The sequence below is a fragment of the Bdellovibrio sp. HAGR004 genome (assembly GCF_055397015.1).
The window spans coordinates 1,930,264-1,986,973 of record NZ_AP029176.1 but is presented as its reverse complement, the minus strand read 5'-3'; the positions used below and the strand labels follow the sequence as shown (position 1 = coordinate 1,986,973).

55 protein-coding genes, 1 tRNA gene and 1 pseudogene (2 of these 57 running past the window's edge) are annotated in these 56,710 nt (G+C 46.6%); 39 read left to right on the top strand and 18 right to left on the bottom strand.

All coding sequences use genetic code 11. The features are described 5' to 3' along the window. The 5 genes from ACZ5ZV_RS10005 to ACZ5ZV_RS09985 form a co-directional block, all read left to right on the top strand. Positions 1-53: the 3' end of a hypothetical protein gene (locus ACZ5ZV_RS10005; RefSeq protein WP_464121298.1), read on the top strand. The gene continues 916 nt to the left of window position 1, outside the view; only the last 53 of its 969 coding nucleotides appear in the window; its start codon lies beyond the left edge, outside the window; it ends in the stop codon at positions 51-53. Positions 54-124: 71 nt separating this feature from the next. Continuing rightward, entirely contained in the window at positions 125-3,664 is a 3,540-nt protein-coding gene (gene dnaE, locus ACZ5ZV_RS10000; RefSeq protein WP_464121297.1) for a DNA polymerase III subunit alpha, read from the top strand. A 2-nt stretch (positions 3,665-3,666) separates the two neighbouring features. Further along, on the top strand, positions 3,667-4,842 hold the full coding sequence (locus tag ACZ5ZV_RS09995; RefSeq protein ID WP_464121296.1) for a hypothetical protein: 1,176 nt from the start codon (positions 3,667-3,669) through the stop codon (positions 4,840-4,842). Between the two features lie 13 nt (positions 4,843-4,855). Then, entirely contained in the window at positions 4,856-5,782 is a 927-nt protein-coding gene (locus tag ACZ5ZV_RS09990; RefSeq protein ID WP_464121295.1) for a hypothetical protein, read from the top strand. Between the two features lie 214 nt (positions 5,783-5,996). Beyond that, the gene (locus ACZ5ZV_RS09985) at positions 5,997-7,658 is read left to right on the top strand and encodes a substrate-binding domain-containing protein (protein ID WP_464121294.1); all 1,662 of its coding nucleotides are present in this window, start codon (positions 5,997-5,999) and stop codon (positions 7,656-7,658) included. Here the strand turns inward: ACZ5ZV_RS09985 and ACZ5ZV_RS09980 are convergent. The 4 genes from ACZ5ZV_RS09980 to ACZ5ZV_RS09965 all read right to left on the bottom strand — a co-directional run bounded on the left by ACZ5ZV_RS09980 (position 7,655) and on the right by ACZ5ZV_RS09965 (position 11,836). Beyond that, the gene (locus ACZ5ZV_RS09980; RefSeq protein WP_464121408.1) at positions 7,655-8,665 is read right to left on the bottom strand and encodes an LLM class flavin-dependent oxidoreductase; all 1,011 of its coding nucleotides are present in this window, start codon (positions 8,663-8,665) and stop codon (positions 7,655-7,657) included. The genes ACZ5ZV_RS09985 and ACZ5ZV_RS09980 overlap by 4 nt on opposite strands. Before the next feature lie 126 nt (positions 8,666-8,791). Next, positions 8,792-9,181: a hypothetical protein gene (locus ACZ5ZV_RS09975; protein WP_464121293.1), complete on the bottom strand. Its 390-nt coding sequence runs from the start codon at positions 9,179-9,181 to the stop codon at positions 8,792-8,794. After that, positions 9,181-11,079 carry a lipoprotein N-acyltransferase Lnb domain-containing protein gene (locus tag ACZ5ZV_RS09970; protein ID WP_464121292.1) on the bottom strand — a complete coding sequence of 633 codons (1,899 nt, stop codon included), beginning with the start codon at positions 11,077-11,079 and terminating at the stop codon, positions 9,181-9,183. The genes ACZ5ZV_RS09975 and ACZ5ZV_RS09970 overlap by 1 nt, the downstream gene beginning before the upstream one ends. Positions 11,080-11,275: 196 nt before the next feature. Further along, positions 11,276-11,836: a TetR/AcrR family transcriptional regulator gene (locus ACZ5ZV_RS09965; protein ID WP_464121291.1), complete on the bottom strand. Its 561-nt coding sequence runs from the start codon at positions 11,834-11,836 to the stop codon at positions 11,276-11,278. Positions 11,837-11,919: 83 nt separating this feature from the next. Between ACZ5ZV_RS09965 and ACZ5ZV_RS09960 the strand changes: the two genes are divergently transcribed. The 4 genes from ACZ5ZV_RS09960 (at position 11,920) to ACZ5ZV_RS09945 (ending at position 15,254) form a co-directional block, all read left to right on the top strand. Next, on the top strand, positions 11,920-13,203 hold the full coding sequence (locus ACZ5ZV_RS09960) for an acetyl-CoA C-acetyltransferase (protein WP_464121290.1): 1,284 nt from the start codon (positions 11,920-11,922) through the stop codon (positions 13,201-13,203). 3 nt (positions 13,204-13,206) lie between these two features. Then, on the top strand, positions 13,207-14,034 hold the full coding sequence (locus ACZ5ZV_RS09955) for an alpha/beta hydrolase (RefSeq protein WP_464121289.1): 828 nt from the start codon (positions 13,207-13,209) through the stop codon (positions 14,032-14,034). 136 nt (positions 14,035-14,170) lie between these two features. Beyond that, positions 14,171-14,572, top strand: a complete 402-nt coding sequence (locus ACZ5ZV_RS09950; protein ID WP_464121288.1) for a hypothetical protein — start codon at positions 14,171-14,173, stop codon at positions 14,570-14,572. A gap of 130 nt (positions 14,573-14,702) precedes the next feature. Beyond that, positions 14,703-15,254, top strand: a complete 552-nt coding sequence (locus ACZ5ZV_RS09945) for an N-acetyltransferase family protein (protein WP_464121287.1) — start codon at positions 14,703-14,705, stop codon at positions 15,252-15,254. Between the two features lie 342 nt (positions 15,255-15,596). Here ACZ5ZV_RS09945 and ACZ5ZV_RS09940 read toward each other — a convergent pair whose 3' ends face one another. Then, a complete protein-coding gene (locus ACZ5ZV_RS09940; protein ID WP_464121286.1) occupies positions 15,597-16,157 on the bottom strand; it encodes a hypothetical protein in 561 nt (186 codons plus the stop codon). Positions 16,158-16,641: 484 nt separating this feature from the next. On the opposite strand from ACZ5ZV_RS09940, the gene ACZ5ZV_RS09935 reads away from it, so the two are divergent. The 3 genes from ACZ5ZV_RS09935 (at position 16,642) to ACZ5ZV_RS09925 (ending at position 18,185) form a co-directional block, all read left to right on the top strand. Next, complete coding sequence (locus ACZ5ZV_RS09935; protein WP_464121285.1) at positions 16,642-16,977, top strand: hypothetical protein; 336 nt, start codon at positions 16,642-16,644, stop codon at positions 16,975-16,977. Positions 16,978-17,085: 108 nt separating this feature from the next. Continuing rightward, a complete protein-coding gene (locus tag ACZ5ZV_RS09930; protein WP_464121284.1) occupies positions 17,086-17,352 on the top strand; it encodes a transposase in 267 nt (88 codons plus the stop codon). 23 nt (positions 17,353-17,375) lie between these two features. Continuing rightward, on the top strand, positions 17,376-18,185 hold the full coding sequence (locus ACZ5ZV_RS09925; protein ID WP_464121283.1) for an IS3 family transposase: 810 nt from the start codon (positions 17,376-17,378) through the stop codon (positions 18,183-18,185). Positions 18,186-18,448: 263 nt separating this feature from the next. On the opposite strand, the gene ACZ5ZV_RS09920 is transcribed toward ACZ5ZV_RS09925, so the two are convergent. Next, entirely contained in the window at positions 18,449-19,984 is a 1,536-nt protein-coding gene (locus tag ACZ5ZV_RS09920; protein ID WP_464121282.1) for a sigma-70 RNA polymerase sigma factor region 4 domain-containing protein, read from the bottom strand. A 477-nt stretch (positions 19,985-20,461) separates the two neighbouring features. Between ACZ5ZV_RS09920 and ACZ5ZV_RS09915 the strand changes: the two genes are divergently transcribed. From ACZ5ZV_RS09915 to ACZ5ZV_RS09895, 5 genes and pseudogenes are all read left to right on the top strand, one after another. Then, on the top strand, positions 20,462-21,040 hold the full coding sequence (locus ACZ5ZV_RS09915; protein WP_464121281.1) for a DUF6166 domain-containing protein: 579 nt from the start codon (positions 20,462-20,464) through the stop codon (positions 21,038-21,040). Beyond that, positions 21,027-21,299, top strand: coding sequence for a hypothetical protein (locus ACZ5ZV_RS09910; protein ID WP_464121280.1), 273 nt, complete (start codon positions 21,027-21,029; stop codon positions 21,297-21,299). The genes ACZ5ZV_RS09915 and ACZ5ZV_RS09910 overlap by 14 nt, the downstream gene beginning before the upstream one ends. After that, a complete protein-coding gene (locus ACZ5ZV_RS09905) occupies positions 21,289-22,554 on the top strand; it encodes a type IV secretory system conjugative DNA transfer family protein (protein WP_464121279.1) in 1,266 nt (421 codons plus the stop codon). Before ACZ5ZV_RS09910 ends, ACZ5ZV_RS09905 begins: the two co-directional genes overlap by 11 nt. Then, entirely contained in the window at positions 22,538-23,266 is a 729-nt protein-coding gene (locus tag ACZ5ZV_RS09900; protein WP_464121278.1) for a hypothetical protein, read from the top strand. The genes ACZ5ZV_RS09905 and ACZ5ZV_RS09900 overlap by 17 nt, the downstream gene beginning before the upstream one ends. A gap of 621 nt (positions 23,267-23,887) precedes the next feature. Further along, positions 23,888-25,000: pseudogene (locus tag ACZ5ZV_RS09895) on the top strand (recombinase family protein); the annotation flags it as partial. A 683-nt stretch (positions 25,001-25,683) separates the two neighbouring features. On the opposite strand, the gene ACZ5ZV_RS09890 reads toward ACZ5ZV_RS09895, so the two are convergent. After that, a tRNA-Val gene (locus ACZ5ZV_RS09890) sits at positions 25,684-25,759 on the bottom strand. Between the two features lie 121 nt (positions 25,760-25,880). Here ACZ5ZV_RS09890 and ACZ5ZV_RS09885 point away from each other — a divergent pair. Further along, positions 25,881-26,492, top strand: a complete 612-nt coding sequence (locus ACZ5ZV_RS09885; RefSeq protein ID WP_464121277.1) for a glutathione S-transferase family protein — start codon at positions 25,881-25,883, stop codon at positions 26,490-26,492. Positions 26,493-26,509: 17 nt separating this feature from the next. Here ACZ5ZV_RS09885 and ttcA read toward each other — a convergent pair whose 3' ends face one another. Both ttcA and ACZ5ZV_RS09875 read right to left on the bottom strand, forming a co-directional pair. Beyond that, entirely contained in the window at positions 26,510-27,292 is a 783-nt protein-coding gene (gene ttcA, locus ACZ5ZV_RS09880) for a tRNA 2-thiocytidine(32) synthetase TtcA (protein ID WP_464121276.1), read from the bottom strand. Then, positions 27,267-28,331 (bottom strand): mechanosensitive ion channel family protein, encoded by a 1,065-nt coding sequence (locus ACZ5ZV_RS09875; RefSeq protein WP_464121275.1) that lies wholly within the window; start codon positions 28,329-28,331, stop codon positions 27,267-27,269. The genes ttcA and ACZ5ZV_RS09875 overlap by 26 nt, the downstream gene beginning before the upstream one ends. 111 nt (positions 28,332-28,442) lie before the next feature. On the opposite strand from ACZ5ZV_RS09875, the gene ACZ5ZV_RS09870 reads away from it, so the two are divergent. Together ACZ5ZV_RS09870 and ACZ5ZV_RS09865 are read left to right on the top strand one after the other, a co-directional pair. After that, on the top strand, positions 28,443-30,011 hold the full coding sequence (locus ACZ5ZV_RS09870; RefSeq protein ID WP_464121274.1) for a hypothetical protein: 1,569 nt from the start codon (positions 28,443-28,445) through the stop codon (positions 30,009-30,011). Positions 30,012-30,209: 198 nt separating this feature from the next. Further along, positions 30,210-30,917, top strand: coding sequence for a L,D-transpeptidase family protein (locus ACZ5ZV_RS09865; protein WP_464121273.1), 708 nt, complete (start codon positions 30,210-30,212; stop codon positions 30,915-30,917). A gap of 59 nt (positions 30,918-30,976) precedes the next feature. Here the strand turns inward: ACZ5ZV_RS09865 and ACZ5ZV_RS09860 are convergent, their stop codons facing one another. Then, on the bottom strand, positions 30,977-31,939 hold the full coding sequence (locus ACZ5ZV_RS09860) for a hypothetical protein (RefSeq protein ID WP_464121272.1): 963 nt from the start codon (positions 31,937-31,939) through the stop codon (positions 30,977-30,979). A gap of 73 nt (positions 31,940-32,012) precedes the next feature. Here ACZ5ZV_RS09860 and ACZ5ZV_RS09855 point away from each other — a divergent pair, with 73 nt between their 5' ends. From ACZ5ZV_RS09855 to ACZ5ZV_RS09845, 3 genes are all read left to right on the top strand, one after another. After that, the gene (locus tag ACZ5ZV_RS09855) at positions 32,013-32,753 is read left to right on the top strand and encodes a PilZ domain-containing protein (RefSeq protein ID WP_464121271.1); all 741 of its coding nucleotides are present in this window, start codon (positions 32,013-32,015) and stop codon (positions 32,751-32,753) included. Between the two features lie 63 nt (positions 32,754-32,816). After that, a complete protein-coding gene (locus ACZ5ZV_RS09850) occupies positions 32,817-34,652 on the top strand; it encodes a hypothetical protein (protein ID WP_464121270.1) in 1,836 nt (611 codons plus the stop codon). Between the two features lie 14 nt (positions 34,653-34,666). Continuing rightward, entirely contained in the window at positions 34,667-35,302 is a 636-nt protein-coding gene (locus ACZ5ZV_RS09845) for an RDD family protein (protein ID WP_464121268.1), read from the top strand. Here ACZ5ZV_RS09845 and ACZ5ZV_RS09840 read toward each other — a convergent pair. Beyond that, positions 35,279-36,445 (bottom strand): class I SAM-dependent RNA methyltransferase, encoded by a 1,167-nt coding sequence (locus ACZ5ZV_RS09840; protein ID WP_464121267.1) that lies wholly within the window; start codon positions 36,443-36,445, stop codon positions 35,279-35,281. The genes ACZ5ZV_RS09845 and ACZ5ZV_RS09840 overlap by 24 nt on opposite strands. 64 nt (positions 36,446-36,509) lie before the next feature. Between ACZ5ZV_RS09840 and ACZ5ZV_RS09835 the strand changes: the two genes are divergently transcribed. Next, complete coding sequence (locus ACZ5ZV_RS09835; RefSeq protein WP_464121265.1) at positions 36,510-36,950, top strand: hypothetical protein; 441 nt, start codon at positions 36,510-36,512, stop codon at positions 36,948-36,950. Here ACZ5ZV_RS09835 and ACZ5ZV_RS09830 read toward each other — a convergent pair. Then, positions 36,947-37,585, bottom strand: coding sequence for a hypothetical protein (locus ACZ5ZV_RS09830; RefSeq protein ID WP_464121264.1), 639 nt, complete (start codon positions 37,583-37,585; stop codon positions 36,947-36,949). The genes ACZ5ZV_RS09835 and ACZ5ZV_RS09830 overlap by 4 nt on opposite strands. A gap of 62 nt (positions 37,586-37,647) precedes the next feature. Between ACZ5ZV_RS09830 and ACZ5ZV_RS09825 the strand changes: the two genes are divergently transcribed. Continuing rightward, on the top strand, positions 37,648-40,566 hold the full coding sequence (locus ACZ5ZV_RS09825; protein ID WP_464121263.1) for a M28 family peptidase: 2,919 nt from the start codon (positions 37,648-37,650) through the stop codon (positions 40,564-40,566). An 80-nt stretch (positions 40,567-40,646) separates the two neighbouring features. Here ACZ5ZV_RS09825 and ACZ5ZV_RS09820 read toward each other — a convergent pair whose 3' ends face one another. Then, positions 40,647-41,348 (bottom strand): hypothetical protein, encoded by a 702-nt coding sequence (locus ACZ5ZV_RS09820; protein WP_464121262.1) that lies wholly within the window; start codon positions 41,346-41,348, stop codon positions 40,647-40,649. Positions 41,349-41,497: 149 nt separating this feature from the next. Here ACZ5ZV_RS09820 and ACZ5ZV_RS09815 point away from each other — a divergent pair, with 149 nt between their 5' ends. The 7 genes from ACZ5ZV_RS09815 (at position 41,498) to ACZ5ZV_RS09785 (ending at position 46,669) form a co-directional block, all read left to right on the top strand. Next, a complete protein-coding gene (locus tag ACZ5ZV_RS09815; protein WP_464121261.1) occupies positions 41,498-41,896 on the top strand; it encodes a hypothetical protein in 399 nt (132 codons plus the stop codon). 50 nt (positions 41,897-41,946) lie between these two features. Then, positions 41,947-42,831 carry an alpha/beta hydrolase-fold protein gene (locus ACZ5ZV_RS09810; protein WP_464121260.1) on the top strand — a complete coding sequence of 295 codons (885 nt, stop codon included), beginning with the start codon at positions 41,947-41,949 and terminating at the stop codon, positions 42,829-42,831. 5 nt (positions 42,832-42,836) lie between these two features. Continuing rightward, positions 42,837-43,148 (top strand): KH domain-containing protein, encoded by a 312-nt coding sequence (locus ACZ5ZV_RS09805; RefSeq protein ID WP_464121259.1) that lies wholly within the window; start codon positions 42,837-42,839, stop codon positions 43,146-43,148. A gap of 79 nt (positions 43,149-43,227) precedes the next feature. Further along, the gene (locus ACZ5ZV_RS09800) at positions 43,228-44,193 is read left to right on the top strand and encodes a phosphotransferase enzyme family protein (RefSeq protein ID WP_464121258.1); all 966 of its coding nucleotides are present in this window, start codon (positions 43,228-43,230) and stop codon (positions 44,191-44,193) included. Between the two features lie 65 nt (positions 44,194-44,258). Next, positions 44,259-45,080, top strand: a complete 822-nt coding sequence (locus ACZ5ZV_RS09795; RefSeq protein WP_464121257.1) for a D-alanyl-D-alanine carboxypeptidase family protein — start codon at positions 44,259-44,261, stop codon at positions 45,078-45,080. Positions 45,081-45,112: 32 nt separating this feature from the next. Beyond that, positions 45,113-45,802, top strand: coding sequence for a YjjG family noncanonical pyrimidine nucleotidase (locus ACZ5ZV_RS09790; RefSeq protein WP_464121256.1), 690 nt, complete (start codon positions 45,113-45,115; stop codon positions 45,800-45,802). Between the two features lie 144 nt (positions 45,803-45,946). Then, on the top strand, positions 45,947-46,669 hold the full coding sequence (locus tag ACZ5ZV_RS09785) for a substrate-binding periplasmic protein (RefSeq protein WP_464121255.1): 723 nt from the start codon (positions 45,947-45,949) through the stop codon (positions 46,667-46,669). 70 nt (positions 46,670-46,739) lie between these two features. On the opposite strand, the gene ACZ5ZV_RS09780 is transcribed toward ACZ5ZV_RS09785, so the two are convergent. Then, positions 46,740-47,324 carry a TetR/AcrR family transcriptional regulator gene (locus ACZ5ZV_RS09780; RefSeq protein ID WP_464121254.1) on the bottom strand — a complete coding sequence of 195 codons (585 nt, stop codon included), beginning with the start codon at positions 47,322-47,324 and terminating at the stop codon, positions 46,740-46,742. Between the two features lie 15 nt (positions 47,325-47,339). Between ACZ5ZV_RS09780 and ACZ5ZV_RS09775 the strand changes: the two genes are divergently transcribed. Together ACZ5ZV_RS09775 and ACZ5ZV_RS09770 are read left to right on the top strand one after the other, a co-directional pair. After that, positions 47,340-47,990 carry an ATP-dependent Clp protease proteolytic subunit gene (locus tag ACZ5ZV_RS09775; RefSeq protein ID WP_464121253.1) on the top strand — a complete coding sequence of 217 codons (651 nt, stop codon included), beginning with the start codon at positions 47,340-47,342 and terminating at the stop codon, positions 47,988-47,990. Between the two features lie 137 nt (positions 47,991-48,127). Beyond that, a complete protein-coding gene (locus tag ACZ5ZV_RS09770; protein ID WP_464121252.1) occupies positions 48,128-48,841 on the top strand; it encodes a hypothetical protein in 714 nt (237 codons plus the stop codon). 48 nt (positions 48,842-48,889) lie between these two features. Here the strand turns inward: ACZ5ZV_RS09770 and ACZ5ZV_RS09765 are convergent, their stop codons facing one another. Both ACZ5ZV_RS09765 and ACZ5ZV_RS09760 read right to left on the bottom strand, forming a co-directional pair. Further along, positions 48,890-49,285 (bottom strand): hypothetical protein, encoded by a 396-nt coding sequence (locus tag ACZ5ZV_RS09765; protein WP_464121251.1) that lies wholly within the window; start codon positions 49,283-49,285, stop codon positions 48,890-48,892. Between the two features lie 145 nt (positions 49,286-49,430). Continuing rightward, the gene (locus ACZ5ZV_RS09760; RefSeq protein WP_464117094.1) at positions 49,431-50,762 is read right to left on the bottom strand and encodes an ISL3 family transposase; all 1,332 of its coding nucleotides are present in this window, start codon (positions 50,760-50,762) and stop codon (positions 49,431-49,433) included. 44 nt (positions 50,763-50,806) lie between these two features. Between ACZ5ZV_RS09760 and ACZ5ZV_RS09755 the strand changes: the two genes are divergently transcribed. From ACZ5ZV_RS09755 to ACZ5ZV_RS09740, 4 genes are all read left to right on the top strand, one after another. Continuing rightward, positions 50,807-51,058, top strand: coding sequence for a hypothetical protein (locus tag ACZ5ZV_RS09755; RefSeq protein ID WP_464121250.1), 252 nt, complete (start codon positions 50,807-50,809; stop codon positions 51,056-51,058). A gap of 99 nt (positions 51,059-51,157) precedes the next feature. Next, complete coding sequence (gene istA, locus ACZ5ZV_RS09750) at positions 51,158-52,774, top strand: IS21 family transposase (RefSeq protein WP_464117241.1); 1,617 nt, start codon at positions 51,158-51,160, stop codon at positions 52,772-52,774. A 14-nt stretch (positions 52,775-52,788) separates the two neighbouring features. Beyond that, entirely contained in the window at positions 52,789-53,538 is a 750-nt protein-coding gene (gene istB, locus ACZ5ZV_RS09745) for an IS21-like element helper ATPase IstB (RefSeq protein WP_464117240.1), read from the top strand. A 27-nt stretch (positions 53,539-53,565) separates the two neighbouring features. Continuing rightward, the gene (locus ACZ5ZV_RS09740) at positions 53,566-53,829 is read left to right on the top strand and encodes a hypothetical protein (RefSeq protein WP_464121249.1); all 264 of its coding nucleotides are present in this window, start codon (positions 53,566-53,568) and stop codon (positions 53,827-53,829) included. 276 nt (positions 53,830-54,105) lie between these two features. On the opposite strand, the gene ACZ5ZV_RS09735 is transcribed toward ACZ5ZV_RS09740, so the two are convergent. After that, the gene (locus tag ACZ5ZV_RS09735; protein ID WP_464121248.1) at positions 54,106-55,464 is read right to left on the bottom strand and encodes an MBL fold metallo-hydrolase; all 1,359 of its coding nucleotides are present in this window, start codon (positions 55,462-55,464) and stop codon (positions 54,106-54,108) included. Between the two features lie 39 nt (positions 55,465-55,503). Then, positions 55,504-56,361 (bottom strand): ADP-ribosylglycohydrolase family protein, encoded by an 858-nt coding sequence (locus tag ACZ5ZV_RS09730; RefSeq protein WP_464121407.1) that lies wholly within the window; start codon positions 56,359-56,361, stop codon positions 55,504-55,506. Positions 56,362-56,477: 116 nt separating this feature from the next. Between ACZ5ZV_RS09730 and ACZ5ZV_RS09725 the strand changes: the two genes are divergently transcribed. After that, positions 56,478-56,710: the beginning of a metallophosphoesterase family protein gene (locus tag ACZ5ZV_RS09725; protein ID WP_464121247.1), read on the top strand. It continues 934 nt past the right edge of the window; the window shows 233 of its 1,167 coding nt (coding positions 1-233); its start codon is at positions 56,478-56,480; its stop codon lies beyond the right edge, outside the window.

The window sequence follows — 56,710 nt, the reverse complement described above, 5'->3', positions numbered from 1 at the left end:
AAATTCCTGAGGGAGTTTCTATTCATCCCATCGTGCAGCTCCGAACAATGTAACGCAGTGTGAAAGTTGCACTGGAATACCCCCTTTTATTGAATCAAAAAGGGGGCTAAGATATGAAATTGTCATGTCTTTTGTTCATTTACACGTCCATTCAGAATACTCCCTTTTGGAAGCTGCCTGCCGGGTTAAAGCCATTGCTAAAAAAGCAGCTGCGATGCAGATGCCGGCCGTGGCTCTTACTGACAACGGCAATATGTTCGGTGCTGTTGAATTTTTCTTTGCCTGCAAGGACAACAACGTAAAACCGATTCTGGGGCTGGATGCCTATATTGCTCCCGGATCACGTTTAGAGAAAAAGCAAGATCGTGATCAAGTCAGTTCCGGTCCAAGACGATTGGTGCTGTTGGCGCAAAATAACGAAGGCTATCGCAATCTGTGCAAACTTTCCTCGATAGGTTATCAGGAGGGTTTTTACTGGAAGCCGCGTATCGATTACGAGGTTATTCAGCAGTACAATGAAAACCTGATCTGCCTGACAGGGGGGTTGCGGGGGGAAGTGGCGGAAGCCTTCTTGCGGGAAGGTCCTGATGCGGCCTTGGCAAAAATTCGCCAGTTGAAGGAGATTTTCAACGACCGCCTGTATTTGGAAATGTGTCGCACCGGAGTTTCCGAGTGGGATCGCATTAATCCCTTCCTGCTGGAGGCTTCCAAGATCGTGGGTGTGCCAGTAGTGGCGTCCAATGACGTTCATTACATGACCCAGGATGATCAGATGGCTCAGGAAGTATTGATCTGCATTGGATCAAATAAAACCCTGAGTGATGAGTCCCGCTTCCGTTTGGGGACGGATGAGTTCTATCTGAAAAAGCCTGAGCAAATGCAGGAGCTTTTTGCTGATATCCCCGAGGCGATTTCCAACACTTTGGAAATTGCTGAACGCTGTGATGTAAAATTCAAATTGAAAGACGATCAAGGCAAGCCGATCTATCACCTGCCAACGTTCCCGACGGAAGATGGTTTGTCGCTGAAAGAGGATATTGCCCGCAAAGCGAAAGCCGGATTGTTGGTGCGTTTTGAAGAGGCGGCTGCGCGCGGTGAAGCGGTGCCAGAGGATAAAAAGCCTGAGTACGACAAACGCCTTGAATACGAACTGGGCATCATCGATCGTATGGGCTTTAATGGTTACTTCCTGATCGTTCAAGACTTCATTAACTGGGCCAAGTCCAATGATATCCCGGTGGGCCCGGGACGGGGATCGGGTGCGGGGTCTTTGGTTGCCTATGTTTTGCGTATCACCGATTTGGATCCAATTCCGAACTTCCTTCTTTTTGAGCGTTTCCTGAATCCGGAACGTATCTCGATGCCCGACTTCGATATCGACTTCTGTCAGGATCGTCGTCAGGAAGTGATTCAGTATGTAACCCGCAAGTATGGTCAGGAATCCGTATCGCAGATCATCACTTATGGAAAATTGCAGGCCCGTGCCGCCATCAAGGACGTGGGCCGAGTTCTGGGAATGACGTTCCCGGAAGTTGATGCCGTGACAAAGTTGATTCCGGAAAAACTCGGCATCAACCTGAAAGAGGCCATGGAAATGGAGCCTCGTATCGGTGAAATGATGGAGATGAATCCGACCGTCAATACGCTGATGGATCTGGCGCAAAGAGTGGAAGGGATGGTTCGCCATGCCGGTATCCACGCCGCGGGGGTTATCATCGCCGATGGACAACTGGTTCGTCATGCTCCTCTTTATAAGGGTGCCGATGGTGAACAGGTCGTTCAGTACGACATGAAACACGCCGAAAAAATCGGTTTGATCAAGTTCGACTTCCTGGGGTTGAAGACCCTGACTCATATCAATCACGCCTTGAAACTGATTGTGAAAAATCGCGGCAAAAAAATACTGTCGCAGATGATTCCGATGAATGATCCGGCCACCTTTGAAATGATGTCCCGCGGGGACACCGCCGGGGTGTTCCAGTTTGAGGGTGAGGGCATCACCGATGCCACCCGTAAAATCAGACCTTCTTCATTTGCCGATATCACCGCGATCACATCTTTGTATCGTCCGGGTCCAATGGCGAACATTCCGGACTTTACCGATCGTAAGCACGGAAAAGCCCCTGTGGAATACCTGCTGGAAGACACCCGTGAGGTTCTGTCCGAGACCTACGGGATCATGGTCTATCAGGAACAGGTTATGGGTATCGCCTCTCGCATTGCCGGGTATTCCCTGGGTGAAGCGGATATGCTTCGTCGTGCGATGGGTAAGAAAATCAAAGAGGAAATGGACAAGCACCGTGAACGCTTCATGCAAGGGGCGATCGAACGCGGGCATGACAAACAGCGCTCGAATGATCTGTTTGATTTGATGTATAAGTTTGCCGATTACGGATTCAATAAATCCCACGCGGCCGCTTATTCAGTTGTTACCTTGCAAACGGCCTGGTTGAAGTGTCACTATCCGGCAGAGTTTTTCGCGGCTCTTCTGAGTACCGAGCTTTCCGATACAGATAAAATCGTAAAGTACTCCAAGGATGCGACCAAGCGCGGTTTGATCGTGCGTTCACCCAGCGTGAATTATTCTGACTATCTTTTCGACGTTCATGGTGATGAAATTTATTTCGGCCTGGGGGCGATTAAGGGAGTCGGTCAGAATGCGGTGGAGGCTATTATCGAGGCCCGCAACAATCTGCCGGATAAGAAGTTCACTTCTTTGGATGAGTTCTTTAATTCCATCGATACTCGTCGTGTGAATAAGAAAGTGATTGAGTGTCTGATCAAGGCCGGAGCTTTTGATGGTTTCGGGGCTCATCGTGCTCAGTTGATGGCCGGTTATCAGAAGTATCTGGACCGCGCGATTGGCTTGCAAAAAGATCGCGAGATGGGTCAATCTTCCCTATTTGATCTGGGGCCTTCCACCGAGACTAAAGTGACTCTGGAGGATGTGAAGCCCTGGGCTCGTACCGCGTCTTTGACCTATGAAAAAGAGGTCCTGGGCTTTTACCTCAGTGATCACCCGTTGAAGGGTTTTGACACTCTTTCAGAGCTTTGGACGACATGCAAAGTGATCGACCTGCCGGCACAGATGCCAGCCCCGGGAAGTCCGGAGGCGGAAGCGCTGAAGGCGGCCAAAAAAGACTGGAAAAACCGGGACGCTGGAAAGAAGCGTGTGGTTGTGGCGGGGCTGATCACGGAGCTTCGTGAGTTGATTACGAAAAAAGGAACACGTATGGCTTTCGGCAAGGTCGAGGATCTGACCGGAAGCTGCGAGTTGGTGATTTTCCCGGATTCTTACGCTCGTTTTGAGGCGCAGCTTCGCGATGAACGACCTGTTCTGGTGGGCGGTGGTCTGGAAGTGGAGGAAGGGGCCGCTAAAATCATGGTCGATACCGTGTCCCCGTTGGAAGATATTCTTAAAAAAACCAAGCGAATGGTTTTAAGATTGGATAAGATAGATCCTGATGACTATCCTCGATTGCAGTCTTTGATGAAGGAGTTCCCCGGAACAACTTCAGTCAGCCTGGAAATCGAGATGGCCGAGCTCAATCGCCGTGTTTTGATGGAGATGGAGGAAGCTCAAGGGATCAATGTGAACAATGAATTCTTTGAAGGCGTTCATTCTCTGTTTGGAAGAACTGACTTTATTGAATTGAGGAGCTAGGAATGCGTTTAGCAAGTGTAGTGGCAGCAGCAGGTATGATCTTCGCTTTGGGCTTCGGCGCAAAGGCACAGCACACGGAACTGATCGACAGAACTTACTCAGGGGTGTCCAAGGAAACCAACCCTCAGGTCGCCAAAAAGGTGATCCAGGATGAGGCTTTTCAGAAGGTCTCTGAGGAAATTATTCAGGAACTCATCGGCAGCGAGCGATTTCTTAAAAACAAATCCCTGATTCAGAGCAAGATTATCAGAAACTCTGCCCGATATATTCCCTTCACCAAGCCGTCAGCAATGAGTCAGGCCGGTGAGGAATTTAAAATGTCTGTGGCGATGAAGGTGTCTCTAAAGGACCTGAAGCAGATGCTTCAGGACAATTCCCTGTTGAATGAAAACGATGCGGCTCCGGTGGTGCTTCCGATGATCAGTTGGCAGGACCGGGTGGAAGGTCGCAGCTATCGCTGGTGGCTGTCGTTGGATAAGAATCCGGCGGGATTTCTGTTGAAAGAAGGCCGCTTGCTGGAAGAGGCTTTGCGTGGAGCCTTCCAAAAAAACAATTTCTATCTGGTGAAACCGATTGAAGCCGGTCTTGCTGCCAATGTGCCAGCGGACTTCCAAAATGAAAAAGTGGGTGGCGAGGATGCACAGTTCTTTGCCCAGTATTTCAATGCGCCGGTGATTGTCGATGGTCAGGTGAATTTGACCAAGGGAGAGAATAAGAACTATCGCATTGAGCTTCGTCTGACCGCGATTCAGGTCAGCAATGGCCGTGCTATCGCGGACGTATCCCGTCGCTTTGATACGGATGGTGGTTCTTTTGAAAGTGCCGTGGATAAAAAGCTGCGTGAGGTTTTGGAAGGCACCGCCAATGATCTTGCTGCGCAAGTGATGGAGGCCTGGCAGCGGGGCTCGGTCGGAACCTCTGTGATTCGCCTGACGATCAAAGGGCGTCAGACGCTTCCAGTCTGGGAAGGGGTTAAGGAAAAGATCCGTTCTCAATTGACTCAAGTGAAAAACATCCGTGAACGTCTGGTCAGTGCGGACTCTGTCAGCTTTGAGGTGGATACATCGGTGCCGGCAGCAGAATTGATTGGGAAGCTGGAAGCCCTGGATCTGGACGGCAAAAAGCTGTCGCGTGTTTCTGAAGGGCAAAATGAAATTGTTTTGAAGTGGGCACAGTAAAAAGGAGTTGGCTGTGAAGAATTTCCTGTTGGCAGTTGTAGTACTTTGTTTGGGGGCCTGTACGACTTTTGATCGCACCAACCCGACTTTGCGACGTGAAATCAAGGATGTGAATTATGAAGCTCGTCGTGATGATTCTGCGCCTCGCAAGCGAATCATGGTGCTGCCTTTTTTGGATGCCGGGGATAAAAGACCCCAGGAGCTTCGCGATCAGGCCCGCAGTGCCTTTATCGCAGATCTGAACCGCACAGGCGAAGTGATCGCCCTGGACAGTCGTGAATTGAAGGTGGATCTGGCCAAGAACATGCAAAACGGCCAGTACAAACTTCAGGATATCGCCAAAGAAGCGCAAGCTCTGGGCGTAAGCACAGTCCTTGAGGGGAAAATCATCGACATCCGTATTAAGCGTAAAGCGGATAATGTGGGGGTGGTTCGTCATCTGACCACGGCCTTCGAAGTGGTGGCGCAAGTTCGTGTGGTCACTGGACGTGCCGGACGTGAAGTCTTTAATACCATCAAGACGGTCACGGTCGAGGAACAGGGTGTGCGTGTGGGTGAGCGCGTGGAAACAGACAAGTTTCTGGCGAACAACCCTGACATGATCACAGTGATTGTGAAAGATGCCTTCCTGGATTTCACTCCACAGGTCCTGGCGTCTTTGGACAAGGTCACATGGGAAGGGCGTATCGCCGCGATTAACGGAGATCGCATTTACCTGAATGTTGGACGAGTCTCTGGAATCCAGGTGGGGGATCTGCTGAAGGTCACCGAGGATGGAGATGATATTTATGATCCGGAAAGCGGTGGTCATATTGGACGTGTTCCGGGAAGACTGAAAGGAACTTTGGAAGTGATCAGTTACTTTGGCAACGACGGCGCTATTGCTGTGATTCACTCAGGTTCAGGCTTCCGTGAAAATGATCGGGTTGAGTTGTATTAATTTGTTTTGTCCCTAAGTTTGTCCTGGAAAAATGTGGAACGCCGATGAAAGATTAACAGATCGCAATCCTGCGATTGCTTGTTTGGAGTCGGCCCCTTACTCAGGTATAATCTTTTTCGTGGGAATTCATTTTTTCGTTCTTCTATCAGTTGTTCTTTTTCTTCAATCTTCAGTTGCAGCAACTACGTGGAATGTTCCGGTTTTGTATTGGAGCATGAAAATCGAAGGCCAAGTGGCCATGCGCAAAGGGTTTGAGGAGGAAGTCCAAAAATTCAATTCTTCCGGTGCTGATAAAATCAATCTGCAAAGTTATGTGGCTGGCGAAGGTCGCCGCGGAGTTCTGAATCAGACTCAGCAGATGGATGAGGTTTTAAAGGGCACTCCCAATGTCATCGTCATTCAACCCACGGACAATTCGGCGTTGGCGCGCGGACTTCAGCAGGCCAACATCAAGGGAATCCCGGTGATTGCCTATGATCAGTACATCGTAAACGGCAATCTGGCGTCTTTTCTTTCCAGTGACAATTATCAGGGCGGCCGGGATAACGGTGACTACATCGACAATTTTTTTGAAAAAGGAAAAACCATTCGCATTGTGGTGTTTGAGTATCCTCGCGTATCTTCGACCATGGATCGGGTGGATGGTTTCTTTGATTCTTTAAGATCGCATGATCGCGGTTTTAAAGTGCTGAAGCGCTATGAAGCCGTGGACCCGAGTTCGGGAGAAGCCGCTGCCAAACAGTTTTTGAAGGACTTTCCGGATAAAGGCAGTGTGGATCTGATTCTGACGGTCAACGACGGTGGTGGAATCTCTATTGTAAAAAGCCTTTGGGATAAGAAAAGAACCGAGATCAAACATGCCACTTTCGATGGTGATCCGGCCTCGGTGGAAAACATCAAAAACAAGCGTCTGACAATTATTGATTCCGCCCAGTTCTGTGCAGAGTTGGGACGGGAAACAGCGCGGGCTTTGATTTCTTATCTAAAGAAAAATCGGATTGCGCCCAAAGTTCTGGTGCCCACCTATCCGGTGACGACACAGACTTTGAAAGATTATCCAGGGTGGATGGGGCGTCCGACACCGGGGCAAAAACTTCCGCAGGCTTCTCTGAAAACCACCACCAGCAAAGTTTCTGGTGGTTCCCGCTCGTCGAATCGACTGATTGTAAAAATCGGGGCGGCTCCGTTGTGTCCGTATCTTTGCGAAAAGGGACCGGGTGTTTGGGGTGGTTATATCTACGACATCCTGAAAGAAGTTTCGTTAGAGCAGGGCTTTATCCTGCAAATCGAAAGTATTTCCAACACCCGTGCGGTGGCAAGCCTTCAGGCGCGCAAGTTTAATTATGTCATTGTGCCTTCTTACCTGGTTCGTTATCTGCCGGATATTCGTATTGTCGGTCCGTCTTTGGGGATGAGTTATCTGGGGGCTTTGGTTCCCGGCACCTTTAAGGAGTCCCTGATTGATGTGGATGAGTTGGTGTCTCGCAAAGTGGTTTATGCTGATGTCGGCAGTGGCGAGGGCCCGGAGTTTTTGTCTGGCGGCAGTTCCAGTAAAGTGATCAAGTTGACCGGATCTGATGTGGTGGATCGCATGGTAAAGATGCTGACGGATCGACGCGTGGATCTGGCGCTTGGGGATTACAACCTTCTTAGCTATTCGATGGGCCGCAAGACCGGAGTCAACTTAAAGCTGGTCCCCACTTCGGTGGCGGGATTTAGTTCATTGGTTATGGTCAGCGTTCCCAAAGAACCTGAATTCGGATCTGTTCCCCAGCATCTGAATAACTGGTTTCTTCGTGCCAGAAGCACTGGAGAACTGGAAAAAATTCTGGGACGTTACAGTCTCAAAGACTGGCACCTGCTATCGCACGATTAGTTTTTATGAATTTCCGCGATCAGCTCAAAGGAATGCAGACGATCGCGATGTTCGTACATATCTGAAAGAATCATCAGCTCATCCGCCTGAGTTGTGTTGATAAAATCCTGCAAGCCCTGTCGCACCCGATCCTTGTCGCCGATAATGGCATTGCTGAGTTTTCCAAGAACCAGTTCTTTTTCCCCCGGACTCCAGATGTTATCCATGGCGTCTGTGGGGGGAAGCAGGTTGACCCGCTGATTGCGGATGATCCCCAGGAAACGTTGATACAGTGTTGTCGCCAGCAGTTCTGCTTCGATCTGCGAATCAGCAGCGACGACCTGCAGACCGATCATGACGTAAGGTTTTTTCAAGTGTCTTGAAGCCTGAAAACCCGAACGATACATATGAATGGCTTCCATCATTTGTTCCGGAGCAAAGTGCCCGGCAAAAGAATAAGGAAGCCCCATAACCGCCGCCAGTTGAGCACTGTAAAGACTGGAACCCAAGAGCCACACGGGAACATCCACGCCAGCACCGGGGATTGCACGCACGCGCTCATGACCTGCAGAGGGCGCCAGATAGTCCATCAGTTCTCGCACATCGTCGGGGAAGTTGTTGCCACCGCCACTCATGTCGCGGCGTAAAGCATGCATGGTCAGGCGATCTGTTCCGGGGGCGCGGCCCAAGCCCAGATCAATACGGCCGGGGTATAAGGTGCCCAAGGTTCCGAATTGTTCAGCAATAACCAGGGGAGCATGATTCGGCAGCATCACGCCACCAGAACCCACGCGAATGGTTTTCGTGCCGCCAGCAACATAGCCGATCAATACAGATGTGGCGGAACTGGCAATACCATCCAGATTGTGATGTTCTGCCATCCAATAACGATTGTAGCCCCATTTTTCTGCACGTTGGGCCAGATCCAAAGTGTTGCGAAAAGAATCCGCAATGGTCTTTCCTTGTGCAATAGGTGCAAGATCTAAAACAGAGATTTTAATATCGGAGAGTCTTTTTGTATCTGTCATAGATACATTATAGACCTCTTTGTAGAGAACGCCAAACAGATAGTGGAATGCAAAGAGAATTCGGATTTGAAATAAAAAAGGGGACTTAATCATAAGTCCCCTTTTTTACGGTTTGAAGAAAAAGTCTTACAGACTTTCAGCTCTTCTCATCACCAGATAAGCCACTTCTTGATCAGAAAGGCTGGCAGAGCCTTGAACTTCAGCACGTGCCAGGAAGTCACGCTCATAGTTCATCGCTTGTGCCAAAGCTGGAGTGGGTTCGCCACCTTCAGCCAGGAACGTTGCAGCATCCTGATCGGCGTGCAAGTACACAGCCTGAGAATGGTTGGCAGTGATATCACTCATGAACAAAGACGCTGTGGACAGCAAAAGTCCTGCAAGGACGCCATCACCAAAGTCGCTGTTTCTGTGACCACCATGGCCCGGTCTGTGTTCAGGTCTGTGGTGTGGACGTGCCATTGCGGACTCCATACCAATGCCTGCAATCAGCAAAGCTACCAGTACTAGTTTTTTCATTAAAACCTCCTGCGGTTAGTTAGTAGTTCTAGGTTCGATTTAATAGTTGTCAGTTCCTGATCAATATCAGGGAATTTTTTTAAGATAAGTTGTTTGTAGGCAGAACCCCATTTAATGGCGTCTTCCAGTCGGCTTTGAGCTTCTTCGTCAGAGACCACTTCCGAAGCCACCGGGATGCCATAGCCACCTTGGGCCAGATACCAAGGCAGACGTTTCTGCGCGCTTTGATTGATGCCGGCAATGACCTGCACAAATTCCGGCTCGCGATTTTCACCCTGTAACAGACGACTGATCAGTTTACCCTGAGCGTTTTGTTGAGTCAGGTTGGCGTATTTTTCCAGAATATAGGCATTACCAATATCTTCAAAAGACTCCAACTTTTCATAGACGCGCGTTCTGTCGGCGGCACGGGAATACTGCGCCCACTCGCTCAGATCCCGATAGCCCATAAAGTAGTGCTTCATGTGATTGAAGGCCTTGTCCAAAGAGTCCTTCTGGCTGGGGAAGAAATAACTTTTGCGACGAGCCTCTTTTTCGTCTTTCAGCAAAGACACATCAATCAGCTTGTACATGGAAAGGTTGTGATAAACCTTTTTTGGGCTGGCGGCATAGGTGTCCTGATAGAGGTGAGACTTCGGCAGTGCTGCCCGCATCAGTTGGTCTGTTTCTGAAGCGCAGTTGTTGCTCAGGAATTTATAGTCGCCCGCATAGGACCAGTAGTGCTCCAGCGCATTTTCAACCAGAATTTTCTTTTCATAGTCGTTGAGTTTCAACGGCAAGCTGATCAGATCGCGCCATTGTCCGCGAGTGTATTCATCCACGACTTCGTTCATGGAGAAAGTCATGATCTGAGACGGATATTTCCCGGTCAATCCATCCCAATAGTTCACGATCACGTCATCCACATTGGCGCGATAGCTGAGCACCACATGGAAGGCCACGTCGGCCAAACACTCAGGCCCCACAGTTTTACGGGTCGGAGCACAGACCACCAAGCGCAGCATTGAGTGGCCCCAGCGGCTCATCAGTTCTTCACCCTTGGAGGCAAACAGGAAGTGAACTTCGTAAACCTTTTTGGGGTCCACATCAATCTTCCAACCACCCGTACTTGTGTACAAGTGGCTGACAGGCGCACAGGAAGTGTCGCTGAAAGCGGTAAAGTTGGAAAGTCTTTGGAAGAAAGTATGGAAAGAAGGTTTACGGCAACGGTAACTGGGGTCCGTCAGGAATTGGGTGAAGTTATACGCAAAATGTTCGCCCGGAGAATCCAGTTCATGTACATTTCCCAAGCGCAGTGAAAGTTCATTCTTGCTGCGAATGCGGTTGCCTTTGTAGTCAGAAAGATTCTTATACGAAGGAGAGCCGGAAACACGATAAGAACCGTTCAGATAATAATCGCAAATTGTGGATATGCCATTGCGCTGTTCACGATACTGGAAATCGCAACTGGAAATTTCCTGTTTGTCTGCTTTGTTATCCCAGTGCTCGCTGGCGGTGTCGTAAAGACGGGCCATCTGGAAGATCAAAGCTTTGGCTGCCAAGTCGTGCATGCTTTGATTGGCACAGAGAGAGTTCTTGTTGCTGCCATTCAGATAAGGCAGAAAACCTTTGTGCAGATAGATGCGCTTACGTGGGCGTAGGAAGTCGGTTTTGACCAGATCTTTGTAATCCACATCTTTGCTGCAAAGAGAGCTGGGGAAGGCTCCCATGTCCTTGAATGCGATGTTCTGCGGCCCCACGTACTGAAGGACTTGCGGTGGCAAGCGCATTTCCGTTTTTGCAAGAAATTCGCGGATCAGTGCCGTATTGACCTCAGAGACAGGCTTAAGTGACGCAGCCCCACAGACACTGAAAGAGGCCATCAGACCGATAAAAACCAATATAGAGCTGTATTTCATACTCACACTCTTCCTGCTGCGAAAAACGTCGATACAACGGCGCTTTTCGTGGTTGCACAATGACTCCAAAAAGTTTGAACGGAGTCTTTAAAGCAAGGCTGATGCCAGCAGAGTCCTAGCAGGAAAAATTGTAAATATGGAGTTAATATCCAGAAAAAGTGGAAGAATTATGGAGTGCGTGAGATGTGCTGCGACGTTACGGCGCTGTTATATTCTTCAACAAATTCTTGCATAGATTCTTGAAGACTTTGGGGTCATTGCGCAAGCGAGCCATCAGCAAACCACCTTGGATACTGGAAAGAAAAAGCTCGGCCGTGGCTTCGATATCCAGATCCTTGCGCAAAGATTTTTGCTCGAGGCCTTCTTTGAAAGTTCTGATCAACCAGGCCCGTTGTCCCAGATGAAATTCCAAAATCTTTTTTTTGAGTGGCCTTGAAAGACTGTTAAAATCTGCGGTCAGAACTCCCACCGGACAGATTTTGTGTTCATCTGTGGCGATCTTATTGAACATCACAAAAAGCAATTCAAGCTTTTCCAATGCGGGCAGGGCGGCATTCTTGCGAGCCCAATTTTCATAGTGCGTGCGATAGTCCTGAATCAGGGCCATGCCCAGATCCTCTTTTGATGCAAAATAGTAATGAAGACTCGCTTTACGAATGCCCAGAGCGTCAGCTACCGTTTGAAAGCTAAACCCATTGAATCCAAGGGTTTGCAGATAGTGACGAGCGAGGTCCAGGGCGCGTGTTCGTGTGTCCATTCTTCAGTCCTTGCTTTGCAGTTGACTTCGTTTTATTATCTACCTATCAGTAGGTAGGTAGCAAGAAAAAAGGAAAGGTAAATATGGACCGCAATAAGACACTTCGACCCGTGGCAATTCTGGCAGGCTCTCGCACACCCTTTACAAAGTCCTTTACGAATTATTCCCGCACGTCCAATAGGGAATTAATGACGGCTACACTCAAAAACTTGGTTGATAAGACCAACCTTCGCGGAGCCCGCCTGGGCGATGTGGCTTTGGGGGCGGTGATGAAAAACGCCTCGGACTGGAATTTGTCCCGTGAATCCTTGTTAGGAGCCGGACTGGACCCGCACACTCCGGGATATGATGTGCAGCGAGCTTGCGGCACTGGTTTGGAAACAGCCGCTCAGATTGCCTTGAAAATCGCGGCAGGTCAGATCGAAAGTGGCATTGCGGGGGGTACAGACACCAACAGTGATATCGCCGGTGTTCTGCCGCACGAATTTTCCTGGATCATGATGGAAGCGCAGAAGGAAAAATCTTTACCTGCGCGCCTGAAAAAATTCTCTGAATTAAAATTGAGCTACTTAAAGCCTCGCTTCCCAAATGTGCAGGAGCCGCGCACAGGACTGTCGATGGGACAGCACTGCGAAATGATGGTGAAGGACTGGATGATCAGTCGTGAGGCCCAGGATGAACTGGCTTATCACAGTCATCAGAATGCGGCAAAAGCCTACGAATCGGGATTCTATAAGGATCTGGTGTTTGAATTTAAAGGTCTTGGCAAAGACACCTTTGTTCGTGCTGACACGACAATGGAAAAGCTGGCAAAGTTAAAACCTGCATTTGATTTCTCTGGAACGGGAACTTTGACCGCTGGGAACAGCACGCCGTTGACCGACGGAGCTTCAGCCGTTCTTTTGGGCAGTGAAGACTTTGCGAAAAAGCATGATCTTCCGGTGCTGGCTTATTTGGTGGATGCTGAATATGCTGCGGTGGACTATGTGAACGGAGAAGGTCTGTTGATGGCGCCAGCGCATGCGGTTGCTCGTATGTTGCGTCGAAACAATCTGAAACTTCAGGATTTTGATTTCTATGAAATTCACGAGGCCTTCGCAGGTCAGGTTCTTTGCACACTGAAAGCGTGGGAATCTGATGAGTACTGCCGCAAGCTGGGTGAAGAAAAAGCTTTAGGTTCAATTGATCGCACCAAAATGAATGTGAAAGGCGGAAGTCTGGCCTTGGGGCATCCGTTTGCAGCCACCGGCGGAAGAATTCTGGCAAGTTTGGCAAAGATGCTGGCAGAAAAAGGTTCTGGTCGTGGTTTGATTTCCATTTGTACTGCAGGTGGTATGGGTGTGACGGCAATCGTAGAAAGACCGTAAGTTATGAAAATCTCCCTGACGCAGAAAATGTGGATCGGCTCGTGGCGATATCTTTCCTGGGTATTGCCACGACAAACGGCTTTGTGGGCGGAAGATTTATTTTTAACTCCGTCCCGTGTGCCGCGTCCTCCTTCTGAAGAGGGGTTTTATCAGTCATCCGAAAAAATGATGTTGCCCGGGGGAATTGCAGCCTATGCCTGGGGAGCCGTGGATCATCCCGTAGTCCTGTTGGTGCATGGCTGGAGCGGGCGGGGAACGCAGATGGGTGCCTTTGCTCAGCCGTTGGTTGAAAAGGGCTTCCGCGTAGTTGCTGTCGATGGCCCCGCTCACGGGGCTTCCGAAGGTTTAAGAACCAATGTGGGCGATTATGCTCGCTTTATGCTGGAAGCACAAAAGACCCTGGGACCGTTGAAAGCTGTTGTCGCACATTCCTTCGGGGTGGGTTGCTCGGTGCTGGCGGTTCATCGTGGGATGAAGGCTGAAAAACTGGTTCTGGTTGCAGGACCTTCGCATTATGAGTTGGTGGTGAATAACTATCTTAAATTTATTGGCTTAAGTGGGTTGTCACAAAAGCATTTCTTCCGCAGTCTTGAAGTCAAAGTCGGCATGCCTGCTTCAGAAATGAATGTCGGCCGCATCGGAAATGGTCTGGATGTCCCCGCGCTGATTGTGCATGACGAAGGAGACAAGGAAGTGCGCTATAAGGCGGCCGTGGAAATCCACGAAGCCTGGTCTGGCACAGAGCTTTTGGCAACTCAAGGTTTGGGTCATCGTCGCATTCTTAAAGACCCTCTGGTCACGCAAAAAGTTGCGGAATTTATCTCTAAGTGACGGCTGATCCGGTGTTGAGTTTCTAAACACTTCGGCACTTCTTACACTGGCTTTTAACGTTAAAATCAAATAATTCGAAAAACAGCCAGAGGTTGGTTTATGGTGGTCCCGTTTTACCCTTAAAACGGAGACCTTTATGATAAAAAAAGCCTTGATCCTTGTTACGACCAGTTTATTGTCCGTGGCTGCAAATGCTGGCAGCAAAACCCTGATCTGTCGTATGGGTGATATTGCTGACATGGATATCAAAATCGAATCATTGGCTAACAAGCAGGAAAAGCTGTCCGTTATAGTTTATGCGATGGATGGTGAGACTTCGACCACTTACGTGAACTCTCATTTTTCTGAGGGGCTTTTGTCCAAGAAACTTGCGGCAGGTCAGGTGGAGGCGATTGTCTCTGTGAGCGATCTGGAGGCCGTCTTTGGCGGAGCTTATTTGAACGCGGGTCGCCTGACGATGAACTATAATGCTCAAGAAGATCGTTATGATGTTCTGTTCGCTGCGCAGAACGTGGTTTTCCAGGCGTCTTGTAAGTAGTTTTTTTGTTCTAACCGGCAAGCCCAGTTCCGTTGTGGAACTGGAGCTTCGCTTATGCCAGAGATAATTATATTGGATATGACCTTGCTGCCGTCGTTGTTGTAAGCTGAAAGCAGTAAGGGGCTTTTCAATGATCCAATCACCTGTTCTGTTCACGTCCAACAACAATCTTAATTTTGAAATCCGCACACCACGTGAAGACGAAGCGCAAGCCTCGTTGGATATGATGGTCATTGTGGCAGGACAAAGTCCGTATATTCTTGGCACTCCGGAAAGTTTTGGTAAACGTCCTGTGGAAGGTCAGGTTAAATGGTTTCAAGAAAGTGCCGCCAGCGATTCGGCGATTATTTTGGCGGCCTATCATGAAGGCCGGATGGTCGGGTTTTGCGATGCGCGCAGTTACAAGGACATCAAACGAAAACACCGCGCAGGCTTGGGGATTTCAATTCTTGCGGAATTTCGCGGTTGTGGTTTGGGCCGAAAGCTGATGGAAGTTTTATTGGAAAACATGAAACGTTTTGCTGAAATCCAAATCATCGAGCTGGATGTGATGATGAACAATCATTCAGCCTTAAAGCTTTATGAAAGCATGGGTTTCAAACGAGCGGGCGTATTCCCAAAAGCCTTCATCCTGCCGACGGGCGAAGTTTCGGATAATCTGTCGATGTATCTGGAAGTCTGATTTGTAGAAGATCAAAGAAAAGAAATGGTGCAGGCTGCGGCAAGCTACAAGAACCCGGGTGGCTAGTAGTTTCGCAGACTTACAGCATATCATGGGACCGGATGTATTCAAATTTAACTGAACTTTCAAGACTTCGATGGGTAGAGCGTTGGAGTCTTGATTCAATTGCTTTTCATTTCGCCACAACAAAGGTCGCTATCAAGGAAAGGCTTCGGGCCGCGAAAAGAAATCCGTCACGTGTTGATTGGACTGGGATTGACCCCAAACATAAGTTTTCCAGAAAGATGAAAAAACGCTCAGTTGCCTGAGCGTTGGTGAACAAAATTATTTTTTAAGCTAGTCTTATTGTTCAAAAGATTCGTGTTTTAGCGCCAAGAAAACTGCCGATCGAGTTTTCCCATCACTTGTTGCCAGAGCAATTAGAGCTTGCTGATTTGACCTACCCACTAGTATAGCCGGATTCGAAATGGACGCTGATGGTTTGGGTTCGGTGTTCGTAATTTGCTTTCCGGCAAGATATGCTTTAACAGCTTCATTTAATCGCTCCTCATCATCAATTTTCACCCCGAATTCTCTCAGAAATTTCTGAAGCTCTTCAGGCGATTTGACAGCCTTAAATGATTTCACGGTTTTTACTGGATTCAAATCTGTCTTAAGCTGCTGTGTCCACTCTTCAGGTTTCAGAATTGGTCCAGGTTGGCAAACAGAGCCTGCATTGCTCAAAGTTTGCCCTGATTTCAGGTGGTAATCAGGGCCGCTACCACCATCCACATCAGATTTCCAAAAAACTTCCTGAACAGAAGTTCCGTAGTCGCCTGGACAATTTGCCCAAGTAGAACCGGCTATCGACTGCAAGGGTGCCAAAGCGAAAAACAATATATTCGCTAAAATTAAATTCTTCATATCGTACCTCCACGAAAATTTTATCAAGATCTGTTTGAACGGTCACTAAGGGAATGTAATCGTGGCGAGTCCTAGTCAATTTCTGCAAGCATTTTGCCAGATCGAATATATGCGTTTTTGCCATGTTTGCCCCGCTGAATCAGAAATAGCTCATTACGAATCAGTCAGTCTTGTTAAGGGAAAATCAAAAAGGCCTGTATTTCCGAACTACTCCAACAAACAGGAACAAAACAGAGAACTACGACCAAAGCATGCCTCGTCCATTTATTACGCCGCCCCAAATAGCTCAGATCGAACTTTACCGCAGACAACCAAATCCGTTCCTATTTATGGCAGATTTTGTGTCAACACTTTGGACATCGTAACCGCCAGAGATAACAAGCGAAAACGAAATCAACGGTCTCTTTGTAGGTGATAGATTCGAAAATGAGACTCTAATTCTATGGCATACCTTTGCAGGTAAAAAAGAACTCTAGGAGGAAATATGTTTAAATTTTCATCTTTGTTATTGGCGGCTTCAATTGTCACATCTTTAAATTTACATGCAGCAGAGGAATGGATACATTTTCCGGATCCAACCAAAATAGCCTGTGATGATAATTATGCACATGGGACCTTCAGGGTATATGTTGTAGGCAAAGATAACAAAAAAGAGTTGATTTTTTCAGACAGATTTACTGGAGCAAAGCAAGAAGAGCTGATGCGACAGTGTCGAGCAGCGATATATCAGGCAAAATTGGACGGTAAGGGCTGCTACATGAGGATATCAGATGGCTTGGTTTCTCCAGATCAAGGTTTTTTCATCAGACAATCTCAATAGCAGTTTGAATTTCTGATTATTCTTTTAATTTTTGACCTTCCCCCAAAAAACTGGAGAGTTTGCTAATTCCGACTAACTGGGTTAAAAGCCCAAAGAATCGGAGTAAAAATGCCAAGAGGAATCAGATATTCGGCCGAACAAATGGACCAAATTTTAAAGGAATGCGAGAAGTCCAAGCAGAGCGAAGTTGCTCGAAAATTTGGAGTTTCGGAGGTCACTATCAGCAAGTGGCGCAAAAAATTTAAAGGCATGCCCTCACAAGACATTAAGCGAGTAAAGCAACTCGAAGACGAGAATGCGCGTCTAAAGAAAATGATCGCCAACATGGCCATTGATATCGATGCATTGAAAGAGATAAACGCAAAAAAGTGGTAGGCCCACAGGCCAAGCGCGAAGTTGTGAAGTTTTTGATTCAAGCCAAGAGCTTTACACCACATCGGGCATATCGACTTGTTGGGCTAAGATCATCAACATACTACTACAAAAAAACTTCATCACGCAATGATGCCAGGTTGAAGGAAAAGATTTTAGAGATAGCTCAGTTTCGCATTAGATGGGGCTGTCCGCGTATCTATGAAGTCGTTCGCAGAAATGGCTTCACCGACAACTATAAGCGAGTAGAGAGATTGTATTCAGAAATGGGATTATCAATAAGAAAGCGCCAAAAGAAAAAACTTCGAGGACATTTGCGCTTGGTTTTACCGGAGCCTCAAAAACCAAATCACATTTGGTCGATGGATTTTGTCAGTGAAACTCTTTTTGATCAAAGAAGATTTCGCTGTTTTGCGATTGTAGATGATTTTACAAGAGAAAATATTGTGATCCATCCCGACAGATCGATTCGTTCTGAAAAGATTGTGTCCATTTTTGAAAAATTGAAATTAACCAGGGGGCTTCCTAAGATGATTGTTTGCGATAACGGTCCAGAGTTCATAAGTCAGAACTTAGATATTTGGGCGTATCAGAACAAAGTGGATCTAAAGTTTATTCAACCAGGCAAGCCTGTGCAGAATGCCTACATTGAATCGTTTAATGGAAAATTTAGAGACGAGTGTTTGAATCAACACTGGTTCATGAATCTTGAAGAAGCACGGTTTGAAATTGAAAAATGGAGAAAAGATTACAATGAAAACCGGCCACACAGTTCGCTTCGGATGAAAACTCCGAACGAGTTTGTAAAAGAATATGAAATGAATTTAATAAGTTAACTAAAAAATGGAATTACAGACTTCTCGCGTTGATGGGGGAAGGTCATTTTAAATAGCGAAAAAATTAATAACCGTGTCGCTCTTAGTTTTCAACTGGTCGCAAGTCATTATCTCTTTCGACGATAGCGAAATCCCAATCCGAATAATAACGGCAGCAGCATAAGTATATAAACCCCTAGTTATCAAGGCGGTGTGAATTCCAAAATGCTCCGTTTACTAAAGCGGAGCATTTTTTTCCTGAAATAAAAAATGAAACATCCACTTCAATTTGGTGAAATATCGATAGCAGTATTTAAAGGCTCGCCTTTCCGACCAAGGATATCAATTTCTTCGTCGCACGATTCCGTTTTTGCAATTGCCGGTTTTTTCGTTTTTAGCGTCAGACCAAGATTACGATTTAATTTTTCTGCAATCAATTCACCGTGGGTGATGGATTCTTTTACTTCACAATCATTTTGAATTCGCACTCGATAGCATGGGTGGATCTTGTCGGCTGTTGGATTATGCCGACAACCTATATAGGACCAAATTCTCTGGTTATTTTTATGGTAGTCTTTATAAGGAAAACAGTTCTTAAATTCTATGAATTCCTTTTTCATTTTATTTATAACGCCTTCTTCGCGGTCACGAACCGAGTCTATAGAAATTCCCAATTCCTTTGCAGCTTCATCATATGTATAGATTGGTCTATTTATATAAAGCAACTGAACAATTTCGGTTTGTTTTTGAGTGAATTCCTCTCTTATTCTTTTCACTCGCGGCCAGATCGAATTTTGTTTGACCAAATGTTTGAACTCATTTCGATCTGAAAAACTTAAAATAAGTAGTTTCGTCAAAAGGCCTTCAAGCACGGACTGATAAATATAAAAATCATTCTCAGTGTAAATACCAGCAAACAAAACAGCAATTTGCGGATAAAATCTTCTCAGCCCCAAACATTGATGTCGAAAAATAAATACGGCTTCTTCAGCATTTCGAAAGCCTTTGGCTAATAGAAATGCTGTCGCTTTCATTTTAAACGAAAAGTCTTTCAGCGCCCCGGAGAAATATAAATCCTGCAACAGGGATTGCTTGATATCAGATGGATTTTCACAAAGCATTTCATGAAGCGGCTTTATGGAATATAAATTATCAAATTCAAATTGCTGGCCTAGCGCATGATTTAGCTCTATATCGATTTCAGTTAGTGAATATTTTAACTTAAGCTCATCGCGAGTCGAATTTAAAATATCAATCCAGTATTTCTTAATTTCAGGTTTTTGCCCCTCTTTAAATGCAGATAGCTTTGGTTTTATAGGCTCGGCTTCATCGACATAGAGTCCATCGTTTTTTAAGCTCTGCACAAGGGCGGATTCTTTATCATTGGACCAGCCATAAATCGAATCAAGATCCTGAGGAAACGAATATGGCTTCATATTTTTATGATCGAGCCATTTTTTAAAGGGAGCGGATTTAACAGGCTTATTTCGATTTTCGAAGTCGATTACTATTCGCAGCCGGCCGGTAACGGGATCTACAGAGCCAGTAACGATGTTATCCTCTGGCTCCTTCTCTGGACCAGGAATATCTCTAGAATTCAATTCAGTTCTTAATTTGGGCTGATAGTCCGACTTTAAAAGGATAGCTTTTGGGTCCCTAATAAAACCTGTCGCGCTAATCAAATGCGGCGTATACCGATTTATAACAGTGTTCCATCGTGCAATTAATACATAGTGAGGACGCGTGTCTAAAACAAAAAGCGTTTTATCGGCTAAAGCTATAAGACTATCTATTTCTTCGCTTGATAAAGCCTGCGGCACCTAATCCCCCCTTGAAGAAAAAATGCATTAGACCGCTTTGAAGTATAATCGAACTTTGTCGTAAGAGGGGGTGAAAAAAATTGTTTTGTATTCAATTCAAGAAGTTAAGCCAAAGAATGGCACAAAATTACCCCCAAAAGTCGCACCTTCTTTTAGAGAAAGGAGGAGAATTTAAACTGACTTGGTATTTAATTTTTTTCTATTTTGTATAAGGAAAGATAACGTGAAATTTGCTTCTTGCAACAGAAAACTTAAAATCACCCTATCACATCTAAAAAACAATTCAAGAAAAATTTCAAAACCAGTCTCAAAAAAAATAATCAAACAAACATGCTTGCGCGAGCTTTGTCCCTACCAGGCTGCTTGCAACCCTAAGGCCCAATTCCAACACTAAGTCACTACGACTAAACCAGTATCGAATCCGAATTTAAATCAATAATTCGGACATACCACTAAAACTTTCAAAGGAGTTTTTATATGCAACCTTTAAATGCGACGAACACGGACGAACAAAAAATAAATGAATCAAACACAACAAAAAAAGGAAATAATTTGAATAGCGATTTTAATCAATACTTTAGATTTCTTGAACAAAAAGAAAAAAAGAATTCTTACGTGCTTCTTGAAACCGGTGAATTTAAGGACGTGATCCTAAGCCAAAATGATAAACAACTAAAAACATCAAATCTGCCAAAACGATTTGCCGTTTCCTATGGCTATAATTGGGGTTACCTCGGAACTGGCCCCAGTGATTTAGCTTTAAATTTAGCACTTCACTTTTCAAACAACGATTTAGCGTTTGCCCACACGTACTACCAAGATCTTCTTGAAGACATCGTTCAACATTTACCACTAGACCAAGATGTTCTAGTAAATGCTGGCATGCTTTTAGAGTGGGTTAAAACTCATCGCAGCCAGAAACCTCGCCACAATACGACCTATAGACCCGAGCCATGCGATGAAAACTGCTACTATGATGACGACAATATGCCACGGCTTCGATCTAAAATGGCGACCGAAGTAAAAACAAATGGGAGAAAATATGTCAGACAATAATCAAAAACGCGATGAGGTCAGTACGCAATCAATCGTTATTTTATTGATCTGCTTCTTTATTTGGGGCGTGGCTAAGAATATCGACAAAATCGAATCCTGGGCTAAAGCGCATTGGTTTATTTTAAGCTTGGCGCTAGCTGCAATCATTTGGGGAGCGAAATCATTTTTAAACTGGAAACTAAGAATGAAACACCCGGAAATGTATGAGCGTCAAATGGCCTTAGAAAAAATGAAACGAAAGGAAAAATATGACGAATAGTTCTATTTATGTTGGCTATACACTGGCCGATAAATCCCCGATTTATCTATCTAATAAAATGCGAACAGGACATGTGCAAGTCATTGGAGCTACGGGACGCGGTAAAACCGCGTCCGTAGTGCTGCCTTGGTTTACAAGGGATTTAAGATCAAACAATACTCCGATTTTATTAGATGGCAAAGGTGATGAGGAAATTCTATTGAAGCTTAAAGAAAATCTATCGACGTTAGAATTTTCAAAAATCGCGGTGTTTAATTTATCTGACCATGTAATGAGTCTAAACCCACTTATTGGCGGCAGCGCCACCGAGGTGGCCGATCGGCTGATTAGCTCGCTTGAATTTGAAAGTGAATATTTTAAATCCATTCAGCACTCAGTTGTGCTGCTTATTATCCAAACGCTAAAAGCCTGCGGCTATGAGGCTAGTATTCCGGTACTTTGTGATTACTTAAGTTATCCACATAAAATCCTGGAATTGGTCAAAGACGAACGGAGTTTTCCACAGGATTTAATGTTTGATGTAACAAAGCTGTGTCAAATGAACAAGGACACAAGAGAAGAAAGGCTATCAGGAATTATTTCTCAATTAAAGCCATTTTGTGATTCTGAACTTCGCGAGCAGTTCTTCAGCCACGACAAAGCTAATGAAATTGATCTTGAAAAACTAATCAATGCACCAGAGTCGTCACAATATAAAGCCTGCGTGATTTTGCTAAATACATTGCAGTTTCAAAAAACGGCCAAAGTTTTTGGGAAAATGGTGTTGCAGCTTTTAGCCTGGATCACATCAAAACGAAAAGCCGGATCAAATTTTTGCCCAGTGATGATCGATGAATTTTCTGCTTTTGTGTTTGACGGATTTGAGCAGTTCCTAAATAAAGCTAGATCGAAAAATATTGCCCTTCATTTATCGCATCAGTCATTAGGGGATTTGGAAAATGTCTCAGCGAGTTTTGCCAAAACGATAAATGTAAATACCAATATTAAGATTCTACTTGGTTTAAATGATCCAGATACGGCCGACTATTTAGCACGTCACATTGGGACAAGGACTAGGCAAAAATCCACCGAGAGGGCCACAAAAAGCACCTGGGGAGATGTTGAAACCAGCGGCGAGATGTCACTTCGTGAAGTAGAGCAGTATAAGATCCATCCAAATAGACTTAAAAATTATTCCAACGGCGTTGGTGTTATTAGCCTGCTAGTTGATGGCTATCCGCTTGTAGAGGAGGTGCAATTTGATCGAAGAGCGTAGCCAAAATGTTTCAAAAACGGCCAAACATGTTGTCCTTACTGACAGGGATTTAAAATTACTATTAGATCTTTATGAAAACGTTGTAAGCAGTTTTTATCAAATCCATGAGAAGTTTTTCGCTGGCCGAAGCCATGCGACTGTTATGAATCGGCTAAGGCTGCTAGAGGAAAACGAGTACATTACACGGACTAAGGTGCCAAGAATTAAATCCTGGCGTGGTGATCGTGAAATCGGAGTTGTATTTCAGGTATCGCTAAAATCGATCAGGATTTTACAACGGATGCACCCATCTGTAGTTTTCAACGAACGCCCAAGTATTTTAAATGTTCCGAGTTTGGATCACGATCTGATACTTAATGACATTAAAGATAAACTAGTTAGCCGGTACCCGAGCTGTCAGTGGATTAACGGAAAAAATCTAAGTCCAAAGGATTTACGTAAAATCCCTGATGCTGTCTTGTTAATTAAAAATCAACCGAAGGTTGTTGCCATAGAACTAGAGCTTCACGGCAAAAGCAATCAGCGTTACAGTCAAATCATTACCGAGTTTAGGATGTCTCCCGGGATTGAGAAAGTAATCTACATCACGCCAAATGTACAAATTGATAGAAAAATAATGTCAGTGATTGAAGGCTTTGAAGTACCGGCGGGACATAAACTTAGCACCGGGTTTTTTGAATTCATGAGTCTAGATGAGATAATGTCCCGGTGAAACGATCTATGCCTTTAAGAAATACAGCTCAACTAGGTCAAACAAAAACCCAAGCACTATGTTTGATTGCGAGTTTGGTGCTTAAAAAAGGCTAAGTGGTTGAATCAACAGCCGTCTACCTGATTTTTTATCCGGGGAGGGCTTTGCTTAAATTTGCTGACCACTCCCCCTCTACGATACAAGTATCTGCGATGGGAAGTGGTCAGCAAAGCGCAAAGCAGGAGGGAGTAAAAAATCAGGTAGATAAGAAGAAGATAATAAAATAATAATTAAAGGAAATAAAAAAGAAAGAACGAAAGACGGAAACAAAAGAAATGGACAGCATAATTAAACGAAATCAACTAAAAATGAAAGGTACTACTTATATAAAATCATTCAGTCACATCTATAAAAAAATCCTTAAACCAAAAATTAAGGGAGTATTATGTCAAAAAAGAAATCCCAGTGGGTATGCCGTTTGATCGAGTGCAAACTCCACGCGTTAGATGATCAAGATTATTCTAATGTGCTTGCTGAACTTTGGGAATTGTTGATAAAACAAAGTTATCCGGTCCCAAATGTTTTAGAACCTGCGAAAATACATAGCTCCGAGTTAGTTAAACCTAAAAGGAGTTATCGAAGATGAGAAAACGACAATCAAAATTAAATTCGGCAAAGATATTTCGAATTGCCATTTACACTCGAGTCAGCACCGAAGAGCAGGCGGAAAATCCCGAGGGGTCCATAAAAAACCAGGAGCTAAGGCTTCGGGAATACGTTAATCTAAAAAACTTAGTCGAACCGTTTGGGGAAATCGTCAGTGTCTTTTCAGACCCTGGGGTGTCGGCAAAGGATATGAAACGTCCAGCATTTCAAAAAATGCTTCGTGCTATTGAAAATCACGAAATTGATCTAGTACTTGTGACCGAGCTATCGCGGTTTTCTAGGTCAACCAAAGACTTTGCCCTGCTGCAAGAGTTTTTAAAAGAGCATGAATGTAAGTTCATGTCGATTCGCGAAAATTTTGACACCTCGGGAGCTGCTGGAAGTATGGTTTTAAATTTGATGGCCTCGATTGCTGAGTTTGAGCGAAAGCAAACGGCTGAGCGAGTTTCAAATTCGTTTCTAGCGCGGGCAAAACGTGGACTTTATAATGGTGGTAGTATTCCGCTTGGGTACAGGGCTGGACCTGATAAATCAGGAACACTTGTTATCGAGCCCGAAGAAGCAAACCTTGTGAATCTAATTTTCAATACTTACTTAAAGGAAAAAACGCTTGCCGCTACTTGCAAGTGGCTAACATCAAATAAAATACAGTTGCCTAGAGAAATTCGCGGCGCCGGAAATCCCAGAGCAAAGTATTTAAGATTAGAAAATGTGTATAGAATTTTAGGCAACAAAGCGTATATAGGAATTCGGGTCTACTCTACGAAAACTGGAACTGAGGAAACTAGAGCAGTTTGGCAGCCGATCGTGGACAAAGGTATTTTTGAAAAGGTGCAAAAGCTATTAAAGGAAAATTGTAGTCGTCGAAAAACTCATGACAATAAATATCCTTATTTGCTCTCTGGAATCACGTTTTGCAAGGAATGCGGCGAGCGCATGTCCGGAGCCAGCGCCACAAGTCATACGGGGAAAAAATTCGGCTATTATGAACATCTGGCAACTAAAAAGAACGAAGCCGTGTTAGAAGAAAAACTTTTAAAACACTCGCCTCGACGGGTGCCAGCGGAAAAACTAGAAATCGCGGTTTGGGCCGAGGTTAAGAAATTTGTTTTAGATCGATCTTTTACAGAAAACTTACTAGCTCGAGCCAAAGCAATTTCTGAAAAAACTTCTGTAGTTGATGATTCAAAAGAACTGGCTCTTAAGATTGGCGCATTAGAGAGGCAGATTGCAGTTTTGGCTGAGCGGATTAGCAGATTACCCGAGGACATGGACATTAAGCCTATAGTTGATCAAATGAAAGACCTTCAATCGAAAAAGAGTGGGTTTGTTGAAAAGTCCAAAATGGCTAAGGAAAAAGTCGAGGTTCAAATGCCGCTCAAGTTTGAAACGCACGAAATTTTTAAAAGCGGATTAGAGAATTTAATCAAGAAAGGAGAAAATGACCCCAAGATGAGGTCAGATATTATAAAACTTATAGTTCATAAAATCGAAATCCAAAAGGATGGTTTTGAAATTCATTTCCACGTGGGCCAGGCTCACTATGAAAACGCACTCAAGGGTCAAACCTTGGGTGCGACTTTTTTTGTTTATGTCAAAGGCATAGGCTGGGTAGATAAGTCAGAAATGAACGGAATTGAAATTAAAGGTAGCAAAAAGACAAAGGAAACCCATTCAGTCGTTGCAGGACCGAATAATGGATTTTCAAATTTTGGGAAGCAGAGTCAGAAACTAAATTTTTTCAAGCGTGTGGGTTCGTCTCGCTTGACAAGTGGTGCGAATAACTGGACTCGAACCAGTGACCTCTTCCATGTCAAGGAAGCGCGCTACCAACTACGCTATATCCGCACGATCCAAAAAATCTATCTGAATAGTGCGGATGCGGCAATCATAGATGCACTTGGTCAAGGGTCCCGTTTTCCTGAATATAGGCCTATGCTTTGGGGCTCAGTCCGCAAAGGAGACCCGAATGATCGAATTCTACACCGCTCCCACTCCGAATGGCCGAAAAGTCGCAATCATGCTTGAAGAATTGGGGCTTAAGTACAACGAACACAAAATCAATTTGAAGGACCTTGAACAAAAGCGTCCTGAATTTCTGGCAATGAATCCCAACGGAAAGATTCCCACGATTGTCGACACAGAAGGTCCGCAAGGAAAGACCACAGTTTTTGAAAGTGGTGCAATCCTTTTCTATCTGGCTGAAAAGTACGGAAAGTTTATCGGGAAAGATCTGACGGAAAAAACTCACGCCATGCAGTGGGTGATGTTCCAGATGTCGGCGATTGGACCGATCTTTGGAAATTACTATTACGGTCTGAACACCCTAAAGCCCCACAATCCGGGTTTTATCGAACGCTTTGAAAAAGAGGCATTAAGACTTCTGGGTGTTATGGAAATGCAACTCAGTGATAACGACTATCTGGCGGGGCCCGAGTACACCATCGCCGATATTGCCACCTATCCTTGGATTGCCGGGTTTATTCATGCCCAGCCGAAATGGTTCGAGGATAAAGCGGCCATCAAGGCCTGGGCGACTGGTTTGGCAGAGCGGCCGGCCATCAAAAAGGCGATGGTATAAGCAAAGTTTTTTGCTGATTATGTCTTCAGATTTTTGAAATCCCAGAGCTCTTGATCCATCAACTGGCTGGGTTTCACATTCGACATCGCTGTCTGGATGGAGGCGTAAATGTTCGGGATCTCTTTTTCGAGGTCTCGAACCAGTCTTTTTACGCGCTGGCGTTTTAAGCCATCTTGTGACCCGCACAAATTGCATGGAATCACCGGGAAAGCCCAGGCAGCGGCCAGTTCTTCAATATCCCTTTCTGAAACATAACACAACGGGCGCACCAGAATATTGCGCTCGTCATCGGATTTCAGTTTTGGTGGCATGCTGGCAGTTGTTCCCACATAGAACAAATTCAACAAAGCAGTGTGAACCACGTCATCGCGGTGATGGCCCAAGGCCAGTTTGGTAAAGCCATTGTCATGGGCAAAATCATACAGAATCGCCCGGCGCAGACGGGAGCATAAAGAACAGAAGGTTCCACCCTGAACTTTTTCTTTCACGATGGAATAGGTGTCTTTTTCAATGACGTGCAACTTCACACCCAGACTTTCAACCCAAAGTTTGAACTGAGTGGCATCAAAGCCCGGCTGTTTTTGATCCAAAATCCCGGCTTCGATTTGAAACTTACGCTCAGAACGTCGTTGGATCTCAGTTAAAAGAGCCAAGAGAACGCTGGAGTCCTTGCCGCCAGAAACGCAGACCATGATTTTGTCGCCGTCTTCAATCATGTTGAAGTCGTTGAGCGCTTGCGCGATCTGCTTGCGGATTTTAATCGCTAAGGGGTGTTCAAAGTTGACTGCTTGTGTTGCCATGGCCCGCTGTTTTATCCGATAGCTCAATGACTTGTCGAGCTAATTTCAGGCCCTGAGCCTTCAATGCCTCGATTCCACGCACATAGACCTTGTCGCCGATATTGAACTGAGATCCGTAATTATCTATAAAGTAGATAATTTTCAGTTCCACCCAGTTTTCATTGGCGTCACTGACATAGGCCCACGGGGCTGGAATGCCGCGGATTTCACCAATACCGGCCACCGTTCTTTCCAGAATCTGCTTGGCCAGCTCAATATTTTCCCCATAGGCCAGGCGGAAGATCTGACGGCGGACAATGGGATTCTCCGGTGGAGAGAAGTTGGAAATCTGAGCATTGGCCATAAAACGGTTCGGGAAGGTGATCAACTCGTCGGAAAAACCCACCAGTGTGGTGGAGCGCCAGGTGATCTCACGAACCTGACCTGTGGCTTTCTGAATACCACTCGTAATTTCCAGCCAGTCGCCGATTTCAAAGTTGCGATCAAGTTGTAAAGAGATCCCGGCAAAAAGATTTCCCAGCGTGTCTTGCAACGCCAGACCCAGAATCACGGAGGCAGCGGCAGACGTTGCCAGTAAAGGCCCCAGCTCCAAACCAAAGACGTGAGTGATACCCCAGAACAATAATACGATCGAAAGAATCAGCGAGAAAATGTTCACCAGCAACAGTGGAACACCGTGTTTCATCGATCCCAAAAACAGGTATTGCAGGACAATCAGACGGGAGGTCTTAACAAAAACAATATTGCCCCAGAGGAACGTCAGAAAGGCGATGTAGGGCATAAACTTGCCCAATCGACCCAGTTGGGGTTCTGAAGTTTGCAGAAAAATGAAAGTCAAAAACAGGAAAGCCAAAATGATGTAATGACGCAGCAACGTGCGGAAGTGATTGCGGATACTGCGATGGCGCTCGTCGGAAGCTTCCTTGAGGAAGAACTTATAAAACACCCAGGTGATGGCAATAAGGCAGCCCAAAAGGATAAAGGGCTCCAGCTCCAGAAGTCCGTAAAGTGCCTGAATTTTGATAAACTTTTCTGCCATGTTTTTTAGTCCCTCGTGAACTTCGATTATAGTGACTATTTTTTAGTCTAGTCGAGTCTAAAATTCTTCCTGACCGTAATCTGTCGCAGTCACCCAGCCGATAAGTTCCGTATGAAAAACTACGGAATGACACTGTTATTAGGGATGATGATGACGGCCTGCGCTCCACAAGGGTACGAGGCCATGAACAATATTGCTTCCAATGTCACAAATGACATTGCCTGTAAGGATTCAAAGCTGGAGATGAAGCTTTGGGACGGTTTGAAGGAGCATCTGATTGCACAAAAGGAATTGCCATCCGCCGAAGCTTTAAAGCAGGCTTTGCGTGATCAAGTGCAAAAGCTGGCAGATGAAAACCCCCAAATGCGCCAAGAAGATCAAGAGCGTCTGAACGCCGATCTTGAACGGTTGGTGGTGTCTTTGTTGGAAGAGGCCCCGAAGGGGGAGCGTGTGGAAACACCCGAACAACTTTTGATGCTTTTGTCGGCTATTGACGTCGGCGACCGCTCCACAGTTTTCCGTTCCTATATGCAGGATAAAGTACGTGGGGACTTTGCCCGTTTGAATAAAACCATTGAAACTTTCGACCTGAATTGTCCTTCAGGTGACAGCAGTCAGGACAACGCTTCTTCCGGCGCGCCTTCCACCCCTGATGAAGGGGGCGAAGATCAGAGCAATAATGTGGTCGAAGAGCTCCCTGCAGAAGTGAACCGCGATTATGCCTACCACAAAGCTCAGGCTCTTAATGCCGGAGAATCCCTGGCAGTCTTTGGCGCACGTTGGGCTTTCGCCACGACTTATCAAACGTGCCAAAGCGTGAGCCTTCCAGACATGGACGCGCAAACGCCGGACTTGCAAGGAATCAAGATCACAGGCAAGCATTCGGATGGCGTGGGCAGCAAACGAGAGATTGCCAGCTTGTCGCAAGTGCAAAACACACATCCCTATATCAAGAATGTCACCAGTTATGGCGAAGGCTGCTTTAATGTGAAGTCCAATCCTTTGATCTATGATTACGGTGGAAAACCTTACGGGACCACGGCTGCAGATTCAGCTATTGATATGTTTAAAAATAACGGCGACGGCACCAAGGTTCTGGGGATTGACTGTTCCGGTTACGTTTACACGTCCATGGCAACAGCAGGCTTGCGCCTGAAGGCGGGCCGCGCTTTGAAAGCATCGGACTCCTGGGCTTGGGGTTCTAGTTCTTACGTGGAGCCTCAGAACAACGGTCTGACTTGCCTGAATAAGATCTCTGTGAGCCCGACGACATCTTTGAAGGCGGGGGACATCGTGGCGGTGTACGGTCACGTTCTGATTATCGACAAAGCGGGTGCAGATCCTTTTGGTATTCGCAATGCGAAGACAGAAAGCGATTGCTCCAAGTTGAAATCTTCAGGTTTTGATTTCACCGTGGCACAAAGTTCACCAAGCAAAGGAGGAGTGGGTATTAACTTCTTCGATGCTCGTGTGTATCTGCCAACAAGTTCCAAGATGCAGACAGGTATGGAAAAATACGCTTACTATGCATGTCTTGCGAAGGTGAATAACAAGACCTACACGCCGAACCTGGGAACCCTGTCAGTGGTTCGCCACAAAGGGACGGCCGAGTGCATGGCTCCTCGTGTGAAGATGGCTCGTGAGTCTTGTATCCAGGGCTGCTCCTCCTTGCGTCGCTAATAAATCCAACTGTTATAATTCCGGTTTACAAGCCCCTTTCCCTTGTGGATGGGGGCTTTTTTTATGGGGCTCTGGGGGCCCAAAATAGGCGACTGTCGAGGTCTTGGACAGTCGCCTTGGATTTAAACGCTTTCCCGGGGCGGCCTTAAAGTTGCTGATTGGAGCCTGTGGAATAATTTCCGAGGATGTGAGGTCTTCATGAAACGATTGGTCTTGATAGCGACTTTGTTGGGATTAACTCAAACGGCGCTGGCGAATAAGTACGACTGCAAAAATATCGATTATATAGGTGAAGATTCGGCTTTGGTGGACCTATCCAACGAAACTGTGGCCTCGCTGCAGAAAAAGAAGATCTCTGGAAACCGTATTGTGGTTTCAAAAGAGGGTAAAAAGCTGTACCTGTTTAATGGGGACACTCTTCTCAGAGCTTACCCGGTGGCTTTGGGGCGTTCTCCGTATGGAGACAAACTCAAAGAGGGCGACAATAAGACCCCTGAAGGAAAATACATCGTTGATTTCAAGAAAAAACAAAGTGAATACCATCGCGCGCTGCACATCTCTTACCCAAATCAAGAGGACCTGGCTCAAACCAAAGAGCTTTCCAAAAAGACTGGTCAAGAGCTGAGTCCCGGTGGAGATATCATGATCCATGGTCTTCCGAATGACGAAACCTCACAGACGCTGGTGGGGTTGGCTCATCCGATCATCAACTGGACACGTGGATGTATTGCCGTGACGAACGCCGAAATCGAAGAGCTGTATGCATTGGTTCCGGTAAAAGCGGAGGTGGAAATCTGCCCCGCTCGCGAACGAGGTGCGACCTCGAACCCTCTTAAGATGGCTGAAGACATTGCTAAACAGGAGCCCGAACTAAAAAACATCAGCATCCCGGGTAAAGCGCAGTAACACTTTAATTTTCAAAACACACCCAAGACCCCCGGAGCAATTCCGGGGGTCTTGTTTTTTTAAAGACACTGCGATTTATAGTATTTCATCAAAGCCGTTTCAATCAGGCTACGATCATATTCATCCACTACAAAAACACCCAGGGCGGCCTGGGGATCTTTCACCTTAGCAAGTCCCCGCACGATTTCCGGGGCAAAGAAATCCTCTTGGCTGGCGTCATAAGTCAGAATCTGATCTCGCAAGGGTTGATTGGAATCATAAACCACAATCTCAGTGCGGCCATTGCTAAGAAGACGGAACGATTTGGCAATCACCACGTGTTGGCTCATTCGGGTGGGGCGCAGAATCAGCAAAGTCATGCGGTGGGATTCCAGATTATTCAGAATCTGGTTGCGGGTGAGTCGATTTTTTTTGGCGCTGCGGGCATCATCTCCAATCACCAACTTCAGGTTTTTCGCGAATTCATGAAAGCGCTCTTTCTGATACTGTTCAATGTCGCCCTTCCACGATCGGTACAAGGACTTTCCGGCCCCCAGATTCTGCGTATAACCATACTGCAGACCCGCCCACAAAGGGGATGTGTTTTTCCAGGTCGGGTCTTTCTGGGTGAACACTTTAAAATCAGTGACGGGGGATTCTTCTATTCGCTTTAGATACTTGGTCAGATAGGGCCTGCTGCCGCGAACCATATCCAGAATATCTGAAACCCGGGCTGAGTCCTGCGGATGATTCCATCGCGCCAGATAGAAAAACAATCTCTGTGTGCGCGCCAAGGACCAACAGGCGGCCAAGTCGTAAAGTTTAGTTGCAAAAGGCCAGTTGACGGAAAGATTGTGATACTGGCTGGAGAAAGCCTCCGGCCTGATACGTCGATAGATTTCGTCCGTGGAAACCCGCGAACAGGCCAGATTCTCGACCAAAGAGTCGGAAATCACCTTGTGGGGTGAGGCTCCGGAACGGGGACTCAGCAAAGTTAAAAGAAGGGCGACCGAGACTAAGGGAGATAAAGCTTTTTTGTTCATAACTAAGGTCTAGAGACCTCAAGAGATGATTCCCGGTCAAGTTGCTTTCGTTTAACATACTTTTGGAGGTTTCATGGAAAGTGAGCAATTAAAAAGGCCAACAGGAGTTTACCTATTGGCGATTCTTTTTATTCTTGCTCCTTTGGGGAACATCTTTTTAAGTCTTTGGGGTGGTGGTGCTGTCAGTTGGCAGCATCCTCTGCAGTGGCTGTCTGCTTTAAATTCAATTACAACGCTGGATTGGTTATGGCTGGGGCTTTTGTGCCTGACAGGAATTTTGTTGCTTCGACCGCACAAGGCCACGTGGTCCCTGGCAATCGGTACTTTGATGTTGGTGCTGTTTATTAATCTCTACCGCTGGGGTAACGGAGAGTTTGAGGAAAGTGGTGCCTTGATTCACGGGCAGCTTTTTATTTCGTGTCTGATCACCGCGTTCTTTTTGTTGCTGGCATTTTATTTCCGCTTCCCCTATCTGGATCGTCGTGCGCAATGGATATTTCAAGCTGCCGCTCGCTATGAGTTGCGAACGCCGGTGGATGTGGTGGCGCAGGATATCTTTAGTGGTGTGACAGAATCGGTTTCCTTAAGCGGTGTCCGGGTTCGTCTGCAAAGGGATCTGGAAAAAGCGCAGGAGCTGCGTTTTGTGGATGTGATTTTTCCTGACGTTCGTAACATTAAGGTCAAAAGTCGAGTCGTGGAATATCGCGACAATGTACTTCGCCTGAAGTTTAAGGACCTTACGGGTCGGGATCGGACCTATTTGCAGGACTGGCTGCGGTCTCAACTTGAGACAACGCCGGAAAAGCAAGGTTAAGTCCGGGTTCTTGTTAAGTAATTTGAAAAGTGTACCGAAAAGACTCAAAAGCATGAGGTCGTTATGAGATGGATGTTTAAACCGAAGTCATTAGTAAAGAGTGTTGCTGCATGCGCGTCGGCGTTTACGATGTGTATGGCTCCTGTTGCGCAAGGCGCGGCTGCGAAGGATCAGAGAAAACTGATCAATCAATATTTGAAGGAGACTGGGCTCACTACGAAGAAAATGACTGTGGGTGAATTCTATAGAATGGTTCGCCACGTTTATCCGCAAAAACTGCGTGGGCAGATGGATCAATGGGTGGCGCTGAATCGTCACGAAATGATGCCTGCGGTGGAAGCCTCCAGCTATAAAGACTCCAGCGGAAAAGAACAAGTGCGTTTGACACTGACTCATGCCGGTCAAACGACGACTTTGACTTTCACTGGTGATGAAGACACTCCGCTAAAAGTTAACGGTGTTTCTTTCGGTCGCAAAGAACTGATGAATTATAACAGCTTCAACAAGATCGCCGGTAAAATGGCCAAGCTGGATCCAGTGGTGGCTAAGGCCTTGAAAACCGGCAAGCAAAAGCCTTTGAGCAAAAACCTGCGTCTGACCTACAAAGAGTTCAATCAGCTGACTCCGCGCCAAAGAGCGGAGTACTTCGTGCGTATTCGTGGAGCCATGGAGGCTGCGCAAAGAGTCTATCAGGTGATCTATGGCGCTCAGGCCATGAATGAGATGAAAAACAAGTACGAGTGGGTGTATCAGACGTTCTTCGGTGAGGAGGCTTATGCGGCTTCCAGCAGCCTGACGGGCAAGCCTTGTATCGTGGCAGGTTATAAATCCACTTACGGTGAAAACGGTTCCTGCGGTGGCTCCAGAAGCGGAGCTGAAGATCTGACTCGTCAGATGCGCGGCATGAACGCGATGTGCTCTGGCAACGCGGTGTCTTGTAACCCGATGGTGTATGGCTATGATGGTAACGGCTCCCCGCACTGCGTGAGTCGTTCGGATGTGAAGTATGCCACTCGCGTTTGTAATCAGAAATCCCCTCTTCGTCGCGGTGATATCAAGTCCGAGAGTGAAGACAAGAAACGTATTATTGAATCTTACTTGAAGAAAAATGGTCAGGACATCAATCTGGTTCTGAATGAGGAAGGGAAGATTTCCCAGGAACAGTTTGATCAGATCTCCAAGTATTTGGGTGATCTTGAATCCTTCATCCAGACGGCTGTAGGTGCGTGTGACCAGGCTCCGTTGAAAGACATTCAAAAACATCGTGAAGACCAGGTGTCTGCATGTAATGAAATCAGAACTCGTGCGTTCTCGTTGCAATCCTTCGTGGTTTCTCCGGAACCTCTTCCACCTCCAGGTCCGGTGGCTGGCGACTGTTCAGTAAACAAGCCAGGCTCAGTGACAGGTGCTGACGGTAAAGGTTGTGTGTGCCCTGAAGGCACGAAAGAGTCTGAACCAGAAGAAGGAAACTCTCAACCGACTTGCGTCGTCATCGAAACGGGCGGCGAAGGTGAGTTGCCTGATGGTAAAACTGAAGTTGGTCAGGGTGCCGAAGACAGTTGTGGCTTCTGGTGTCGTAATAAAAACTGGATCATCCCAGTGGGCGTGGGCTTGTTGGCTCTGGGTGCCTTCTGGTGGTTGTTCAGCAAGAACAAGTCTAAGTCCAAGGACAGCACCAATGACTACGTGCCACCAGTAGCGCCGCCAGCTCCAACAGCCACGGCGACAACAACGGTGACTCCGGCTCCAGTGGATCCACCTCCAACGGCTCCATGTCCTGCACCGAACAAGTTGGTTAATAATGTCTGTGTGCCGGTGGTGGTGACGCCTCCGCCGACTCCGGACTCCGAAGGTGGCACCTTGAATGACGGCTCCATCCGCGCAGGCGGGGTCCGCTAAGGAACCACAACTGAATGAATATCGACAGACATCAAGATAAAATCATTCCACAGCGGGCTCCCCAGCAAAGGGAAGCCCCTGTGCCGTTAAGGGAGCCTGTGGTCCGGCGTCGCCGGGCACCGGCAACGCCAGCCCCTTCGCGTGTAAACGGTCTGTTTAAGAACCGTCAGGGATTGAGTTTTGAACAAGGCACGGGTTTTCATGGCGGCCCTTCTCGTCGTAAAGGGGCGCGTCTGGCTTTGTGGTCATGGCTGGCGTCTTTTATCGACGGCCTGATTCTGATCGCCTTAAGCTGTGTCTTTATGCTGATGTTCTCGCTGATGTTGAATACACCTGTGGGGCATGTGCTGAAAGGCTTGTCGCACAGTCGTCATCAGATGATCTTCTTTGCTGAAGTGTTTGTGGTTTTTGCCTGGTTTTATATGATCACCATACGCAGCCTGATGGGCTCAACGATCGGTGAATGGGCGTGTGATCTGCGCTTGGGGCAGCCGCACGAACGATTGCATGTCAGTTATGTCTTCAAGGTCGCCTTACGCAGCACTTTGATTCTGATAACGGGAATTGTGACACTGCCACTTTTATCTGTGGTGTCTGGAAAAGATCTGGCGGGTTCTCTGTCCGGATTACGCCTTTTTTCTTTGAAGTAACGTTAAAACCTCATAGTGCGATGTTTGCGGAAACTGATCCAGGATATAAAGTTCCTGGATCTGATAATCGCATTCATTCAGTGTCACCAGATCCCGGGTCATAGACTCCGGGAAGCAGGACATATAGATGAAGAACTCCGGTCGCTGTGGCAACGACAGTTCTTTCAGTGGATTCAGAAAATTCATAAGCCCGGAACGCGGAGGATTGGCCAGGATCAGATCGAAGTCAGAAAAATCCTGTGTCAGTTTTTTCTGAAAATCACCGCGATAAATCTGCACACGATTTTTAAGATGTGCCAGGCTGGGGGGAAGTTGATTCAGAGAATGCTCCAACCCCTGCAAGGACAGATCATCAATTTCACAAGCCAGCAGACTGTCGGCCTCTGACAATGCCGGGAAGGTCAGATTGCCAATCCCAGAGCCAAATTCAATCACCCGGGACGAGGGCGCCTTTTGCACCCATGAGGCAATCACATCGCAGATCAACTTGTTGGCTTTGTGACTGGGTTGAGTGAAGCTCGCCACCTGACAGTATAGATCCACCGGGACCTCACCCACCCAGGATTGAAACCACGTATGGTGTTCCGGATCGCGCAGTTTGAATTCAGCCCCGGTCCAAACCGGCACTTTGCGGCGCTGGCCAATTTCCACAAAGGCCTGGGCCTGCAATTTCTTTAAAATATTCTGTTCATCCAAAAGGGTTTTGATATCGATATTGGCCAGGTCGATCCACACCCCGCGGCGTCCGTGCGGGGCGATACGCAGCCGGAAGGAGCCTTTCTTAAAGGGCCACTGGATCTGGCGGAAGTCCGTCAGCCAGGATTGCAATTCCGGTGAAAGCTGGGCGCAAACTTCAATATCCAAAACCTCGTGACGGTCCTTGCGATAAAGCCCCAGGCGGCCGTCTTGCAGACTGAAATCCAAACGGTCCCGCAGGTGCGAGGCGCCCGCTGAGAGGGCCTTAATATCTGCCGGAAGGGGAATGTTTGCCCCCTTAAGTAGCTGCAAAAGCTCGGCCTTTTTTCCTTCTATCTGGTCTTTGTAGGGCCTTTCCAGAAGTTGGCAGCCGCCACAGTCCTGGGCGTAGGGACATTTCACCTTGAGGTCTTTGTCAAAGGTTTCGAAATCATGGAAGTTTGGCATTGAATGCTTGCCCCGGCCGGATTGCTGTTATATCAAAACCACATCTTAGCAAAACTTAGGGGGAATGGTGAGAATTTTATTGCTTGCTGGCATCATGATGATCTTCGCCGGAACTGCCACTTTGGCGGTCGCCAGCAACCCTTGGATGCGCGCATGCCGCATTGAAGAAGGCCAATTCTGGGTTCTTAAGGCCGGGTCTGAGGAATACTCCATGTGCTTCTTTGGGAACGCCGCCATTGGAGCCGAGGCCCTATTCATGTTTAAAGCTAAGACGGGTACGACCGAAGCCCTTCAGGCTTACAAGGGGCGCAACGCTTCTTCAGCTCGCGGTGGTGTGTGTGGTTCCTTTGATGCGGAGGTTGTCCAGGGTAAAGACAGCGAAGGTCAGACCTTCAATCTTTGTCAGTTTTCAGATCATTCCCTGATTGAAGAAACAACTTTGTGGATGGGCCCGGGGTCAGACGACAACCAAGGCCTGGATAAAGCGTTGTCTAAGACGTACTAGTTTTTCTTCTGCTCTTCGGGGCGCAGCGAATAGATGCAAGAGCTGGCGTCCTTGATCACACCATCTTCAAAGTGAAGATCTTTTTTGGTAAATCCCAAAGTCACATGCGGATAGAACTGGTCAGGGTTGAAGTCTTCAGCCTTGCCGCCTTTTGAAGTGAAAAGCATGTGAATCGCCTTACGAATCTGGAAAAGACGATCAGACTCAACCACAGCGTAATAAGTGCTGTCTTCTTTGACAGTCCCTTTTCCCACGCACAGCAGGTGATACGGGGCTTTTTGCAGATCCATTTGTTCTGCCAAAGCGTGGATCTCGTTCATGGAGATTTTCTTTTTTAATCGGCTGAATTCCACAGGATTGACGACCGTGATGTGCGCTTCACCCCGGTGCTGCAGGGTTACGTGCTGGTTTTTCTCCACCTCATGGCGCATTTTTTCAAAAGCCGCATAGGGAAGATCCAGGGAAAGGTAACTTTTGGATTTTTCCTTGTGCGAAGAAACTGATGCGACACTTCGGGTGGCCTGTGGTTTTAAGTCTTCATTTGAGTACGAAAGGGAGGAAAGACCATAAGGGGATTTACTGGCGCAGGCAGTCAGTGAAAGCGAGATGATAACCAAGTGAAACGCACGCATCATGATTTCCCTTTTCTTTCGGTTGAGTTGACTTAAGGTGGGCCTCCTTTTAGCCTACACAGACTATGAAAAAAGTGAAAGTTCTTCTTACAAGTGCCTGCATTTTCTCGCTAATTTCCTGCCAGGTGAAGGATACCAAACCGGCAAAATCCAGTTCTGAGACTCCGGCAAAAGCCACCGGAGCTTTTGTTAACGAGCCCAACACACTGGTCACAGATCCCCGTCAGATCACGTTTGCGGGACCTAAGTCGGGCGAAGGTTACTTCAGTCCCGATGGTACGAAGATGATCTTTCAAAGTGAAAGACATGCTGGCAACCCTTTCTATCAGATGTACATTCTGGATCTGAAGTCCGGACAGACCACTTTGGTATCCCCGGGCAAAGGAAAAACCACCTGTGGTTGGATCCATCCTTCCATGAAGAAGGTCTTGTATTCCTCGACGCATCTTGATCCGCAGACAGACAGGAAGGCTCAGGAAGAGTTTGAAAATCGTAAAAAGGCCGTCAAAGCCCGTTACTCCTGGAGCTTTGATGAAAACTACGACATTTTCAGTTCTGATCTGAAAGGGCAGGGTGTTTTGCGCCTGACCAAAGAAAAAGGCTATGATGCCGAAGCGTCTTACTCCCCGGATGGGCAATGGATCGCGTTTGCCTCTAATCGCGCCGGCTACACCGAAAAACTGGATGGTGAGGATAAGAAGCTCTTTGAACAGGATCCCTCCTACATGATGGATATCTACATCATGAAAGCGGATGGTACCGAGGTAAAGCGCCTGACGAACTCCAAAGGTTATGACGGTGGTCCGTTCTTCAGTGCTGATGGAAAGAAAATCACCTGGCGCCGATTCTCTCCAAACGGTTCCACGGCGGAAATCTTCACGATGAATGTGGACGGCAGCAATCAGACACAGGTGACTCAGTTGAAGTCCATGTCCTGGGCTCCGTACTTCCATCCATCAGGGGATTATATTATTTTTGGGTCCAGCATTCTGGGGTATTCCAACTTTGAACTGTTTATCGTGGATGCGGCTGGCACGAAAGAACCGGTGCGTGTGACTTTTGATGAAGGCTTTGATGGTTTGCCGGTGTTCACTCCTGATGGCAACGGTCTGTCCTGGACTCATCGAAATGAAAAAGGGGATTCGCAAATCTTTATTTCCAAATGGGATGATGCGCAGGCGAGAAAACTTCTGGGCCTTGCTGCTCATGACCCGTTGGCGGTCCCTCTTAGTCCTGAAGTGAAAGTGGAAGACATTAAAAAATGGGTTCACTATCTGGCCTCCCCTGAGCTGCAAGGTCGCGGCACAGGGACTGGCGAAGAGAAGATATACACTGAAAAGATCGCGCAGGCCTTTAAGTCCTGGGGGTTGGTCGGGGCGGGGCCGCAAGGTTCGTTCTTTGAAACCTTCGAATTTACTTCAGGGGTGAATCTGGGGTCTAACAATTCACTTGAAGTAGTGGGTTCTTATAAAAAGAACTATGTGCTTTCCAAGGAATTCGAACCTGTATCGTTCTCAAAAACCGGAGAGTTCAAAGAAGCTCCGATTGTGTTTGCTGGATACGGCATCAAAGCCCCTGCCAGTGACAAAGAGCCGGAATATGATTCTTTCAAAGGTCTGGATGTCAAAGGTAAGTGGGTTTTGGTATTAGCGGATCTTCCTGCGAATGTGACGCCTCAGCGTCGTCATTATCTGAATTTCTATTCTCGTTTGCAACACAAGGTGACCGTTGCGAAAAACGAAGGTGCTGTGGGGGTTCTGGTTACCAACGGGCCGGAAAGTGGACTGCCTGAAAAGTTTGGCAAACTTAAATTCGAAGGGGCGTTGTCTGAAAGCACCTTGGGGGTGATTCGACTTTCCACTGACGCGGCTTCGGGGTTATTGCGCTATGCCGGACGCGATTTGATCTCTCTGCAAATGAAGCTGGACAAGGGCGAGATGATTGAAGGTTTTGCGATTCCATCCACCTATGTGAAAGCTCGCGTGGATCTGCAGTTCCAGAAGGCGCAAGGAATCAATGTCGTAGCCAAGCTGCCGGTGTCTGGCGCCACGTCTGCGATCGTGATCGGAGCCCACGGGGATCATTTGGGCTATGGACAGTTCGGCAGCAGCCTGGCTAAAGGGGCCGAGGTTGGAAAGGCGCACGTGGGCGCTGATGACAATGCCTCAGGGGTGGCTGGTGTGATGGAATTAGCCCATCATTATGTGCAGTTGAAGAAATCAGCTGCTCATAAGCTTCAAAAGAATATGTACTTTGCTGTTTGGTCTGGCGAAGAGCTGGGGAACTTGGGATCGTCGTATTTCACCAAGAATGCTGCGAAACATAATATAGCCGCCTATATCAACATGGACATGATCGGTCGCTTCAAAGACCGTGTTTTTGTTCAAGGTTTAGGATCTGCTGACAACTGGACCCGTCTGGCGGAAGAAGCCGGTGTTCGTACTGCGGTGCCGATGATCGTTCAGGAAGATCCGTATCTGCCAACGGATTCCCTGGCCTTCTATATGGCCGGTATTCCCACGGCCAACTTCTTTACCGGATCCCATGGGGAGTATCACAGTCCGCGTGATACGGCGGAGTTGATCAATTATGAAGGTGTCGCTCGCGTGCTTTCTGCGGTTCGCGGATTGACGGACTTGTTGGTGGATACAAAACTTCCGATGGTGAAATATGTTAAGGTTGCCAGCGCCCAGAATCGACTTGAAGGCCGCAGCTTCCGCATTTACCTGGGAACGATCCCGGATTATTCCCAGGAAGGTGTTAAAGGGGTGCGCATCTCTGGAGCCTCCAAAGACAGTCCTGCGGAAAAAGCCGGACTGAAGGACAAAGACATTATTACAGAGTTCGGTGGAACCAAGATTGAGAATCTGTATGACTATGTCTACACCCTGCAGTCTGTGAAGCCGAATCAGGAAACAGTCATAAAGATCCTGCGGGAAGGCAAACCGATGGAGTTGAAAATCACTCCGAAGTTAAAAGAGTAAGTCGTTATAAAGACTGAAAAAACAAAAAGACCTGAAGTGAATTCTTCAGGTCTTTTTTTATGTCTGAATTGTGTCAGGACTTAGAAGGTCAGTTGCGGACAGCGGCTTTTTAAAAGACTTTGCAGTCCTCTGTCGGAGTGTTTGAAGATCACATCGCCATCGGAGGTGTACTTGAACAGCTCGTAGTTCTGAAGACGGCACGTCTTTCCGTTGCGGTCCGTGAAAGTGGAATAAGCACGAGAGTTCCCGGTGGGGGCTGATCCCATCTTAAAGCCTCCGTCCAGTAAAAGCCCCTGATAGTTCAGAATCTCAATGCCCCCGCGATTGGAAGGATGGATGTCGGTGGCGCGGCGAATGGTGGCGCCGCTCATTCCCACAAGTTCGGCGTCCTCATAATCGAAATAGGCCTTGTTTCCGTTGACGGTGGTGATGATCAGGCGGCGGGTTTCATCGTTCCATTCGTAAGTCGGGGTGGCTTGTACGCGGGGAAACATGAAGAACTCACGTGCACCGGTGGTTTGGGATTCATCACCGGGGCCAAACGAATTGAATATCATCAGTTCGCCATCGGCTGTGAAAAGGTAGTCGCGGTAAAGCAGACCCTGAGCTTTGCGGTTATGAACAGAAATAAAACAATTGTTGCCGTCCGCAGAGGGGATCATCTGCATCTGAATACTGCCTCGTCTTTCTACGGCATCCTGGCAGACGGCCGCCTGCTCTTGAGCGGAAGCATGAAGAGTCCAAAGGGTCGATACGAAAAAGATGGTTCCAAGTAGTTTCATGTGCACCTCGTTGTAATAAGCAGAACCCAGTCAAAACAGGCTGTCAGCTTCGGAGGCAGAGCGGCAAGGAAAATAACCAAATCTGGACTCGATTGGCACTAACCGATTGTGTTTTTATAAGAGTCTCTCTAGGAGCGAGGAAGCGGTTCATGTCTTCATTTGTGGAAGAGTTCAAAAAATACCAAAGACAAGAAAGAATGTACACCGGTGGACTTGTTCTGCTGTCAGTCCTTGCTCCTGTGTCTTTTACCTGGTTGATCAATCAAAAAGTTCATTGGCTTTTGGCAGGATCGGCGGCGGCATTGTTTGTGGTTGGAGCTGTTTTGCTTCATCTTCTGCGAGCTCAGGTGGGCAGTAAGTTGCTGAGCAAATACGAAAAGCTGGATGTGGGGTCGGTCTTGGCGAAAAAGATTTCTCCACAAAGTCCCCGTCGTTTTGTGGTGACCAACAGAGGTTACAATCACTTCTATCTGCGCTGCCTGAATACGGGCGAGCAAGTGCTCGTGTCTAAACACAGAGTTCGCGAAGATTTCGATATTGCAAATTGATTTTTCCATTTCACCAAGGGAACCTTTTTTACAAGTGTAGAGGGGGTTTTATGAAAAGTCTGATTTTGGCTTTTCTCCTTCTGTACGTTTCGCTGACAGCTTACGCAAGTGAAGATCTTTTATACGAAGAAGATGTGCCGGAAACGGAGTTCAGTCGTTTCATCTGCGGTTCAGAAGAACTGCAAGGGGGGAGCTTCCGATATTGCTTTCGTGATCCCGATGGGGTTAATCACAGCGATATCGTCTACTTCTTCCACGGCTTGGGCGGGTCAGAGAAAACCTGGCACCGTCAGTTTCTGGGAACGAGAATGATCCAGGACTGGTGGACCTTGCGGGGATACCGGCCTCGTGTGGTCTCGGTGTCCTTTGGATCCCAGTGGTTGATGGTGGACAACAAACGCTATCCCCTGATCACCTACTTCACCAAGGTGATCATGCCCTTTTTGGAAAAGAAAATGGGCGGGCTGCGGGGCGGGCGACGGCACATTATCGGCCAGTCGATGGGTGGATTTAACGGAGCTGAGTTGGCCTTGAAAAAGCCAGGAATGTTTTCCCGAGTGGCGTTACTTTGTCCGGCAATTGCCACCGTGGGGCCTTACTCCAGTGATCGTGAGATCGAGGACTATATCGAGCGCACGGGGGCACGGCGCCGTCTGGTGAATAAGATGTTGCGAATCTCGCGATCCGTCTTCATCGATAAAAAGGATTGGGATAATCACGATCCTTTGCGGCTGATGAAGAATTATTCTTCCAGCAAAAAACCGCGGTTTTATGTCTCCGTCGGTACCAGTGACGGCTATGGTTTCCATGAAGGGTCCAGAGTGTTCACGCAAAGGGCCAGTGCATTTTCCTTCCTGTTTAACTGGGTCCCGGTGCCGGGTGGGCATTGCAACTTTAAAAGGATTGGCACAGCTAATTTCATCATGGGGGATTAGGTTCTATGAGTGACATCGAAGCCTTTAAGTATGAAGAACGTAAGATCAAAGGGGCTGATATCGATCCGGAGCAATACCGGGAGGAGATTCGTCAGCTGATAGAACATATCGTAAAACTTCTGGTGGATCACCCTGACACCGTGACTGTGAGCACCTATGTGGGGCCCAAAACTACCGTGTATCGGGTGAACTGCGCCAAGGAAAATCTGGGGCAGGTGATCGGCACACAGGGCAAGACCATCATGGGGCTGCGGGCTGTTGTGCATGCCATGACGGCACGGACAGGCATTCGTTCGATTGTCGAAATACCGGTTTAAGGATTTTACGGGATGCCTGCAATAAGTTTGTAATTCCACTTGGATTTTGGCTTGCGGCGCATGTATTCTTGAGCCAGTGATGAAAAATTCGGCGGACCGTGAACGATTGCAATCCATTTTGGAGTACTGGCCCTTGGGCTCCATCTCTTCTGTTGATGAAATACTCAACGGTGCGGTCAATCAGGTTTATCGCGTCCAAGCCAGTCTGGGGAACTTTTATTTACGTCTGTATAAAACCAGTGAGCGTGCCCGGGTGGAACGCGAACATGCTCTTTTGGAGTATGTAGCAGCCCATAATCTGCCCGCCGTGCAGACACTGCCATCGCGTTATGGTTCATCTTTAATTGAGCATGACGGTAAGTTTGGCGCTCTTTATTTTGAATCACCGGGAAAACAAATACCCAAATCTGAACTGACGGCCGTGCATGCTCAAGCTGCAGGGAAAATGTTGGCTCAGCTGCATAAGGTCCTGGAACCACTGCCGGATGTGGGATATCGCAAGTATTCCTTGAGCTGGAATGGGCCGGAGTGGGTTGAGCGTCTGACACGTATCGAAACAGCGATTCTGACCCGATCCTCTTTAACTGATGCGGATCAGTGGGTCTTACAAAGACTGCGGGCACAAAGGGAATGGATGCAGAATCCCGCCTGTGTGCATATTTATATTCCCAAGTATCCAGCCCAAGTTCTGCATGGGGATTACCACCAGGGGAATCTTTTCTTTCAGAAAGAAACCGTGTGTGGAGTGATCGATTGGGATCAGGCTGTGTATATGCCACGGGCCTTTGAGCTGGTGCGTGTGGCTTCGTACATGTTTGATCTGCGGCCGGAACTCACCCGGGTATTCATGAAAGCGTATCTGGATTTGAATCCCTTAACGTCAGACGAAATAAATGATGGGGCGAAAGCCTGGGGCAGCCACAACGATCACTATGTCTGGGCCCAGGAAGAGATCTATCTCAATAACAACGAACGGGCACGCGTCTTTATTCCAGACGTTCCATTTGTGCCGTTTCATATTCTTTGGGAAAAGCTTGGTCTTTAGCAGCCCGTCGGCCTGAAGAAGTCCGAACAGGTGATTTCGTGGTATCTTGATGTCACGAGGCTCTTATGAAAGCGGCAGGCTTGTTCCTTCTGTTTTTTCTAAGTCATCAATCCGTTGAGGCACACAATATTGAGGCCCAATCGTGGGTTCTTTTTAAGACTCCCTCCGGAGAAATCCTGGACGCCTTTGAGCCCGACAAGAGATTCTCACCCGCCTCATTAACAAAGGTCCTGACGGCCTATGTGGTTTTCAAAGAAATCAAAGAAGGGCGTTTAAGCTTAAGGACTCAGATTGAAGTGCCCGCATTGGTCCTGCAAACCCGCCCAGGGGAATCGCAGATGCAATTAAAGCCAGGTGAATACATCAGCATTCGAGAGCTCCTTAAAGGGCTTATCGTCGTGTCCGCCAATGATGCGGCCTTGACTTTGGCAAACCATGTCGGGGGCAGCCTGAAGCGTTTCGTTGGTATGATGAACCTGGCAGCCCAGGAGATCGGAATGCAGAACAGTTCGTTTGTGAATCCGACAGGATTATTTGCGTTTGGCCATTACTCCACGGCCCGGGATCTGATGAAGCTGGCACAGGCGATCAGTCAAAAACATCCTGAGTACTTTGAATATTCCTCTTTGCCGGAGCTCACTTACAATAAATTCAGGAAGAAAAATACCAATGAACTTTTGGGCTCCTCGACGGCCGTGGATGGGATGAAGACCGGGTATATCAAAGCTTCGGGTTGGTGTGTGATGATCAGTGCGAAAAAAGCTTTGGCAAAAGGCGGGGAGAGGACGATTGCTGTTGTACTGGGCTCCCCGTCCCATCAAAAAAGAATTCAAGCCGGGCGGGAGTTGATTCGGCGGGGACTTGAGGCGTCCGCGGAACTGGACTAGGTCTTTGTCATTGGAAAGTTTAATCTGATTTTATGCCATACGATCTGTTTTTGTTTGACCTGGATGACACCCTGCTGGATTTCAAGGAATCCGAACGGCTTTCTTTTGCAACTGTTTTACAAAGCTTGGGGGTGCATGATCGCCTGGATGAATTGTATCGCATGTATCAGGTGGAAAATCGCCGGCTTTGGACTCTTTTTGAAGAAGCCAAAACATCCAAAGAACACCTGAAGGTGGAACGATTCCGCCGTGTCTTTGAGGCCTTTAAAATTGAAATCGATCCCCACAAGGCCAGCGACCGCTATCTGGAGGCTTTGCCAGAAACCGTGGTGCTGATGGATCACGCCGAAGAGATCTGTCAGTGGCTGGTGGCCCGGGGTGAAATTGGCATTATCACCAACGGAATGCACGCGGTTCAGATGAAGCGCATTGAAAATTCAAAGTTGGCTCCTTATATCAGTTTTACCAGCGTGTCGGAAGAATGCGGTTATGCGAAACCCGATGTTCGCTTTTTCGAGCACAGCGCCAGGATGGCGAAAAAGTTTCATAAGGATTCTGCCGTGGTTATTGGTGATCGGATGGAAACCGACATCCTGGGAGCACGTAATTTTGGTTTGCGCAGTTGCTGGTTTAATCCGGAAAAGTCGAAACATAATTTTTCCTTTGAACCAGACTACGAAATCACCCATCTCTCGGAAATTCAAAGCTTGCTAAAGAAATAACCCCTTACACATGAAACTTACAGTGAGTTTTCACAATCCTCAGAGGACGAAAAAGAATGTCGTCGCACATAATGTGATGTTTAAGATTGAAATAAGACTTTTGAATGGCGAGCCGTGGAGGGATAATAATCCTTGGAGATTTGTTTGAAGGCATTGGTTGTTTTTTTTCTTTTGGCCTTTACATCCCTCAGTGAAGCTCTGACCCCGCTGAGGGTGGCCTTTTCTTTGGACAAACCCCCTTATGTGATTCGAGACACAGAAAGCGGCCTGGAAGTTGAAATTCTTCGTCGGGTTCTTTTGGACATGGGTTATGAGATGACCCCGATCTTTCAACCTCCGGCAAGATCTGTAAGAAGTCTGGAGCTGGGGCGGGTGGATGCGATGGCCACGATCACCAACATGCCAAAATTTCATTTATCAGAACCCTATATCACATTTAAAAATTTCGCCTGGACCCTGAAAGATCGCAAGATTGATCTTAAAGTCCTGAATGATCTGGGCCGTTACAGAGTTATTGCCTTTCAGAATGCCCGTTATTTTTTTGGATCGCAGTACAGCAACGCTGTAGAGAAAAATTCAAATTACGAAGAATACGCCGATCAGAAAAGACAGCTCAAAATGCTTTTCGCAGACCGCGTGGATGTGATTATCTGTGAAGAACGTACACTGCAGATTAATAAACAAGATATCGAAGACACCAGTACAAAAAAATTGCCTGAGTTGCAGAAGCATGCCCTGTTTGGAGAATCCCGCTATTCTGTGGCCTTTCGCGATGTGAAGTTGCGAGATTCCTTCAATGAGTCCCTGGAAAAATTGGATTCACAAAAATCTTTTAAGGCCATCTACAAAAAGTATACAGAAGAATAAATCAATTCACGGGTTGCTCCCATTTTTACGCACCTCAAGATCACGATTTGGGGTGAATGATAAAAACAAACTAGTCATTAAAATACCCGTGAAGTGCTGACTTAATTCTCTCTCTTAAGTGGTGTTCGATGGAAGATTCGTTTAAGTACGCAAATTGAAATATTGACCCTTGCACCAGAGCTTCCAAGGTCATGGCAAAATCTGCGGGATTCTCGATTCTTCTAAGTTCTTTGTTTTTTATGGCTTCATTCAGCAGGCGTTGCAGAATATGGCGGGTCTCATTGAAATAGACGCCCACCTTCTTTCGCGCTCTGATGTCTTGGGCCTCCGTGCCCAGCCAGCGCAGGTGTTCACCCAGTCTTTTTGAATCCACACTTGCAGCGATTATTCGCAGAAATTCATACAGTCCGTCCAACCCATGCAGATGATCGATTGCTTGAGGATCCATCAGTTTAAGATTCTCATCCCACTTCTGATTTCGCGCCAAAAGCGCCAGTCGTTGTTTATTCTTAAAACGCTTCACCAAGGCCGCAGGGGAAAGTTTGGTGACTTTCGCCACTTGCTCAAAAGTAAATGACTCAAATCCTTCGCGAGAGATCACATCGAAAGCTTTTATTAACACTTCAGAATCACTGATTTTTTTGGTTCTTGCCATATCTCTAGATAGTAAATGGATATTTACCTATTATCAATAAAGCAGTTAAAGGAGAACTCTATGGCTCTGAATCCCTATGTTATCGAGTCCACCTCGTCTGGGGAACGAAGTTACGATATCTATTCCAGACTTCTGAAAGACAGGATTATTATTCTGGGTAACGCCATCACTGATGATATTGCCAATTCGATAGTGGCACAGATGCTTTTTCTAGAGATGAACGATCCGACCAAGGATATTCACTTATATATCAATTCACCGGGAGGCTCAGTCTCTGCAGGACTGGCGATCTACGATATGATGCAATTCATACGTTGTGATGTGGCCACCTATTGCCTGGGGACAGCAGCCAGCATGGGATCATTCCTACTGATGGCGGGTGCTGCAGGAAAGCGTTTTGCGATGCCCAACAGTCGCATTCTTTTACATCAACCGCATCTGGGGGATGGGGGCATTGGTGGTCAGGTGACGGATATCGAAATTCATGCAAGGGAACTGGTGCGAACAAAAAAGAGATTGATAGAGATCTATGCAGCACACACCGGACAGAAGACATCACATCTGGAAGGTGTCTTGGAGCGAGACTATTACTTAAGTGCCGATGAAGCACGGGAGTTCGGTTTAATTGATCAGGTTATTGATCTCCGCAAGCGTGGATCAGATTGAAACAAAGCATCAGGCAAACTTAACATCTCTGTAATGTCGAACACAAAAACACGAAGAAATATCAAGGGGGTCCAGGTTAAGCCGATCAGAAGACTGTCAAAACATGAACAAAGCGGCACGTTTTTCTGGAGGCTTCTGTGAGAGATTTTATAAAGATGTTTATTCTGGGATTTGGTTTTCTGCTGACTCTGCAAGGATGTTTGGACAACGGACTGCCTATCGAAAATCTTCCTTCGATCAAAGATGAAGAAGGTGATGCCGGTGGGGGCGACGATGGCGGCAACACCGAAGAACCACAACCCGAACCTGTAAGCTCCGTATGGCAAGTGGATGATTTTAAGACAACCAACAACGATGCCTGGGTTTCCACCTGTGCCGTGACAAATGATATGTGGTTGCGCTATATTTTCATCGTCGACACGCGAATGAAAATCTGGGGCATCAGTTATGCCTCTGAAGCCTCTTGTTTAAGCCATTCTGAGGGAAGCATCCTTGTTAATTTTGACTATGCTTTACCTTATGTGGTGCCGGTTCAGATGGGCAGCGATCCCAATACCCAGTTCAATAACACTTCAACTGGAACTTTCTTAGGGATGGAGACAGAAGATACTCATCTTGAGGATTTTATTTTCTGGGGCAAGGCAACTTCAGATCGCAATCAAATTGTTATCGCCATTGGATCAGGGTTTATGGACGAGTCTGGCGGAGTTGCTTACGCCACATTAAACGGATCATCTGTTAAGGATGTCGTGTTTGAAGACGTCACGGCATCAGATATTAGCCGGGCACTGCTCTTGTTGGATCGGGTTTCGAATATCAATATCGATGATTATGGGACGGTCCAGGAATAAGAAAAACGGGGAGAGTGAATGACACTGTCCCCGTTCAAAAAATAGCTCTTAGAAGTTACTTTCATCAGCACACATGATTGCAATAAATCGACGACCATCGACAAATGTCCCTGGAACACCTTCTGGATAGGGCTTCAGGTTGCCATCTGTGACATGAATCTGAAGTTCCGGGGATACATCGGATCGTTTCAATTCAACTTTTTTGCCGGTTTTGGTTTCAGTCAAAGACAACTGACCACTTTTGGATAAAGACACTGTATAAAGCTCATCAGAAGAAGATTGACCCAATTTGATTTTTTCCACTTCACCCAAAAGACGGGATTCACCTTTAAAAAGATGCCCCAAGCCCGCAGTATAATGGGCCGAACATGCTTGAGCGGCAAAGCTTTGAGCGGACGCCAAAGTCGTTAAAAGACCTGCAATAAGAAGTACGGATTTTTTCATAGGATCTCCTTAATAAGTGATAAAAGATCCTGGTGCCAATTCCACGCCAATTAATAACCAATTAAACAAGGACTCTGGACAGTTCGGCGTACAGTGTTTAAGCAAAGTACCATTTTTAGCGCCAGAAGCGTTCGCCTCTCCGTTTTTACTGGGGGTGGGGGATATGCCAATGCCATCCAGTCGTATCAATATGAGACGAGTTAAGAAGCCCACAGCGTTGCAATATTTTGAGTTCAAAAGATTCTTGGTTGCTGTATCCATACCCCATTCTCTTTAGAACTTTGATTTTATTATTGATGCCCTCTGAGATGGCAGTGGTCAGGTTAGATTTAATATATGCCTGAATATTAAGCCTGTATTTTCGAATCTTCTGAGCAAATTGTTTGAACACTTTGATACCTGATTCTCGAACCAAGTAGTACCATTGCGCCAGAGATTTTCGGAAGTTTGGAAGTGTTTTTTCATCCAGAACTTTATGGAAATAATCAACGATCAACATTCCCGCATTGATGTTTGTATTGAGCATTTTTAATTTCCCAAGAAGGTTTTGTTCTTCGATGGACAAGTTGGGATTGCGTTCCATGAGGATAAATCTGCGCCCCCCTTCGAGCATCCCGGCTTGAAAGCTGTCATTTCTTTTTTTTGCCAGTCTAAACTCGTCTTTGCGGAGAGTATTAAATGTTTCATTAAGGTTCTGAACTAAATGAAATCTATCCACAGCAATCTCTGCATTAGGACATAGCTTGGAAACAGCTCTGAAATATCCAGCATTCATATCTAAGGCAAAATATATAATTTGGTCCCGAGTTTTCTTAGATAAAGTCTTGAGGCAATTTGCTAGAGCCATAGCATCTCGTCCGCCAGCTGTTGCAATGACTTTTGAGAGCTTAGAGCAGACAAGGCTGGTTATATATTGAGTGGTCCAGCGCTCAGAAAAGGGGCTATTCCTTTGAGTATTTACTATAGTTCTAAAGTGTACTTCGTCGGCACTCATGTGACTGACGTTGAGATCATCAGGGAGTTTGTAGAATTTCTTCATGTGCCTCATTCTCCACTGATCCAGATCCCACATGGTTTTGGAATTCGTGCGGAAATAGCGACTTGTAGCTTCGCAGGTAAGCTCTTCCATGAGAAGACCAGCAACCTCAGCCATAGCCAAAGTCATGTTTGAGAATTGAGGGTGAACTCCCTTCATAGGAGACATTCGAAGTTGCCCTGAACACATGTCGCAAACAGCGCGTAATCTACGATAGTGAACTATCACTTCTTTATAAGCCCCCAGAGGGGGAGCTTTTAGTTTGCGTATTCTGTAGTCTTTGACATTTTTTAAAGAAAATCCACAGCTCTCACAAACACAAGTATCTTTTTTTTGCTGCACCCATAATTCACATGTTAGAGTTGATTTGTCAGTTTTGAAAGACTGCAGTACAACGTCTTGCAGACCTATGGAATCAATGATGAGATCAGAGCAGTCCATCCTTGGAAGCCTCCATTAGTAAAAATTTTAGGGAGATTTTATCAATGAACTTTGAACTTGAAACAACACAGCGCACCGTATGGGAGCTTGCCGATCGAGTGGAGTTTTTAAATCGTATGCGGCCATTACTGAATATTAGTGATGCCGAGGCCGAAGAAATCAAAGAATTGCTTCAGGAAAGAGATTTTGACTACTTAGAGATCGCAGCTTGTCCAATCCCACGTAGTTTGACCGGTTTCAAGGGGGGCAAATCCCACGTAAGTGGACCGGCTTTGGGGGAAGTAAATCCCACCTAATTTGACCGGGCAATTGCTTACGTTTTCAGCACATTTTCTCCATCTGATCCCATGCGCTAAGCTGCTGGTTTAACAACCAGACTACAGCAAGGAATACGCATGCGGAAACTCAGAAAAAAGGACTTGGAGAAAATCACAGTGGACCGAAAAATCGTCGAAGGCCTTCGCGAAGGACACTCACTCACCGCACTGACTAAATCAACTGGTAAAGGCAAAGGTTACGTCATAAAAATCCGCGACCAGGCGATAGAGCATGGCTATGTAGCCGTCGCAAACCCAGAGAAGAAAATCTACTGCAAAACCTCAAAAGAAATCCCACCTTACCCAGAGGCGCTGTTTCCGCTGCGCGATGGTCGCAGCGAGAAGGCCATTGAAACGGATGCCATCTTAGATCCCAAGCGCGAATGGATCAAGGAGCGCATTGAACTTGGCTGGAGTCCGCAAAGTATTTTTGAAGAGCTTCCGCTCTCTGTCCCGCGATCTAACTTCTACCGCTACATTCACCGCCACAAACTTATGCGATCCGCACCTGCGCGCAATGTGATGGAGCTTGTTCACTCACCGGGGGAATGTCTGCAGGTGGACTGGGGAAAGCTCTTTGACGTCGTCGATCCTGTCACAAAAAAGAAAAAAACAATTTGGATTTTCGTTGGCGTTCTTGGGCATTCTCGTTACGAGATGGCCCGAGTTGTAGAGAAACTCGACTTTGAAACAACTGCCGAAGTTTTAATAAGCATGTTTGAGGAACTTGGCGGAGTCCCTCGTAAAGTGACTTCTGATAATCCCAAAGTCTTTGTTCATGAGGCATCAAAGCACGAGCCGACGTTGAACCCGGCCTTTGAAAGACTGGCCTCGCACTACGGGTTCGTTGTCGAGGCATTGCCGCCTTATTCTCCAGAGAAAAAAGGCAAAGTGGAGCGAATGGTTCCAATGAAGCGTCGCCTTTTTGAATCCTACGATAAGTCCCAATATTCACTGAGCGGCGCACAGTCACACATGAATAAAAAGATGAGTATCGCCAATGAGAGAAAGCACGGGACTCACCTACAAAAACCTTTGGATGTGTTTCTTAACGATGAAGCCTCGTTGTTAAAGCCTCTTCCTTTATTACGCTACGAAGTGGAAACCATCACTCGCTCAACAGTGAGGTCTGATGGTTATGTTCGCTTTGCAAACAAGTACTACCGAGTAGACACAAGACTCAAAGGCGAAATAGCTTTGGTGATTGGTAATTCAGTTCAAGTAAGTATCTACTGCAACGGTCGACTGTTAGAAGTTTACGAGCGCATCCAAGATAAATTCACAAGTAAAGCCTGTAAAGATCATTACAAGGAGTCTTGGGAGAAGACTCTTCAAGATCATGGTCACTATCTGAAGCAAGCAAAAATTATCGGCGTCAATGTTGAGCGCTTTGTAGGAATTATTTTGGCTCGAGGCGAAGGTTTTGTTGATACACGCAGCGTATGGGGTCTTCTGACGCTGAACAAGAAGTACAGCAATGCCGACATCGACAAGGCCTGCCTTTCAGCGCTGGAGTTATCACAGGTAAATTTAAAAACAGTTCATCAACTATTGAATATTATGGCAAAGCCAAAACCCAAAGCTCCTCGTCATGAGGAGGTTTTATCCGCGCAGACGGTGGGAGGTAAGTTTGCGCGCGACATGAGTGAGTATAAAAACCATTTACGTCTGGTTCATAGCAACCAGGCCCACTGAAAGGAAAGACAGTTATGACAATAGATGTGATACGCGATCAGTTAAAGCAGTTACGAATGCCCGCGGCATCCGCAGAGATCGAGGGTTTAGTTCAAAAAGGAAAACGCAGCCAGGATCTTAAGTGGCTCAGTGAGCTTCTATCCACGGAATTAGATGCAAGGGCAGATAACGCCGTAGAAAAAAGGATTAAGAAAGCGGAGTTCCCAGAGCGAAGAAGCTTTGAGCAGTTCAATTGGGATTTCAATAAAAAACTCCCGCGCGAAAAAATCGAGGATCTGAAAGATTTAAAGTTTATCGAGAACAACGAAATTGCATTGTTTTTGGGAAGTCCCGGCACGGGCAAGAGTCATCTTGCGATTGCTCTTGGGATGAGCGCTGCGCAGGCTGGTCACAGTGTTTTTTGTACGAGTGTAAAAAGACTTGGGACAAAGATCCGTAAAGCGCGCGAGAACAATAAGCTCGATGTTTTATTCAAACAAATTCTAACATCAAAGCTATGGATCTTGGATGACTGGGGCGTCGTAACAATGCCACGAGACGTGAGTGAGGAGATCTTCGATTTATTTGATCGACGCAAGCACAATTCGGCTATGATCTTAACCAGCAACCGCGACGTTGAAGAATGGCCACAAGTTTTTACCGATCCGATCCTGGCAAGTGCTGCCATCGACAGGATGTTCGAGAATGCCCATATTTGCATTTTTGAAGGCCCCAGTCACCGCATGAAGGGACGAATAACTTTCAACGATATTGACAGCGAGTAGAAAGACCAATAAACCCTCAAAAATCAGGTGGTCAAAGTATCTGAAACGAACCCGGTCAAACTAAGTGAAACGGAACACGCAGCTTATTTGGGCAAGCAAGAAGATCCAGATGCGGCCCTAGTTTTTAATGGGAAAAAAGATATTTACTGGGATATTTTTAACTCAAAAAAATCAAAAGAAATTATCAATAAGATAAGTGAATTAGCGCATCCTCTTACAAAGTTGTCCCACACAAGAGGCCTCACTCAAAGAGACTGGATGAAAAGACTTGAGGCGCTTGGTAGTTTTTAAAAGATTTAAGCGTCCCGGCAATCAAGGCCGAGGATCGAATCTTCGAAAAACAAAGGTCAGAATTACTTGCTCAAATCGAAGATCTGAGTTGCTAGCCTCTCACCCCCATTTAAAACGGGGAGCCGAAGCGTTCAAATCACTGGATCAAAAAACGAATAAGAGAGCCTGCTAGCCACGAAGTTCTAAGCCCAAAATGCGGCAGGGCCTTGGATACATAATCTTCTGATAAGTTATATTATGTAACGATAGGTAGAGGGGTTTCCTAAGAAAAACCCTCTAAGTGCTTATAATCTGGTTCATTCTAGGTACTGAAACGACCCACTTCAGATTCTTATCAATGCATCTTCTGAGGTCATCAGCTGCTGTGGGTTCTCCATGTACCAAAAAGATACGCTCTGGTTTAAATGGGGCTTCTTTCAGCCAGCCAATTAGGCCTGATCTGTCTGCATGGGCTGAGAACGAATCTGAAGGAACCACTTTACAGTTAATTTCCACATACATTCCATGCAGTTTAACTTCTTTGGCACCATTTAAGATTGTATGCCCGCGGGTTCCAGGGCTCTGAAAGCCTGCCAAAAGAAGTATATTTTTGGGATCTGGAGCGAAGGCCTTTAAATGGTGTAAGACCCGGCCTCCTGTGAGCATTCCGCTGGCTGCAACAATGATTTTCGGGCCCAATTTATCGTCGTTCAAAGCTCTTGATTCCTCAGCGTCTTTCACGCAGTGAACTTCAGCCATGACTTCGGCAAACTGTCCCGGACCTAGACGATGGTACTCGGGATATTGTTCATAAAGGCGGGCAACTTCATGACCCATGGGGGAGTTGAAATAGACGGGGATTTGAGCGGGGATCTCCCCGTTTCTTTTAAGTTCAGTGATCTCATAAAGTAGATTTTGTGCCCGCCCTACTGCAAAACTGGGAATCAACAGCACTCCCCTAGATTTGGCAATCTCCAGAATGCATTGTTTGAGGATCTCTTTGGAGCTTACAGGGGAATGATCGCGATCTCCATAGGTGGATTCCATCACAATATAATCGGATTCAGCAGGTGGCTCTGGTGGCGGCATCAGAGGGTCGTTATTTCGCCCCAAATCACCAGAAAAACAGACGCTTTTTTCATCACTGGCAATCAGAACCGAGGCCGCTCCAAGGATATGACCGGCGCTATAGAAACAGCAGGTCAAATTGCCGATCTTAAATTCCTCATGCAAAGACAGGGGCTCAAACAGAGGCAGAGTTTTTTCTACGTCTTCAGTGGTGTACAAAGGCAAGGCTGGAGCATGCTTTGAAAAGCCCATCTTATTGGCATATTCAGCATCCTCCTCCTGGATTTTGGCGGCATCCAATAAAATGATTTGCGTGAGTTCAGCCGTCGGTTCTGTGCAGTAAATACTGCCTTTAAATCCTTTTTTCACCAACAAAGGCAAAGCACCACTATGATCCAGATGAGCATGAGTCAGGATAACAGCTTGAATATCTTTGGGATCAAAGGGAAAATCTGCCCAGTTCAGCTCTCGCAATTCTTTGAAGCCTTGAAAAAGACCGCAGTCTACAAGAATTCGCGTTTCGTTATTATGTATCAAAAATTTCGAGCCTGTGACTGTTCCTGCGGCTCCCAAAAAACCTATTTCCATAATAACAAACCTTTCTAAATCTCGAGGGTTTCCCGATTCCTATGTGGCAGAACTCAAGATGCGCTCAAGCTCTGACTGCAGAAGTTCTTTTTTCTGCAGTATCTGCAACCAATCCACAGGCCAAATGTTAGTACCAAACGCAGCTCCAAGCAACGCTCCAGTAACAGCGCCACAGGTGTCAGAATCATCGCCGCGATTGACAACTTGAATTAGGATCTCTTCAGGAGTTAGGCCTTCCAGGGACTTTTTTAGAGCCCACAGCCCCGCCCCTAGGGTCCAGGCCGCATGTCCGCTGGTGTTAAGTTCGCTCCAGGGAACACTCATGCTTTTGTGCAGGATCAAGGATAATTCAGAAGCTGGATCCAATGAGTTCAATGTCTTTTCAAGGCTGCATGAAACACTGGAGCCCTTCAACAAATCCTTGAGCAGTTGAATGTAAATCAAATCAACTTCAACACAAAGATCATGTCCATGGGTCATCAAACACTGGGTCTTAACAATTTCCTGCCAATCCTCCCCTTCATAAAGAGCCAGGGGGGCAGCTCGCATGATAGAGCCATTTCCATACATTGTGGGATGTTTGTAGCCGCATTCCCGCAATGGTAGGCCTGCGCGGAGGTTTTCAATGCCCTTCTTGGTGGTATTTCCGATGTCTTTAGGAAGTGAGTCCGCCCAGGCAATAAGGGAAGACTTGAGAATTTCAAAGTCGAGGCTTTGAGTGTCCGTTAGGGCTTGCAACACCAACAGCATAAGATCAGTGTCATCTGTGGCTGCACCGGGAGTCCAGTTGAAGGGGCCCTGTCCAATGATGTTTCGATGTTGCATAGGTTCAAGGGATGGCCCACCAAACTCAAGGGTCGCTCCGAGGGAGTCTCCACAATGAGCGCCCCAAAGCATTCCCAGAGATCTATCTTGAAACTCAATCCGTGTCATAGCGTCAAAATCCTTTAGTCGTCGTTTTTACATTTACAAGACTTGTCATTCCCCTTAGTCATGTTTTCCGGGGGGATTCTATGATTTCTAAAGTGCTTGCGAGCAGTGTTTATTTGATAACAAGCTTTGGAGGTCAAGGTCTTATCGAAAAGGGGCTTGATGCAGATGGAAAAATTTTGTCTGTGACTGAGTCTCCCCTTTCCGCTGATTTCAAAAACAAGACCACATGGAAAATTGCCCTGCTTGGGGATACTGGCTGCCGCCTCAAAGGTCAGCAGGTGCAAAATTGTCTGAATCCAGAGGAATGGCCACT

Bases quoted from the DNA above. Each gene is read 5' to 3' on its own strand.
- ACZ5ZV_RS09735 (WP_464121248.1), bottom strand. From the start codon at position 55,464: ATGGAAATAGGTTTTTTGGGAGCCGCAGGAACAGTCACAGGCTCGAAA.
- ACZ5ZV_RS09940 (WP_464121286.1), bottom strand. From the start codon at position 16,157: ATGAAGAATTTAATTTTAGCGAATATATTGTTTTTCGCTTTGGCACCC.
- ACZ5ZV_RS09830 (WP_464121264.1), bottom strand. From the start codon at position 37,585: ATGATGCGTGCGTTTCACTTGGTTATCATCTCGCTTTCACTGACTGCC.
- istA (WP_464117241.1), top strand. From the start codon at position 51,158: ATGCGGAAACTCAGAAAAAAGGACTTGGAGAAAATCACAGTGGACCGA.
- ACZ5ZV_RS09995 (WP_464121296.1), top strand. From the start codon at position 3,667: ATGCGTTTAGCAAGTGTAGTGGCAGCAGCAGGTATGATCTTCGCTTTG.
- ACZ5ZV_RS09915 (WP_464121281.1), top strand. From the start codon at position 20,462: ATGCAACCTTTAAATGCGACGAACACGGACGAACAAAAAATAAATGAA.
- ACZ5ZV_RS09730 (WP_464121407.1), bottom strand. From the start codon at position 56,361: ATGCTTTGGGGCGCTCATTGTGGAGACTCCCTCGGAGCGACCCTTGAG.
- ACZ5ZV_RS09845 (WP_464121268.1), top strand. From the start codon at position 34,667: ATGAATATCGACAGACATCAAGATAAAATCATTCCACAGCGGGCTCCC.
- ACZ5ZV_RS09840 (WP_464121267.1), bottom strand. From the start codon at position 36,445: ATGCCAAACTTCCATGATTTCGAAACCTTTGACAAAGACCTCAAGGTG.
- ACZ5ZV_RS09885 (WP_464121277.1), top strand. From the start codon at position 25,881: ATGATCGAATTCTACACCGCTCCCACTCCGAATGGCCGAAAAGTCGCA.
- ACZ5ZV_RS09945 (WP_464121287.1), top strand. From the start codon at position 14,703: ATGATCCAATCACCTGTTCTGTTCACGTCCAACAACAATCTTAATTTT.
- ACZ5ZV_RS09775 (WP_464121253.1), top strand. From the start codon at position 47,340: ATGGATATTTACCTATTATCAATAAAGCAGTTAAAGGAGAACTCTATG.
- ACZ5ZV_RS09965 (WP_464121291.1), bottom strand. From the start codon at position 11,836: ATGGACACACGAACACGCGCCCTGGACCTCGCTCGTCACTATCTGCAA.
- ACZ5ZV_RS09865 (WP_464121273.1), top strand. From the start codon at position 30,210: ATGAAACGATTGGTCTTGATAGCGACTTTGTTGGGATTAACTCAAACG.
- ACZ5ZV_RS09975 (WP_464121293.1), bottom strand. From the start codon at position 9,181: ATGAAAAAACTAGTACTGGTAGCTTTGCTGATTGCAGGCATTGGTATG.
- ACZ5ZV_RS09760 (WP_464117094.1), bottom strand. From the start codon at position 50,762: ATGGACTGCTCTGATCTCATCATTGATTCCATAGGTCTGCAAGACGTT.
- ACZ5ZV_RS09825 (WP_464121263.1), top strand. From the start codon at position 37,648: ATGAAAAAAGTGAAAGTTCTTCTTACAAGTGCCTGCATTTTCTCGCTA.
- ACZ5ZV_RS09955 (WP_464121289.1), top strand. From the start codon at position 13,207: ATGAAAATCTCCCTGACGCAGAAAATGTGGATCGGCTCGTGGCGATAT.
- istB (WP_464117240.1), top strand. From the start codon at position 52,789: ATGACAATAGATGTGATACGCGATCAGTTAAAGCAGTTACGAATGCCC.
- ACZ5ZV_RS09800 (WP_464121258.1), top strand. From the start codon at position 43,228: ATGAAAAATTCGGCGGACCGTGAACGATTGCAATCCATTTTGGAGTAC.
- ACZ5ZV_RS09960 (WP_464121290.1), top strand. From the start codon at position 11,920: ATGGACCGCAATAAGACACTTCGACCCGTGGCAATTCTGGCAGGCTCT.
- ACZ5ZV_RS09820 (WP_464121262.1), bottom strand. From the start codon at position 41,348: ATGAAACTACTTGGAACCATCTTTTTCGTATCGACCCTTTGGACTCTT.
- ACZ5ZV_RS09910 (WP_464121280.1), top strand. From the start codon at position 21,027: ATGTCAGACAATAATCAAAAACGCGATGAGGTCAGTACGCAATCAATC.
- ACZ5ZV_RS09755 (WP_464121250.1), top strand. From the start codon at position 50,807: ATGAACTTTGAACTTGAAACAACACAGCGCACCGTATGGGAGCTTGCC.
- ACZ5ZV_RS09850 (WP_464121270.1), top strand. From the start codon at position 32,817: ATGAGATGGATGTTTAAACCGAAGTCATTAGTAAAGAGTGTTGCTGCA.
- ACZ5ZV_RS09935 (WP_464121285.1), top strand. From the start codon at position 16,642: ATGTTTAAATTTTCATCTTTGTTATTGGCGGCTTCAATTGTCACATCT.
- ACZ5ZV_RS09855 (WP_464121271.1), top strand. From the start codon at position 32,013: ATGGAAAGTGAGCAATTAAAAAGGCCAACAGGAGTTTACCTATTGGCG.
- ACZ5ZV_RS09985 (WP_464121294.1), top strand. From the start codon at position 5,997: ATGAAAATCGAAGGCCAAGTGGCCATGCGCAAAGGGTTTGAGGAGGAA.
- ACZ5ZV_RS09980 (WP_464121408.1), bottom strand. From the start codon at position 8,665: ATGACAGATACAAAAAGACTCTCCGATATTAAAATCTCTGTTTTAGAT.
- ACZ5ZV_RS09950 (WP_464121288.1), top strand. From the start codon at position 14,171: ATGATAAAAAAAGCCTTGATCCTTGTTACGACCAGTTTATTGTCCGTG.
- ACZ5ZV_RS09905 (WP_464121279.1), top strand. From the start codon at position 21,289: ATGACGAATAGTTCTATTTATGTTGGCTATACACTGGCCGATAAATCC.
- ACZ5ZV_RS09835 (WP_464121265.1), top strand. From the start codon at position 36,510: ATGGTGAGAATTTTATTGCTTGCTGGCATCATGATGATCTTCGCCGGA.
- ACZ5ZV_RS09875 (WP_464121275.1), bottom strand. From the start codon at position 28,331: ATGGCAGAAAAGTTTATCAAAATTCAGGCACTTTACGGACTTCTGGAG.
- ACZ5ZV_RS09790 (WP_464121256.1), top strand. From the start codon at position 45,113: ATGCCATACGATCTGTTTTTGTTTGACCTGGATGACACCCTGCTGGAT.
- ACZ5ZV_RS09795 (WP_464121257.1), top strand. From the start codon at position 44,259: ATGAAAGCGGCAGGCTTGTTCCTTCTGTTTTTTCTAAGTCATCAATCC.
- ACZ5ZV_RS09970 (WP_464121292.1), bottom strand. From the start codon at position 11,079: ATGAAATACAGCTCTATATTGGTTTTTATCGGTCTGATGGCCTCTTTC.
- ACZ5ZV_RS09810 (WP_464121260.1), top strand. From the start codon at position 41,947: ATGAAAAGTCTGATTTTGGCTTTTCTCCTTCTGTACGTTTCGCTGACA.
- ACZ5ZV_RS09815 (WP_464121261.1), top strand. From the start codon at position 41,498: ATGTCTTCATTTGTGGAAGAGTTCAAAAAATACCAAAGACAAGAAAGA.
- ACZ5ZV_RS09860 (WP_464121272.1), bottom strand. From the start codon at position 31,939: ATGAACAAAAAAGCTTTATCTCCCTTAGTCTCGGTCGCCCTTCTTTTA.
- ttcA (WP_464121276.1), bottom strand. From the start codon at position 27,292: ATGGCAACACAAGCAGTCAACTTTGAACACCCCTTAGCGATTAAAATC.
- ACZ5ZV_RS09805 (WP_464121259.1), top strand. From the start codon at position 42,837: ATGAGTGACATCGAAGCCTTTAAGTATGAAGAACGTAAGATCAAAGGG.
- ACZ5ZV_RS09765 (WP_464121251.1), bottom strand. From the start codon at position 49,285: ATGAAAAAATCCGTACTTCTTATTGCAGGTCTTTTAACGACTTTGGCG.
- dnaE (WP_464121297.1), top strand. From the start codon at position 125: ATGTCTTTTGTTCATTTACACGTCCATTCAGAATACTCCCTTTTGGAA.
- ACZ5ZV_RS09780 (WP_464121254.1), bottom strand. From the start codon at position 47,324: ATGGCAAGAACCAAAAAAATCAGTGATTCTGAAGTGTTAATAAAAGCT.
- ACZ5ZV_RS09930 (WP_464121284.1), top strand. From the start codon at position 17,086: ATGCCAAGAGGAATCAGATATTCGGCCGAACAAATGGACCAAATTTTA.
- ACZ5ZV_RS09870 (WP_464121274.1), top strand. From the start codon at position 28,443: ATGAAAAACTACGGAATGACACTGTTATTAGGGATGATGATGACGGCC.